Below are 56,307 nucleotides of genomic sequence, written 5' to 3'. Positions count from 1 at the left end.
GGCGGCGTTCCGCATGATCGCGGCGCCGGTGGCGGACTCGCCCGTGAACGCGATCGCGTCGACGCCCGGATGTCCGGTGAGGAACTCCCCCGCCGCGTCCGGGCCGTGCCCGTGGACCAGGTTGAACACGCCGTCCGGGAGCCCGGCGTCGTCGATCACGCGGGCGAGCAGCGTCGCGGTGGACGGCGTCTCCTCGGACGGCTTCAGCACGACCGCGTTGCCGCAGGCGAGGGCGGGCGCGATCTTCCACGTCGACAGCAGCAGCGGGAGGTTCCACGGGGAGATGATCGCCACGACGCCCAGCGGCCTGCGGACCGTGTAGTTGAGCGCCTCCCCCGCTCCCCCGCTCCACCCCGGGATCTGCGTCGTGTAGGCCCGTTCGGGACGCCCGTAGAGCAGCTCGGCGTAGGAGCGGAAGTTGCCGATCGCGCGCGGCACGTCGACGGTCCTGGCGAACTCGCGGGACCGGCCGGTGTCGGCGACCTCCGCGTCCACGAACTCCTCGAACCGGGCCTGGATCCCGTCGGCGACGGCCCTCAGCGCGGCGGCGCGGTCCTCGGCGCTCGTCGTCCCCCAGGGGCCGCGGAGCGCCGCCTGAGCCGCGGTGACGGCGTCGTCCACGACCTCCCGCGTGGCCTCGGGGACGGCTCCCAGCTCGGAGCCGTCCGCGGGCGCGATGAGCGGGAAGGACGTCCCGTCCGAACGGAACACGCCGCCGACATAGTGCTCAGCCTTCATCGCTCTCCTCCCGCGGACGTTCCGCCACCTCGATCCTCTGCCCGCGAAGCTATGCCTGGCAAATACCAATCGACCATGGAGCTATCACGGGACTGTGATAGTAAGGCGGCATGCGCGCGATCGACCTGCTGAACGGACGGCTGAAGCTCCGCCACCTGGTCCTCGTCGTCGCCATCGCCGACCAGGGCAGCGTCCTGCGGGCCGCCGAGCACCTCCACCTCGCGCAGCCCGCCGTGACGCGCAGCCTCCGCGAGGTGGAGAACATCCTCGGCGTGGAGCTGTTCACCCGTGGCCCGCGCGGCGTGACGCCGACGATGTTCGGGGACGCCTTCGTCGAGCACGCCCGCGCCGTCCTCGCCGAGCTGCGCCGCGCGGGCGAGCGCATCACCGGCCTCGCGGACGGCGAGGTCGGCACCGTCACCATCGGAACGCTCCTCGCCGGGTCCAACGTGCTGCTGCCGCGCGCGATCGCCGCCCTGAAACGGGACCGCCCCGGCATCACGGTGATCGTCCGGGAGGCCACGTTCGACGCCCAGGTCCCGCGCCTGCTCGACGGCGAGATCGACCTGATCCTCGGCCGCCTCAACCCGATCGGCGACCTGCGCGGGCTCCGCCAGATCACCCTCTACGGCGAGCCCGTCCGGCTCGTCGCCCGCCGCGGCCACCCGGCCCGCGACCGGCGGGACCTCGGCCTGGCCGACCTGCTCGACTACCCGTGGGTGCTGCCGCTGGAGCAGACGGCCCTGCGCACCGAGCTGGAGCAGGTCTTCCGAGCAGAGGGGCTCGTCCTGCCGGACAACCTGGTCGAGTGCACCTCGGTGCTGACCGTCCGGACGCTCGTCCGCGACACCGACATGATCGCCGCGCTGCCCGAGCTGGTGGCCCGGACCGACGCCGACATCGCGCCGCTGCCCGTGCCGCTGGAGACCGTCCGCCGCCAGGTGGGCGTCACCCTTCCCGCGCACCGCGCCCCGACGCCGTCGGCCCGGCTGATGCTCGACCACCTCCGGCACGAGGCCGCCGAGATCGCCGGCGCGGTGACCTGATCACACGGACCGGACGAGATCGACCAGCCTCCCGCCGAGCACCGTCTCCGCGTCTCCCAGGTCGAGGACGACGTCGAAATGGTCGCGGTCCGGGACGATGATCAGGTCGCCTGCGTCCCACTGCGGCTGGAACCGCCGGGACTGCGCCAGGAACCCGGCGCCGTCGTTCTCCGCGACCGCGAACACGGCGGGACACCGCCGGTCGGCGGGCAGTAGGGCGGGGCTCAGCGCCGCCGCCCGCTCCTCGTCCAGCCGCAGGTAGTCGTTCACGTAGATGCGGGTGATCGGGCGGATGTCGAACAGCCCGCTGACCGGCATCGCCGCCTTCACGACGTCCTCGGGGAGCCCGAACCGCTCCTGCCAGCGTCCGGCCATCGTCATCCCGGCCAGGTGCCCGCCCGCCGAGCTCCCGCCGACCACGATCCGCTCCGGGTCGAGCCCGTGCTCGCGCCCGTGCCGATGCACCCACGCGACCGCCGCCCGCGCCTGCCGGACGATCTCCTCCAGCGTCGCCTTCGGGGCGAGCGTGTAATCGGGGACGACGGTCGCGATGCCCTGCTCGTGGAGCATCCGCGCCATGAACGACGAGTCTTGCCGCGAAAGCGCGAACCAGTATCCGCCGTGGAAGAAGATGAAGACCGGTCTGAGGCCGTTGCCGTCGGCGCCCCAGACGTCCAGCCGCTCACCGCTCGCCTCGTCGTAGACGACTCCGGGATGCCCGGGGAGGCCCGCGACGGCCTGCTCCGACTCGGCGCGGTACCGGGCGAGATGCCGTTCCAGCAGCTCCTTCCCGGCCTTCCGCCGCACGTTGTACGCGACGTCGAGTTCCTCGTCGCTCAGCTCGCTGTCCGGCCAGTCGCCCACATCGTCCCCCTCGCGGTCAGGCCAAGCCTCTCCCTCCGAGGAGGGACGATCAAATACCGTTCCTTCCGTCCGCTATCACAATCCGGCCATGTCGGCGCGCCAGATCGGGGTGTCAGACTCGCGGACCTCGCCGTCGGTACCGAAGGCGAGATAGCGGTCGAAGTCGGCGGCGAACCAGCGGTCGTGGGTCACCGCCAGGACGGTGCCCGAATAGGACGCCAGACCCTCCTGCAACGCCTCGGCACTGGCCAGGTCGAGGTTGTCGGTCGGCTCGTCCAGGAGCAGCAGGGTCGCGCCCGACAGTTCCAGCAGGAGTATCTGCAGCCGGGCCTGCTGGCCTCCCGACAGGGTCTCGAACGGGCGGGAGCCCGCGGGAGCCAGCTCGTAGCGGGCGAGCGCCGCCATCGCGTCGTTGCGGGTCAGCGCGTTCTCCGACATGAGGATCTGCGCGGGCGAGCGGCCTTGCAGATCGGGGCGCGCATGCGTCTGGACGAAATGGCCCGGGACGACCCGAGCCCCCAGCCGGTGAACGCCTTCGTGAGGAATGTCGTCACCGGCGAGCAGGCGCAGAAATGTCGACTTGCCCGAACCGTTCGAGCCCAGAACTGCGACGCGCTCGCCGTACCAGACTTCGAGGTCGAAAGGACGCGTCAGCCCGGCCAGTTCCAGCGACTCGCAGATCAGGGCACGTTTTCCGGTGCGCCCGCCTCGAAGGCGCATTCGCACGTTCTGTTCCTTGGGGGCGCTCTGCGGCGGCCCCGCTTCCTCGAAGCGCTGCAACCGGGTGCGAGCGGCCTGACAGGACGAGGCGACCGCGTCATTGTTGGTGGCGCGCTGGCGGAGCGTGTGGACGAGCCGTTTGAGGCGGGCGTGCTCGTCGTCCCAGCGGCGGCGCAGCTCGTGAAGGCGCTCGGTGCGGTCGCGGCGGGCCTGCGCGTAGCCCGCGAACCCGCCGCCGTGGACCCAGACGTCGCGTGATTCCACCGTGACGATCCGGTCGGCCGTGTCGGCGAGCAATTGCCGGTCGTGGGAGACGAGCAGGACGGTCTTGTTCGCGCCGCGGAGTTTCTCGGCCAGCCATTCCTTGCCGGGCACGTCCAGGTAATTGTCGGGCTCGTCCAGGAGGAGGACCTCGTCCGGGCCGCGCAGGAGGGCCTCCAGGACGAGGCGTTTCTGCTCACCGCCCGAAAGCGTCGTCACCGGCCGGGTCTTCGCCTCGTCGAAGCGGAGGGACAGCGCGGCCGTCGTGCAGGTGTCCCAGACGATCTCGATGTCGTAGCCGCCCGCGTCCGTGTAGGCGGTGATGGCCTGGGCGTAGGCGAGTTGGCTCTGCTCGCTCTCGTCCAGGGCGGACTCTGCCTCGGCCAGCTCGCCGGCCGCCTCCCGCACACGCTCGGGCGCCACCGAGAGCAGCAGGTCGTGGACGGTGCGGCCGTCGCGGATGCCGCCGATGAACTGGCGCATGACGCCGAGGCCGCCGGAACTCGTCACGACGCCGTCCGACGGCCGGAGATCGCCCGCGATCAGGCGCAGCAGCGTGGTCTTCCCGGCGCCGTTCGGGCCGACCAGCGCCGCCTTGGCTCCGGCTCCGACGCGGAACGAGACGTCGTCCAGCAGGAGCCGTCCGCCGGGCGGCGCGTAGGTCAGGCGGCTCACCTCGATATGCGCCATGGCACTCCTGCTCGTACGCTGTTCGAGTGACTCGATCGTTGATCTGGTACCCGTCCAATGTACTAGCCTGAGGCGCATGACCGAGAGCGTGTGGCTGCGGAAGGACCGTCCCCGCCGGGAGGCGCCGCCCCTGACCCGCGAGCGGATCGTCGCGGAGGCCGTGGCGCTGCTGGACGAGGAGGGCGCCGGACGGCTGACGATGCGGCGCCTCGCCGAGCGCCTGGACACCGGGTCCACGACGCTGTACTGGCATGTCGAGACGAAGGACGACGTGCTGGAGCTGGCTCTCGACGCCGTCTTCGGCGACGTCCCGATCCCCGGCGCGGGAGAGGACTGGCGGGCCGACGTCGTCGCGCTGATGTCCGGCTGGCGGCGCGCGATGCTCGACCATCCCTGGTCGGCGTCGATTCTCGGCGGACGCCCGCTTCTCGGCCCCAACGTCCTGGCCCGCACCGACTTCCTGTACGCCACGCTGGCAGGCACAGGAATGACCGGGCGGGAACTCGCCGCTGCAGCGTACGCGGTCGCCAATTACGTCATCGGCTCGGCGCTCATGCAGATCGGCGGCCAAGGCGACGGCCAGGGCGGCGAAGAGCCGGCGGCGAAGCGGACGGCCGAGCATCTCGCCCGCAACCGCGACCGATACCCGGCGCTCGCCGCGCACGGGCATCTGCGGGGCGACGACTGGGACGCCGCCTTCGCGCAGGGCCTGGACTACATCCTGGACGGCCTGGCCCGCCGCCCCTGACGGGCTCCTCTAGGGGACGAGCCCGAGGAGGTCGGCGGCGTGGTCGTGGAGGTAGGCGGCGAGCATCTCCGGGATGAGGGTGATGGACGCCAGCTCGCCGGGCGCGCAGGGGACGAGGTCGACGTCGTAGCGGCCGTTGGCGGGGTCGTCGAACTCGGGGCCGTGCCTCCGGGACAGGTCCATCGTGGCCAGGCGGCACACGTAGAAGGTGTTGAGGCGGTGCAGGCCGGGGCTCTGCTCGCCGCAGGCGAAGACCTGGCGGACGGGCCCGGCGGTGGCGCCGAGCTCCTCGTCCAGCTCGCGCCGCAGGGCCGCCTCGGGGCTCGCGTCCGTGGGTTCGATCTTGCCGCCGGGGGTCGTCCAGTACACGGGACGTCCCGGGCGCGTGCGGCGCAGCAGGACCAGCGCGTCACCGTCCAGCAGCAGGGCCCGCACCGCCCGCCGGACCCGGGGGGCCTCGGTCACGAGTTCAGATACGCCAGGACGGCCAGGACGCGGCGGTGGCCGCTGTCGCTGGGCGGGAGGCCGAGCTTGGCGAACACCGCGCCGATGTGCTTGCTGACGGACCGCTCGGTGATCACCAGCGTCGTCGCGATGGTGGCGTTGTCGAGGCCCTGGGCCATCAGGCCGAGCACCTCGCGCTCGCGGGGCGTGAGTGCCTGGAGCGGATCGTGCCGGGACGCCATCAGCTGCGACACGACCTCGGGGTCGAGCGCGGTGCCCCCGGCGGCGACGCGGGCCAGGGCGTCGAGGAACTCGCCGACGCGGCTCACCCGGTCCTTGAGCAGGTAGCCGACGCCTTCGGCGCCGCCCGCGAGCAGCTCGGCGGCGTAGGTCTCCTCGACGTACTGCGACAGCACGAGGACGGGCAGGCCGGGCAGCCGCTTGCGGGCCTCGACGGCGGCGCGCAGGCCCTCGTCCCGGAACCCGGGCGGCAGCCGCACGTCGAGGACGGCCGCGTCCGGGCGGTGCTCCAGCAGCGCGGGCAGCACGTCGGGCCCGCTGCCCGCGACGGCGACCACCTCGTGGCCGTCCGAGGTGAGCAGCAGGACGAGGCCCTCGCGGAGCAGCACGTTGTCCTCGGCGATCACGATCCGCACGGCAGGTCCACTTCGAGCGTCGTCCCTTCCCCGTCGGGGCTGTCGATGCGGGTGGCGCCGTCGAGCGCCGCCACCCGGCGGCGGATCCCGGCGAGGCCGCTGCCGCGGTCCGGGTCGGCGCCGCCCTTGCCATCATCCCGCACGGTGATCGTCAGCCGGTCGGGTTCGCGGCGGACCGTGACCCGCCCGTGGCGGGCGCCGCTGTGCTTGGCGATGTTGGTGAGGGCCTCGGCGACGACGAAGTAGGCGGCGGCCTCGACGGCGGCCGGTGCGCGGCCGTCCGCATCGGAGGCGGCGCCGTCGCCCACGTCCAGCTCGATGGGGATCGGCGCGGCGGCGGCGAGCGCGCGCAGCGCCCCGGCGAGGCCCCGGTCGGACAGGATCGGCGGGTAGATGCCGCGGATCACCGTCCGCAGCTGGGCGAGCGCCTCCTCGATGCCGCCCCTGGCCTGCAGGAACAGCGCGCGGGCCGCATCGGGGTCGGCGTCGAAGCGGCGGTCGGCGAGCCCGAGGCGCAGCGCGGCGGCGACGAGCTGGGCCTGCGTCCCGTCGTGCAGGTCGCGCTCGATGCGGCGCAGCTCGGCGCCGTGCGCCTCCAGCGCCTCGGCGCGGGTCTCGGCGAGCTCCTCGACCCGTTCGGCGAGGCTGCTGCGGCGCGTGGGGCGCAGGAGCGCCTCGGCGAGCCGGGCCTGCCAGCGGGCGAGCCGCGGCACCAGCCACAGCAGGACGGCGAGGTCGAAGGCGCCCTGGAGTAACGGCATCGTCAGCGCCTTCGGCCAGCCGTCCAGGACGATGAACGCCGACGTGGACCCCTCGGGCGCGGCCCACCACCACAGCGGCAGCGACAGCGTGTACGGGATCGCCGGCCAGATCATCACCGCGAGCACGGCGGCCTGCAGGCCGGTGAGCCCGTGCGCGGCCATCCAGGCGGCGTCCCGCCACGTGTCCGGCGACCGGACGAGGCGGCGCGCCTCGCTCGCGCCCTCCCCGCGCATCGGCCCGTACGGCTCGGGGATCTCGCGGCCGAGGATCCGGCCCGCCCGGCGCCGTTCGACGTTCGCGAGCGCGCGCAGCGGCTTCACCGCGGTCGGCAGCCACGGCAGCACGAGGACGATCAGGACGAGGAACGCCGCCAGCGGAGCGAGCCCGAGCAGCGCGGGCACGGCGGTGCGCAGCCCGCCCGCCAGCTGTCCGGTCGCGTGCGCGCTGCGCCTGAACGCCCCGCCGATGTCTCTGGTCATGTCCCCTCGCGGCCACGGTATGGGACGCCGCGGGCCCGCGCACCCGGGCGTGCACCCAGGCCGGTGGTGTAGCGGGCTACACCACCGATTCGGGAGTCCGCGCCCATGCGCCCGAGCCCCTCCGAAATCTAGGTTCGAGCAGGTGAGAACCACGATGACGATGACGGCCGAGACCACCACCGCCGGAGCCGCCGGCTCGCAGGAGGCGGTGGCGCTGGAGTCGGTCACCAAGACGTACGGTCCAGTGCGGGCGCTGGACGGCGTGACCCGGACGTTCCGGCGCGGCACGTTCACGGCGGTGATGGGGCCGTCCGGGTCGGGGAAGAGCACGTTCCTGCACTGCGCGTCGGGGCTGGACCGTCCGAGCGGCGGCGCCGTCCGGGTGGGCGGCGTGGACATCGGCCGGCTGAGCGAGACGAAGCGGACGAGGCTGCGCCGGGAACGGATCGGGTTCGTCTTCCAGGCGTTCAACCTGATCCCGTCCATGGACGTCGAGCAGAACATCACGCTTCCGCTGCGTCTCGGCGGCGCGGAGCCCGAGCCCGCCTGGCTGGACGAGGTCGTCCGGCGGGTGGGACTCGCCGACCGGCTGCGGCACCGTCCGTCGGAGCTGTCGGGCGGGCAGCAGCAGCGCGCGGCCCTCGCGCGGGCGCTGATCACCCGTCCGGAGGTCGTCTTCGCGGACGAGCCGACCGGCGCGCTCGACCCGCGCACGGCCCGCGACGTGCTGCGCCTGCTCCGCGAGGCGGCCGACCTGACCGGGCAGACGATCGTGCTCGTCACCCACGATCCGGTGGCCGCCGCGTGGGCCGACTCCGTCGTGTTCCTCAGCCGCGGCCGCATCGTGGACGAGCTGGCCGCGCCCACCGTCGCCGCCGTCCTGGACCGCTGGGAGACGCTGTGAGCCGGAACGGCGCCGCGAACAGGGGCCTGTTCGCCGGGATCTTCGCGGCGCTGCTGTTCGCGGCCATGCTGGTCGGCGCGTGCGGGGTGCTGCTGGAGTCGGCGCTGCGGGCGCACGCGCCGGTCGAGCGGTTCGGCGGCGCCGCGGCGGTCGTGACGGGACCGCAGAGCGTCGAGCGGCGGATGAAGCGGCTCGGGTCCGAGCCCGAGGCGGAGAGCCGTCCGCTGACCGAACGCGCCCGGCTCCCGATCTCGGCGGCGGAGAAGCTGCGGGCCGTGCCCGGCGTGCGGGACGTCGTCGCGGACGTGTCGTTCCCGGTCGTCCTCCCCTCGGGGCGGGCGGTGACGGGCCACGGCTGGGATTCGGCCGGGCTGCGCCCGTACAGGCTGAGCGCGGGCCGCGCCCCGCAGGCGCCGGACGAGGTCGTCCTGAGCCGAGTGACCGGGGCACGCCCGGGCGAGGCGGTCCGGTTGCAGACGAACGAGACGTCCCGCCCGTACCGGGTCGTGGGCGTCGTCGGGGACGGGCCGGAGGCGGCGTTCTTCACCACGCCGACGGCGACCGCCCTCTACGGGCACCCCGGCCAGGCCGACGCGCTGGCGATCCTCGGCGGCGACCTCGACGAGGAGGCGCTCCGCGAGGCGGCGCCCGGCGGCCCGACCGTGGCGACCGGCAAGGCGCGCGGCGACGCCGAGGATCTGGCCGTCGCCGCCGCGCGGCCCGACATCGTGGAGATCTCCGCCTCGCTCGGCGGCATCGCGATCACGACGGCGCTGGTGGTCGTCGGCGGGCTGGTCGTCCTGTCGGCGCGGGCGCGGATGCGGGAGTTCGCGCTGCTCCGCACGGTCGGCGCGACGCCCGGGCAGATCCGGGGACGGGTCGTCCGCGAGACGGCGAGGATCGGGGCACCGGCCGCGCTCGCGGGTGGGGTCCTTTCCCTGGGGCTCGGCGCGGCGATGCACGGCGCGATGGCGCGCGAGGGCGTCCTGCCGGACGGGTTCGGCCTGTCGCTCGGCCCGCTCCCGGTGCTGGCCGCGTTCGCGGGGACGCTGCTCGCCGCCGTCGCCACCGCGTTCCTCGCCTCGTCGCGGGTGTCGCGGATCCGTCCGGTGGAGGCGCTCGGCGAGGCGGCGGTCGAGCCCGCCCGGCTGCCGCGGTGGCGCGTCATCGCCGGCGTGGCGTTCCTCGTCCTCGGCCTGAACGCACTGGGGTTCTCGACCACGGCGACCGGGCCCGACGCCGCCGCGTCGGTGGGCGGGCTGGTCATGGCCCTGATCGTCGCGACGGCGCTGCTGGGCCCGCTGGTGGCCCGGTTCGGCAGCCGCGTGCTGGGCCGCGCGGCCCGGGCGATCGCCCCGATCACCGGACCGATGGCGCAGCACTCGGCCGGAGCGGCCGCACTACGCGCCGGGTCGCTCATCACGCCGGTGGCGCTGGCCGTGGCGTTCGCGAGCGTCCAGCTCTTCGCGCACTCGACGGTCGCGCACGCGACGCGCGGGCAGGCGGATGCCGGGAACCACGCCGACCAGGTCATCGTGTCGTCCGGCGCCGGGCTCCCCGAGGGCGTCGCGGAGGCGGCGCGCCGGACGCCCGGCGTGACGGCCGCGGCCCCGGTCAAGCGGACCACCGTGATCATGCCGGTCACGGCGCTCGGCGAGCAGAGCCTCCAGTCGCTGAGCGCACGCGGCGTCGGCGCGGACGCCGCCGCGACGATGGACCCGAAGGTGACGTCCGGCCGGCTCGGCGACCTCCGGGGCGGCGCCGTCGCGCTCAGCCGGGACGTCGCGGGCGGCCGCCGCGCCGGCTCGACGGCCGAGCTGTCGCTCGCCGACGGGACGGCGATCAAGGCCAGGGTCGTCGCCGTCTACGAACGGGGGCTCGGCTTCGGCGACGTGCTCCTCCCCCGCGACCTGGTGGCGGCGCACTCGTCATCGCCGCTGGACGACCACGTCCTCGTCCGCGGAAAGGACGCCGACCTGCGGGCGGTCGCCGCCGCCGACCCTGGAGCCCGCGTGGTCACGCCCGACGAGTTCGGCGCGGGCCTGTCGCGGGAGATCCGGCTCCAGGGCTTCGTCAACCAGGTGGTCGTCGCCGCGATCACGGGGTTCATCCTCATCGGCCTCGTCACCACGCTGGCGACGGCGACGGCGGCGCGGCGGCGCGAGTTCGCGCTGCTGCGGCTGGTCGGCGCGACCCGCGGCCAGGTGCTGCGGATGCTGCGGCTGGAGGCGGCGATCGTGCTCGGCACCGGCGTCGCGGCCGGGGCGCTCATCGCGGCGGTGACGCTGCCCGCGTTCGCCGCCGCGGTCACCGGCGTCCCGCTGCCGTGGATCCCGCCGCTGACCGCCGCGGCGATCGTCGCCTGCGCGGCCGGTTCCGGGGCCGCCGCGATCCTCCTGCCGGCGCGGTTCGTCCTGCGCCGCCGCACGTCCCCGGCCCTGTCCTGACCCACCTCCCAGAAAGGCACGAGACCATGAGCAACTCCACCCGCTGGACGATGGTCGGCATCCTCATCGTCGTCAACGCATTGTCGAACGTGGCCCTCCGGGACGCCTGGATCGAGATCGTCGTCAGCGCGGTCACCGGGCTCGCCGTCGTCGCCCTGGTGATCGACTACCTGGTCCGCGGCCGCCGCGAGGACTGAGACCGGCGCGACCGGGCCCGTCCGGGGGACCGAACCGCACGGGTCGCCCACCCGGGCGGGCCCGACGCCGTTACCATCGACCATTGCCAAGATCCTGTTGGCGATGCTCTGTACCGGAACGGCGTGAAATGGATGATGTCGAGGTCCGGCGCCTGCCGGGCGATCTGCCGCAGCTGTTCGACCCGTCGCGGGACGGCGACGCGGAGCGGACGCTGTCGGTGCCGCTGCCCGACGGGGACCTGGTCTGGCCCGACCCCGGATACCCGCAGCGGCGGCCGCTCCTGCGACCCGCGTTCTGGCTGAGCGACGAGCCGGTCCGCGGCGAGCTGTGGGGCAGGCTCCGCGCGGAGCACGCCCGGTCGGGCCTCTGGCCGCTGCTGATGGACGAGACCGACCAGCCGTGGGCGTCGGGCCAGATCGCCCCCGAGCCGGTGGCGGAGATCGCGAACTACGTCCCGCAGGCGTTCATGTCCGAGGTGTGGTCGGACTGGGCGGAGCAGGCCGCGGGCGAGGACCACGACGACCTCGCCCCCTTCGGGCGGCACTGCCCCGGCCTGGCCGCGCCCGGCGTCCCGGTCGACGACCCGGACGCCATGGCCGACCGGTACGCCCGCGTGCTCGCGGGCCGCGGCCTCTCGCTGGGCCTGGCCGCCGTCGACCGCGGCGCCGACACGCTCGCCGCCGTCGGCTGGCAGGGCGCCCTCAACCACAACGAGTGGACGGCGCCGCTCGCCGCCGTCCTGCGCGGCTGGGAGGACCGCTTCGGCGCCCGCGTCGTCGCGATGGGGTTCAACACGCTGGAGCTGAGTGTCGCGGCGCCGCCGATCACGACGCGGCACGCCGTCCATGTCGCGGCCGAGCACTGGACGTTCTGCCCCGACATCCTCTTCCAGGGCCCGGGCACCCTCGCCGGCTACGCCGAGGAGATCCGCGGCAAGACGAATTGGTCCTTTTGGTGGGATTGACGCCGGGGCAGCAAAGCCAAAAAAGCGGTCATCCCACGTAAACGTCCAGGTCATCCAGGGTGGGGCGCGCCCATCGGCGGGTTACGGTTGGGCGGGTGAGCACCGGGCGGCGCGACCGGGACGGACGCCCTGAGCGACCCGCGCGGACGGATCCCGCGCCGCCGTGGGGGCACGGATGGGAGCGCCGCACATGACCGACGGCTCGGGCGACACGAGCATCACGGAGCTGCTGGGCTCCTGGCGGGAGCCGGTGCTGAGCCGGTGGATCGAGCTGGTCGGCGAGAGCGTCCGCGGCCGGCTCACCGAGGGCGAGCTGCGCTCGGAGCTGACCGAGGTCTACGGGCTGGTCGAGCGCGCCCTCGGCGGCGACGACGACGCGGCGGGCGAGCTGCGCGCGACGCTGGCGGAGATCTCCCGCGGCCGGGCCCGGCAGGGGTTCAGCCCGACCGAGACCGCGATCGGCGTGTTCGCGCTGAAGCAGTCGCTGTACGAGCAGGTCAGGACCACCCGGGACCAGCGCGCCTACGGCGAGCTGATCGACTTCTCGTCCTACGTCGACGAGCTCGGGCTGGCGACGTTCGAGACCTACATGTCGGCCCGCGAGCAGGTCATCGCCGACCAGGCCGAGCAGCTCCTCGAACTGTCGACGCCCGTGGTGAAGATCTGGGACGGCGTCCTCGGCGTCCCGCTGGTCGGCACGCTGGACTCGGCCCGCACGCAGGTCGTCATGGAGACGCTGCTGCAGACGCTGGTGGACACCCGCTCCCGGTACGCGGTGATCGACATCACCGGCGTGCCCGCCGTGGACACCGAGGTCGCCCAGCACCTGATGAAGGCGGTGATGGCGGCCCGGCTGATGGGCACGCACTGCGTCATCTCGGGGATCCGGCCGCAGATCGCGCAGACGATCGTGACGCTCGGCATCGAGTTCGGCGACATCGTGACCAAGTCGAGCCTGGCCGACGCGCTCGCGTACGTCCTCGAACGCAGCGGCCTGCGCGTGGTCAACGGCCCCGCCTCTTGTGGGGGGACGACCCCCCACACCCCCCGGAACAACCCGGAGGTGTGATGGAACGGGTGCCGATTCTCAAGATCGGGGACGTCCTGCTCGTGTCGATCCAGGTCGACCTGCAGGACCAGACCGTCCTGGCGCTGCAGGAGGACCTCGCCGACCGGATCGTCGCGGCGGGCGCGCACGGCGTGATCATCGACATCACCGCGGTGGACATCGTCGACTCGTTCATCGGCCGCATGTTCGCCACCATCGCCGCGATGTCGCGGCTGATGGACGCCGAGACGGTGGTCGTCGGGATGCGCCCGGCGGTGGCGATCACGCTGGTCGAGCTCGGGCTGTCGCTGGGCGGCGTCCGCACCGCGCTGGACCTGGAGGAGGGCATGCGGCTGCTCGGCGCCAGACCGCCCGCCGCCGCGCTGCCGCAGGCGGATCCGCGCGGCGCGGGGCCGGACGGCGCGGGCTCCGCCATGGCGGGCGGCCCATGACGATGCCGCCCGGCGACGGAACGTCCGGCGGCGGGCCGCCCGGGGAGGTGCCGCCGGGAGAGGAGGTGCCCATCGCCTCGAACGACGACGTGGTCCGCGTCCGGCAGCTCGTGCGGGCCGCCGCCGCGGCGGCCGGGCTGTCCCTGGTCGACCAGACAAAGATCGTCACCGCGGCGAGCGAGCTGGCGCGCAACACCTACGCGCACGGCGGGGGCGGCACGATGCGGGTCGAGCAGGCCGGCGGGCGGGGCCGCCGGGGCGTGCGCATCGTCTTCACCGACGAGGGCCCCGGCATCGCGGACGTGGAGCGCGCGCTCGGCGAGGGCTGGACGAGCGGGGCCGGCCTCGGCCTCGGTCTGTCCGGGGCGCGCAGGCTGAGCGACGAGTTCGACCTGCGGAGCGAGCCGGGAAAGGGCACCACGGTGACGGTGGCCAAATGGAGCCGCTGAGCGGCGGGTGGACGACGAGCCCGCACGCCGGCGAATCGCTGCGGGTGCGGGTGGAGGAGCAGAGCGCTGCGGCGGGCGTCCGGCGGCGGATCACCGCGCTCGCCGAGCGGCTCGGGTTCGGCGGGGAGCGGCTCGGCCAGATCCAGCTCGCGGCGACCGAGGCGGCCGTGAACCTCGCCAGGCACGCGCGGCAGGGCGAGATGCTCCTGCGCATCGTGCGGGACGGCGGCGCCGCAGCGCTGGAGTTCGTCTGCGTCGACCACGGGCCCGGCATCGCCGACGTCCCGGTCTCCCGGACCGACGGCTACTCGACCGGCGGCACGCTCGGCCTCGGGCTCGGCTCGATCGAGAGGCTCGCCGACCACAGCGGCCTGTACTCCCGTCCCCGGATCGGCACCGTCCTGTACGCGCGGTTCCGGCCGCCCTCCGAGGCGCCGTCCGGGCCGGCCGGCGGGGCGATGCCGCCGATCGCGGGCCTGACCGTGACGCTCGACGGCGAGGAGGAGTGCGGCGACGCGTACACGGCGCGGCTGGTGGACGGCACCGTCTACGCGATGCTCTGCGACGGCCTGGGGCACGGCCCGCTGGCCGCGCGGGCGGCGTGGGCCGCGGTCCGGGCCACGCACGAGGTCGCATCGCCGTCCCGTCCCGCGGACGTCCTCCGGTGCGTCCACCGGCGGCTGGCGTCCACCCGCGGCGGCGCCGTCGCGGTCGCCGCCATCGAGCCCGCGGCCGGACGAGTGCGCTTCGCGGGGGTCGGGAACGTGGCCGCGTGGATCGTCGGGCCGGAGCGCCGGCACGGCATGGTCTCCGTCCCCGGGATCGTCGGCGCGCACGCCGAGCGGATCCGGGAGCACGACTACCCCCTGCCGGCGGGCGCGGTGGTGGTGCTGCATTCGGACGGCCTCACCGGCCGATGGCGGCTCGCCGACCAGCCGGGTCTGCTCGGCCGCGACCCGCTGCTGATCGCGGCGACCGTGCTGCGCGACGCGGGGACCCGCCACGACGACCGCTCCGTGCTCGCCGTGACGACGTCCGGCCGGGGGGTGACGGCGTGACCGCGGGCGCGTCCGGCGAGCTGCTCCGGATCGAGATCACCGACGAGGACGGCGTGTTCGCCGTCCGGCAGGTGGGCCGGCGCGTCGCCGCCGAGGTGGGCCTCCCCTACCAGGACCAGGTCCGCGTCGCCACCGCGCTCAGCGAGGCCGGACGAGAGCTGTACGCCTGCTCGGGACGGGTGTCGGTCGATTTCGTCCTCGACCGCGGGCGCCCGCCGGGCCTGGTGATCGAGCTGGACCTCGTGCCCCGGACCAGCATGGACGGCGCGGCGGAGTGCGAGGCCGCGATCTCGCGCCTGCTGAGCAGGGTCGAGCACGAGGACACCGGGGACGGCGTCCGCGTCCGGCTCCGCAAGGACCTGCCCGCGGGCGCGGAGCCACCGCCCGGCGACGCGGAGCTGCGCGACCGGCTCGGCCGCCTGACGCCCGTCCCCGCGCTGGAAGAGCTGCGGACGCAGAACTCCGACCTGATCGCGGCGCTCGCGGACCTCCAGCGGCAGCAGGAGGAGCTGCGCTCCCTCAACACCGAGCTCGAGGCGACGAACGAGGGCGTGATGGCGCTCTACACCGAGATCTCCGAGGAGCTGGAGGAGACCAACCGCGGCGTCGTGGCGCTGTACGCGGAGCTGGAGGAGAAGTCCGACCAGCTGCAGGAGCTGGGCGAGGCCAAGAACCGGTTCTGGGCCAGCGTCAGCCACGAGCTGCGCACCCCGGTGAACAGCGTCATCGGGCTCGTCCGGCTGCTGCTCGACCCCGCCGCCGAGCCGCTCACCGCCGAGCAGCGCCAGCAGATCACCCTGATCGGCGACACCGGCGAGACCATGCTGGCGCTGGTGAACGAGCTGCTGGACATGGCCAAGGCCGAGCGCGGCGGGCTGGAGCCCCGCCGCGCGCCGGTGCGCGTCCCGGCGCTGCTGGACGAGCTGTCGGAGCTGCTGCGCCCGATGGCGGAGCAGGCCGGGCTGACGCTCACCGTGGACGCCGCCGCCGCGCCGCCCGTCGTCGTCACCGACGCGGAGATGCTCACCCGCATCCTGCGGAACCTGGTGAGCAACGGGGTGAAGTTCACCGCGGAGGGCGGCGTGCGGGTCGCGGCCCGCGCGGTGCCGGGGCACATCGAGTTCGTCGTGTCCGACACCGGCCCGGGCATCGCGCCCGCCGACCAGGCGCGGCTCTTCGAGGAGTTCTTCCGCGTGCCCGGCAGCGACGCGGGCGGGACGGGCCTGGGCCTCCCCTACGCGCGCCGCCTCGCCCGGGCGCTCGGCGGCGACCTGTTCGTGGACAGCGCCGTCGGCGAGGGCACGGCGGTGACGCTGCGGCTGCCGCCGTACGAGAGCCTGGACGACCTCGGCCCCGGCCACGTGCTGATCGCGGACGACGACGACGTGACCCGGCGCGTCCTGCGGAGCCTGGTGGAGGACGCCGCCGGCCGGGTCACCGAGACCGCCGACGGCCGCGCCGCGCTGGAGTCCGCCGCGGCCGACCCGCCCGACCTCGTCCTGCTGGACCTGCGGATGCCGGGCATGGACGGGTACGAGGTCCTCGCCCGCCTGCCGCGGAACGTGCCGGTGGTGCTGGTGACCTCGTCGGACGTGAGCGCCGAGGGGTCCGGCGCGGGCGGCGACCCGCGGCTGAGCCGCGCGGGCGCGGTGCTGAGCAAGGACCGGCTCGGCCCGGAGACGCTCGCCGAGGCGGTCCGCACGGCCCGCCAGGCCGTGCGCGCGGCGGGCACGGGGGACGAGGCACGCGACACCGGGGACGGGGGGTGACGGCCTTGGCCACGACGCTGGTGGTCGACGACAACGACACCAAGCGGTACATCATCGGCAGCTGGCTGCGGCGCGCGGGCCACACCGTGGTGGAGGCCGCGTCGGCGGCGGAGACCTGGATCAGGCTCGTGGAGCACCGCGTCGACCTGGTGGTGCTGGACGTCAGGCTCCCGGACATGAGCGGGATCGAGGTCTGCGAGCGGATCAAGGCCGCGCCGGACACCAGATCGCTGCCGGTGATCCACATCTCGGCGCAGGCGGTGGACGTCGCCGACCGCACCGCGGGCCTGCGCCGCGGCGCCGACGCCTACATGACCGACCCGATCGACCCCGGCGAGTTCCTCGCCACGGTCGAGGCCGTGCTGCGCTACTACCAGGCCCGCCGCCGCGCCGAGCGGATGGCCGCCCGCCTGGCCGAGCTCACCCGCACGTCCCTGGCGATCAACGCGGCCGCGTCCTTCGAGGAGCTGGCGGCGGTCGCGGCCCGCGGCGCCTTCACGATCTTCGGGGCGCCGGCCTCGGTGTTCGTGCTGCCGCCGGACGGCCGGGTCCGGCGGACCACCGAGCTCGGCATCGGGCCGTGGCGCCGCGACTGCCCGCCCGACGCGCCCGCGCGGATGGCCGAGCTGGCCAGGCTGGGCGACGACACCGGCACCGAGGTCACGCGGGTGCCGCTGGACGAGTGGCTCGACCTGCTGCCCGACAGCGTCGTGGACGGCGACGTCACGCTGGCGGTGTCGCGGTTCAAGCACGGACGTCCGCCCATCGGGATCGCGCTCGGGGGCAGCGGGCCGCGGTCGGAGGACGACGTCAACCTGCTGCGGCAGCTCGGGCAGGCGGTGGCGCTGGCGATGGAGGCGCTGCGGTCCTACACCGAGGAGCACACGACCTCGCTCACCCTCCAGCACAGCCTGCTGCCCGCGTCGCTGCCGTCCGTGCCGGGCTGGTCGCTGGCCGTCCGCTACGAGCCCGCCAGCGACCAGGCGGAGGTCGGCGGCGACTTCTACGAGGTCCTCGACCGCGGCGACCGGGTGCTGGTGGCCATCGGGGACGTGCAGGGGCACTCGCTGCACGCCGCGACCGTCATGGCGGAGATCCGGCACGCGCTGCGGGCCTTCGCCGCCGAGGGCCACGACTCCGTCACGATCCTGCGGCTGCTGAACGGCGTGCTGGAGCGCTACCACGACGACCAGACGGCCACGATGTGCCTGATGACGCTGGACCCGCTGAGCGGCGCCGCGCAGGTCGCGAGCGCCGGGCACCTCCCGCCGCTGCACATCTCCGGCGGCGGCGCCCACTACGGCGGGGGCGGCGGCGTGCTCCTGGGCTTCCCGCGGGAGGCGCGCGACATGAGCGGGGTCGCGGTCGAGAAGGCGCAGGTGCCGCCCGGCGGCACCGTCGTGCTCCTCACCGACGGGTTGATCGAGGACCGCGGCATCCCGCTGGCCGACAACCTGGAGCGGCTGCGGCTCGTCGCGGCCGACGTGGACGACGAGCTCGAACGGTTCGGCGACCGCGTCATCGCCGAGTTCGGCCCCCGGGAGGACGACGTCGCCCTCGTCGTCCTCCGCCGCGACGGGCACTGACGCCGCACGCGCCGGGCGTTGATGCCGGGATCCGCCGTCCTCGCCTACGATGCGGCGAGGACGACGGACGGGATCGGGCCGGGAGCGGGGTCGGGATGCGACGGGGCGGCAGGGCGCTCTCCGCGGGCATCGCGGCGGCCATCGTGTGCACGCTGGCCGCCGACGTCGTCCTGCTCGTGTCCGGCCGGCCGGGCGAGAAGCCGGCCCGCGCCGACGACCTGGTGTCCGTCGACCGGGGCTCCGCGCCGCAGGCCCCGGCCGTCGCGCCGCTGACCCGCCGCCACACCCCGCACCTGCTCGTCGCCGGGACGGCGTCGCTGCCGCCCGAGACCGTCGAGCGCGCGAAGGGCCTCAAGGGCGTCGCCGGGATCACGGTCGTGGACGCGGCCCGCGCCCAGGTCGGCGGCCGCCGGCTGGGACTGCTCGGCGTGGACCCGTCGGGGTTCCGGGCGTTCGCGCCGGAGCCGACGGCCGAGTCCGACCAGCTGTGGCAGACGATCGCGTCCGGCGGGCTGGCCGTCTCGTTCGAGGAGGGCCGCGGCGGGGCGTTCCGGCTCGGCGCGGTCGTCGAGGCGGGCCGCACCTCCAGCCCGGGACGGGTCCGCGTCGGCGCGTACGCGTCGATGGGCATCGGCGACATCGACGCGGTCGTGTCCCGCGGCCAGGCCCGCGCGCTCGGCATGCCGGACGGCAACGGCCTGATCATCAGCGCGCCGAAGGCCGACACGGCGAAGCTCGCGGCGCGGCTGAAGAAGATCCTCCCGCGCGGGACGAAGGTCGCGGCGCTGGCGCCCGCGCGGACGCGCCCGTCCGCGAAGACGAAGGGCGGCCCGCGGCTCACCGGACGCCCCGACGGCGTGACCGGCGCCGCGTCCCCGATCACCGGCAACATGATGACCCCGACCATGCGGGCGGCGCTGCTGGAGATCGCCGGGATGTTCGGCCCGTTCCCGGCGATCGGCTGCCACCGCTCCACCGGCGACCCGCAGGACCACGCCGTCGGACGGGCCTGCGACTTCATGGAGAGCACCGGCGGCCGCATGCCGAGCCCGGGCGCCCGCCGGCACGGCGACCAGGTCGCGGCGTACGCCGTCGCCAACGCGCGGCGGCTCGGGATCTCCTACGTGATCTGGCGGCAGCAGATCTGGAACGTGCGCGGCGGCGGCTGGCGCCCGATGGCGGACCGCGGCAGCATCACCCAGAACCACTACGACCACGTGCACGTCTCGGTGCTGCGCTAGCCGCCCGCCGGGGACCGCGCCGGTCAGCCGAGCAGGGCGTTGATCGCCTGGTCGATCAGCATCTCGATGGCGAACCGGACGATCTCCTTGAAGATCGGGATCTGTGCCAGCGACGCCCCGAACGTCACGACGGCGGTCGCGATCGCCTGCGCGATCGCGATGGCCAGCATGATCAGCTGGATGATCACGTTGATCTTCAAGGCGAGCACGATGCCCGCGCACAGGAAGAACGCCGCGCCGACGAGCGTCGCCCCCTGCGCGGCGTCCTCGAGGACGGACTTCGGCGAGTCCTCCCCGCCCCACGACTTGCGGAACGCCTCGATGTCGTCGCCCTTGTTCGCCCCCATCGCCTGCTGGGCGGCGCCGTCGGCGTCGGCGGCCACGCCCTGGACCTTCCCGGAGAAGTCCATCCAGGTCGAGCCGAGCTCGAACAGCTTCGTCTCGTCCGCCTCCGGCCAGGTGAAGCCGAGCATGCCCAGCAGCGAGATCAGCTCGCCCGGAAGCTGCAGTCCCATGTCACCCCACCGGCCGGTTCATCGCCGCGGCTCGTCACTTGCCGCCGCGGACCTTGGCGATGGCGTCGTTGAAGCTCTGGCTGATCATCGTCATCTGGCGCAGGCTCTCGTTCTGGATGCCCTCGATCTGCTCGCTGAGCCGCGCCGTGTCGACGGCCTGCCCGGCCGCCGCCTCGCCGGCCTTGCGGCGCAGGTCGTCGAGCGCGGCGTTCGCGGCCGTCACCAGGTGCTCGCCGAGCTCCTCCGCCGACAGCCGCAGCGCGCGCGGGTTGATCTCGACGTTCTTGAGCCGGCCGCCGGACGCCGCGGTCACCGTGACCCTGCCCTCGGCCGCCTCGCCGACGCCCTCGACGGCCTCGCCCGCGTCCGCGGGACGCTCGGCCGCCGCGCCGCCCTTGCGCATCGAGTCCAGCGTCTTGCGCGCCTCGGTCAGCATGCGGTCGAGATCGTTGCTCGCAGAGTCCACGAAACCGCACCTTTCTGGATCAACCGATCGGACAAGATCCTAACCACGGCGGGCACCGGACGCGACACATCCGCCCGCCGCCCGCCGCCCGCCCGTCAGACCTCTTGAACGCCGTTCAGCGCGGCCGATATCGAGCTGACCTCGCCGACCATCTTCTGCTCGGACTTCTCGTGGTTGTCGGCCAGCGCGGTCAGCTTCTCGCCGTATCCGGACAGATCCTCGGCCGCTCCGGTGAACGACTCGTCCGCCTGGCCCTCAATGGCCTTGTAGGACTCGCCGATCAGCATGCCGATGTCGTCGGAGCCCCACGGCTCGCCCATGCCCTGGACGGTGGCCTTCAGATTCGACCATTCCTGGCCGAGCTCGTCCCCCGCCTCGGCCAGGCCCTTCGCCGCACTGCGCAGAGTATCCGGACGGACCTCATAACCATTTACGGTCATCGTCACCCCGATGGTCTTCGTGGCCACTTATTCGCGCGAAGGTCAGCATAACGCGAGCGACAGGACGATGACCACCGCCGACATTTCCACCAGCCTGCAGAATTCCTTTTCTACCTGCATGATTTCGAGCTCTTGTACGCCATCCAGCGCGACCGCCATTACTACGGTCAGGGGCGCGGGAGTTCCTGCTCGCACCAGACGACCTTGCCGTCGGCGGTGCGGCGGACGCCCCAGCGCTGGGCCAGGCGCCCGACGACGTGCAGGCCCCGGCCCGACTCGATCATGTCGCCGTCGTCCTCGCGGTGCCGGACGCGGGGACGGCCGTCGGAGGAGTCGAACACCTCGCAGACCAGGCCGCCCTCCCGCACCAGCCGCAGCCTGATCCGCCCGCCCGCGTGCCGGATCGCGTTCGTGACCAGCTCGGACGCCAGCAGCATCGTGGGGTGGGCGAGGTCGTCGAGGTCCCAGCGGGCGAGCCGGTCGCGGATGAGGCCGCGCGCCCGGCGGACGGCGGCGGGCTCGGCGGGCAGCTCCCAGGTGGCGTGTCGGTCGTCGGGGATGCGCGCCAGCCGGGCGATGAGCATGGCGATGTCGTCGCGGTGCTGGTCGTCGTAGATGCCGTCGAGGGCCGCCTGGCACAGGTCGTCCAGGGGGCGGGCGGCGGCGCCGCCGGAGAACGTGCCGCGCAGGCGGGCGAGGCCGTCGTCGATGTCGCGGGCCCGGTTCTCGACCAGGCCGTCGGTGTAGAGGAACAGCAGCGTCCCGTCCTCGACGGTGAACTCGCGGCTGACGATCGGGCCGTCGCCGCCGACGCCGAGCGGCGGGGCGGGCGGCACCGGCAGGTACTCGGGCTCGGCGCCGGGCGGGACGAGCAGCGGCGGCAGGTGCCCGGCGCTGGCGACCTCGCAGCGTCCGCTGACCGCGTCGTAGACGACGTAGGCGCAGGTGGCGAAGTGCGGTTCGCGTTCGCCGAGCGTCCGCATGAGCGAGTCGAGCCGTTCCAGGGCTTCGGCGGGCGGCAGTTCGAGCCCGGCGAGGGTGTGGATGGCGGTGCGGAGCCGTCCCATGGTGACGGCGGCCTTCACGCCGTGCCCGGCCACGTCGCCGACGACCAGCGCGACCCGGGCGCCGGGCAGCGCGATCGACTCGTACCAGTCGCCGCCGACCTCGATGAGGCGGCTGCCCGGCAGGTACCGGTGGTGGACCTCGACCGGCGACGGGGCGGACAGCCCGGTCGGCAGCAGGCTGCGCTGCAGGGTGAGCGCGGTGGCCCGTTCCCGCGAGTACTGCCGGGCGCTCTCGATGAAGATGGACGCCCGGTTGGCGAACTCCATCCCGATCTCGACGTCGTAGGCGTCGAACGGGCGGTGCGCGACGGTCCGGGTGCAGACGAAGAAGCCGAGGATCCCGGCCGCGGAAGCGATCGGCAGCAGCAGCATCGACGCGCCCTTGAGCAGCTCCCCGACCGGCGGGCGGCGCCACGCGGCGGCGATCTCGGCCGCGCCCTCGCCGCCGAGGGAGCGCAGCACCGGCTCGCCCGACGCCAGGCACTGCGTGTAGGGGGTGCCGGGCGGGTAGACGAGCGACTCGCCGGTGGGGAACGTCGCGTCCCAGGCGGGGTCGTCGTCGTCGAATCCGATGGCCATCCGGCGCATTTGCGGGCCGTCCGGGCCGTCCGGCGATTCGTCGGCGTCCAGATGGCTCTCCAGGAGGAGCAGTCCGCCGGAATTGCAGAAATGCGGGACGAGGACGTCCATCAGTCCGCGCGCGAGCATTTCGAGGTCGAGCGTGGAGCCGATTCGCGGGAGCGCGTCGTCCAGCAGGGCGCGGCGGATGACGGCCGGGTCGACGAACCGGTCGGCGAGCGGCACCGGCACCTTGATGACGGCGAGCGCGGCGATATCGGGCGCGACCCGGGCGGGCGCGTCGCCGTCGGCCGCGTCACCGCCGGGGGCGCCGCCGCTCATGGGGTGGACGGTCACGACCGCGTCGAGCGTCCCGCCGCCCGGGGTGTCCACGGCGAGCATGGCGGTGCGCTCGCGGCCGGCCTCCAGCGCCTCCAGCAACGGCTTGCGCGCGCCCGCGATGACCTCGTCCAAATGGGCTCCGAGCAGGGATTTCCCATTGGGAGACGTCCCGTACGGAGACAGCACGGCCGCGGCGTTGCGGTCGAACTGGAGTATTCGACCCGACGAATCCATGCCGAGAATAAGAATTCGGGTGGACGACTCCATCGCTCGATTATGGGACATGGCGGGGACGCGTGCGGCCGATACGGGACGGTAGGCGTCCCCCGAGCCGTGGGGCGGGCGGTGGCTCAGGGGCGCGGGTGGCGTTCGTCCAGGTACTCCTGCCAGGTCCGGCGCCCTACCGCGTGGCCGGGCGTGAGGTGGTGCCCCTCCCGGAATCCGCGTCCCGCCGCCCCGGGCAGCGGCAGCGGCACGCGGACGGGCCGCCGGAGGCCGCGTGCCTTCAGGTAGGCCCGCGCCATCTCCTCGAACGTGAGCACCTCCGGGCCGCCCATGTCGTCGACGCGCCGCGCGGGACCGGGGGCGAGCGCCAGCTCTGCGAGCCGTTCCGCGACCTCCCCGACGTCGATCGGCTGGTCGCGCAGGCCCTTCGGCAGCGCGATGACGCCGGGCGCCTTGGTGAGGACGTTCAGCACCATGTCGGGCAGCGTGTGGAACTGCGTGGTCCGCAAGATCGTGTACGGGAGCCCGGAGTCCTCGATGAGCTTTTCCACGGCGTGCTTCGTCCTGTAGTAGCCGTAGGGGATCTTGTCGACGCCGACGATCGAGATGTAGATCAGGTGCGGCGCGCCCTGCCGCCGGGCCGCCTCGACCAGCAGGCGCGCGGCGGGCAGGTCCCGCTTCGCGTGGAGCGGCTCGCTGGCGCAGTGCACGATCGTCCCGGCGCCGGCGACGGCCTCGTCGATGCCCTCACCGGTCCGAAGATTTCCTTGATGCCAGGTGACGCCGTCCTCCGGCGGCCTGGCGCGGCGGCTCAGCGCGTGCACGTCCGCACCCGCTTCGGCCAGCAGCCTGGTCAGCGGGCGGCCGAGCGTCCCGCTCGCCCCGGTCACGAGGATCATGGCTCGCTCCCTTCCTCCCGGGCACCTTCCCCGGCGGCCCGGCCCCTCACCTTCAGGACTTCCCGAAGACCTGCGGCGGCGGGACGGGCGCGACGATCTCCTCGCCGTCGCGCAGCGGCGCGGAGCCCGCGCAGAACGCGGCGAGGTCGCCGCCGTTCAGCAGCCGCGCCCGGGCCGCGCCGCCCGCCGCGCGCCGGGTCAGCTCGTCCACCGGGAGCGGCTCGCGCGAACCGGCCACGATGAGGTTGCCGAAGCGGCGGCCGCGGAGCACGCCCGGGTCGCCCATCAGCAGCGCGTGCCGGAACACCGACCGGACGGTGGCGGCGACCCGGCGGGCGAACGGCAGCCGGAAGCCGTCCGCGACGTTGGCCATGTAGACGCCGCCGGGCCGCAGGACGCGCGCCGCGTCCAGGACGAACTCGCGGGTCGCGAGCTCGGGCGGCATCGACGCCTCGGCGAAGGCGTCCATCACGACGAGGTCGTCGGCCTCGTCGGCGAGCGCGGCGACGCCGGTGCGGCCGTCGGTGATCCGGATCCGCAGGCCGGGGACGCCCTTGACGGGCAGCTGCTCCCGGACGAGCTGCACCAGCCCCGCGTCCGGCTCCAGGACGACCTGCCGTGACCCGGGACGTGTCGCGGCGATGTAGCGCGGCAGCGTGCACCCGGCGCCGCCGATGTGGACGGCGTCGAACGCCTGCCCGTCCACGCCGAGGCAGTCGACGACGTCGCCCATCAGCCGCATGTACTCGAAGTCGAGGTAGGTGGGGTCGGACAGGTCCACGTACGACTGGGGCACGCCGCCGACGAGAAGCATCCAGCCGCCGTCGCGGTCGGCGTCCCGCAGCAGTTCGGCCTCGCCGCCGTCGATCGCGTAGATGTTGGCGCGGGGACCGTGCCTGCCCTTGCGTGCCATGGCCTCCAGCCTACGGAAGCCGTTTCCGGGGACCGCCGGAACGTCAGGTTTGCTCTGTGAGGGCCTCTTCGCCCGCGAAGTGGCAGGCGCTCGGATGGGGGGAGTCCTCCCGTTCCTCCAGAGCCGGTTCCCGCATCGCGCAGAGGTCCTGGGCCTTCCAGCAGCGGGTCCGGAACCGGCATCCGGACGGCGGGTCCAGCGGCGACGGCGGCTCCCCTTCGAGCTGGATCTGGCCCGTCCAGCCGGGGGCGTCCGGGTCCGGGACGGGGACGGCCGACAGCAGCGCCTGCGTGTACGGGTGGGTGGGGTGCTCGTAGATCTGGTCCTCGCCGCCGGTCTCCACGACCTTGCCGAGGTACATGACGGCGACGCGGTCGGAGATGTGGCGGACGGCGGCCAGGTCGTGCGCGATGAACACGTACGCCAGGCCGAGCTCCCGCTGCAGCTCGGCGAGCAGGTTCATCACCTGCGCCTGCACGGACACGTCCAGCGCGGACACCGGCTCGTCGCACACGATGACCTCGGGGCGCAGCGCGAGCGCGCGGGCGATCCCGACCCGCTGCCGCTGCCCGCCGGAGAACTGGTGCGGGTACCGGCTGACGTGGCCGGGGTCGAGGCCGACGAGCTCCAGCAGCTCCTGGACGCGCCCGCGCCGCTCCCCCTTCGGCGCGACCTCCGGGTGGACGGCGAACGGCTCGCCCACGATGTCGCCGACGGTCATGCGGGGGTTGAGGGACGAGTACGGGTCCTGCAGCACCATCTGGATCCGGCGGCGCAGGGCCCGCAGCTCGGATCTCGGCATCGCGAAGACGTCCCGGCCGTCGAAGCGGACCGTCCCGGCGGTGGGACGCTCGGCGGCGAGCAGCAGCCTGGCGAGGGTCGACTTCCCGCAGCCGGACTCGCCGACGACGCCGAGGGTCTCGCCGCGGCGCAGCTCCAGGTCGACGCCGTCCACGGCCCTGACCCGGCCGACCGTCCGCTTGATCACCACGCCCCGGGTCACCGGGTAGTGCTTGACGAGGCCGTCCACCTGGAGGATCGGGGCCTCGTCCGCGGGCGTGTCATTCGGATCCGGCACCGGGGACCTCCTGATCGGTGTGGACCTCCGCGGCGAAATGGCAGGCCGCGTCGTGACCGGGCGCGACGTTGACCAGCGGCGGCCGCTCCACCGCGCAGACCGGCTCGGCGCGCGGGCAGCGCGGATGGAACGGGCAGCCGGACGGCAGCGCCGCCGGGTTCGGCGGCGCGCCCGCGATCGGGACGAGCGGCCCGCCGCGCCGGTCGAGGCGCGGCACCGACGCCAGCAGCCCGCGCGTGTACGGGTGCGCGGGACGCGCGTACAGCTCGCGGGCGGGCGACTGCTCGGCGACCGATCCCGCGTACATGACCACGATCCGGTCCGCGACGCCGGCGACGACGCCGAGATCGTGGGTGATCAGCACCATGCCCATCGTCAGCTCGTCCTGGAGCCCGGCGAGCAGCCGCATGATCTGCGCCTGGACGGTCACGTCGAGGGCGGTGGTCGGCTCGTCGGCGATCAGCACGTCCGGCTCCAGCGCCAGCGCCATCGCGATCATGATGCGCTGGCGCATGCCGCCGGAGAACTGGTGCGGGTAGTCGCCGAGCCGCCGCGCCGCGGACGGGATCCGCACCCGCTCCATCAGCTCGACGGCCTTGTCCCTGGCCGCCCTCCGGCCGAGGCCGCGGTGCACCCGGTACATCTCGCGGAGCTGGTCGCCGACGGTGAACACCGGGTTCAGCGCGGTCAGCGCGTCCTGGAAGATCATCGAGATGCGGTCGGCGCGGTACGCGCGGCGCCGCCGCTCCGGCAGCCCGAGCAGCTCCTCGCCGCGCAGCCGCACCGACCCGCGCCCGATGCTCGCGGGCGGCATGTCGAGGATCCCCATCACCGCCTGCGCCGCGACGCTCTTGCCCGACCCCGACTCCCCGAGGATCGCGACGGTCTCCCCCTCCGCGAGGGTGTAGGAGAGCCCGTTCACGGCGCGGACGTCCTGGCCGCGGACGCGGAAGCTGACGTGCAGGTCGTCCACCTGGAGGAGCGGCGCGTCGTCCGGGCGCGGCGCCGGGACCAGGTCGCCCTTCTTGAGTTCGGTCGTCACGGGCGTCACCGCAGCTTCGGGTCGAGGGCGTCGCGGACGGCGTCGCCGAGCAGCAGGAAGCTCAGCACCGTCGCCGACAGGAACGCCGCGGGGAAGGCCAGCAGGTGGGGGTGGTCGAGGAAGGAGTCCTTCGCCTGGCCGAGCTGCAGCCCCCACGACACCTGCGGGTACTGCAGGCCGACGCCGAGGAAGTCCAGCGTCGCCTCCCCGACGATCACGTTGCCGACGTTGAGGGTGGCGACCACGATCACCGGGGCGATCGCGTTCGGCAGGATGTGCCGCGCCATGATCCGCCCGTCGGACGCGCCGAGCAGCCGCGCCGCCTGCACGTAGTCGGCGTCGCGGACGGAGATGACCTGCCCCCGCATGATGCGGATCATCGTCGTCCAGCCGAGCAGGACCAGCACCAGCGTCATCGCCCACACCCCGTGCCCGGGGAACGCGAGGAGGATGACCGTGGCGCCGAGCACGAACGGCAGCCCGAAGAACACGTCGGTGAGCCGCGCGATGAGGGCGTCCACGAGCCCGCCGTAGTAGCCGGCGAGCATCCCGAACAGCACCGCGATGAGCAGCGCGAACAGCGTGACGGCGACGCCGATCAGCAGCGTCGGGCGGGCGCCGTGGACGACGTGCGCGTAGTAGTCGCAGCCAGCGAGGTCGGTGCCGAACCAGTGGTCGCCGGACGGGCCGAGCCTGGACCGGTTCGGGTCGCAGCCCTCGTTGGCGGCCGTGCCGGTGAACAGCCGCGGCAGCGCGGCCATCACCGCGACCACGGCGAGGATCGCCGCCGATCCCCAGAAGACCCAGCGGCGCCGCAGGTCGCGCCACGCGTCGTCCCACAGCGAGGCCCGGCCGATCTCCCCGCCGGCCGCCGCGACCGCCGCGTTCTCAGTCATACCGGATCCGCGGGTCGAGGATCCCGTACAGCAGGTCCACGAGCAGGTTGACCAGCAGGAAGATCAGCACCAGCACGGTGACGGCGCCGACCACGACGGGCCCCTCCTTCAGCTGGATCGACTGGAACACCTGCTGCCCGATGCCGGGCAGGTTGAAGATGCCCTCGGTCACGATCGCGCCGCCCATCAGGTTCCCGAAGTCGACGCCGAGATACGTCACCACGGGGATCAGCGAGTTGCGCAGCGCGTGCCGGCCGACGACCCGCGTCCGCGACAGGCCCTTGGCGTGGGCGGTGCGGACGTAGTCGGCCCGCAGGTTCTCGGCGAGGCTCGTCCGGGTCAGCCGCGCCACGTACGACAGGCCGAGCGACCCGAGGACGATGCCGGGCAGCAGGTAGCTCATCGGCCACCCGTCGTCCGTCCCGGCGGTCGGGAAGATCTGCCAGTGCAGGCCGAACAGGATCTGCGCGATGTAGCCGATGACGAACACCGGCACCGCGATCACCAGCGTCGTCCCGCCGAGGACGAGGGTGTCGGCGAGCCTCCCGCGCCGCAGGCCCGCCCACACCCCGAGCGCGATCCCGATCAGCAGCTCGAAGATCCAGGCGGTGATCGCGAGCTGCGCGGTCACCGTCCAGCGCCCGCTGAGCATCTCCGACACGCTCTGGCCGGTGTAGTTCTCGCCGAGGTCGCCCTGGACGAGCCCCCACATGTACTTCGCGTACTGCACCAGCAGCGGGTCGTTCAGGTTGTACCTCTCCCGGAGCGTCCGCAGGACGTTCTCCGGGACGGGCTTGTCCCCCGCGAGCGCCTGGATCGGGTCCCCGGGCAGCGCGAACACCATCGCGTAGATCAGCAGCGTGGTGCCGATGAAGACCGGGACCGCCTGCAGGAGCCGCCGGACGACGAAGTGCCACATCGCCGGCTACTTCACCGTCACTTCGGTCGCGACCAGGCCCGTCGAGTACGGGGTGATCGTGACGTCGTCGACGTTCTGCGAGCGGCCGCCCTGGCCCGCCCACGTCCACAGCGGGATCATCGGCATCTCGCGGATCGCGATGTCCTCGGCCTGGTTGTAGAACGCGATCGCCTGCCGCTGGTCGGCCGTCCGGTTGGCCTTGGCGATCAGGTCGTCGAACTCCTTGTTCGTCCAGCCCATCCGGTTGCCGGCCGAGGTCCACATGTTCTCCAGGTAGTTCTGGGCGCTCGGGTAGTCGGCCTCCCAGTTCTGCCGGTACGGGCCCTTCTCCTCGCGCTCCTCCAGCATGGAGAAGTAGTCGGACGCGGGCACCTGCCGGAACTGGATGTCCTTGATGCCGAAGTTGTCGCGCAGGGAGTTCGCCACGATCCGCATCCACTGGGCGTAGGTCGGCTGCGCGTTGGAGAAGTACAGCTCCAGCGTCCCCTTGAACCCGCCGGACTTGGTGAACAGCTGCCTGGCCTTGGCCGGGTTGTAGGTGCACAGCTCGCCGCACGCGTTCGGCCGGTGGCCCTCGATGATGGCGGGGAGCAGCGAGTCGGCGGGGAAGTAGTCGCCGTTGTAGACGGCCTTGTTGATGCCCTGCCGGTCGATGGCCATCGAGAAGGCCCTGCGCAGGTCGGCGTTGGCGAACCGCTTGTCCCACAGCGGGAACCCGAGGTAGTCGATCGTGCCCGTCTTGCGGGGCAGGAACCGGTCGCCGAGCAGCCGCTTCGCCTCGGGGACCTTGGCGGACGGGATCGTCTGCAGCACGTCGATCCGTCCCGCCCGCAGGTCGGTGTACGCGGTGTCGGCGCTGGAATAGCTCTTCCAGGTCACGCCCTTGTTCTTCGGCTTGCGCGGACCGGTGTAGCCGGGGAACGCGACGAGTTTGATCTGTTTGTTGCGTTCCCAGTTCCCGTCCATCTGGTACGGGCCGTTCCCGATCGGGTGATCGTCGAATGCCTTGAGGTCTTTCAGCCCGGCCTTCGGCATCGGCGCGTACGCCGGATAAGTGAGCAGCATCGGGAACTGGCTGAACGGGTCGTTCAGCGTGACCTTCAGGGTGTTCTGGTCGACGACCTCGATACCGGACAGCGTTTCGGCCTCCGGTTTGGCGTTCTCGTCCTCGGGATTCAGTTCCTTGTACCCCTTGATGGACGAGAAGTACTCGTTGGTGGTCACGCCGCTGGGGCCGTAGGCGGCGTGGTTCCACGCGTCCGCGAAGCTCTGCGCGGTCACCGGCTCGCCGTTGTGGAACTTCTGCCCCGGCTTCACCTTGATCGTCCAGACCTTCTGGTCGTCGGACGCGACGGACTCGGCGGCCAGCGGGACGGCCTTGCCACCGCCGTCGAGGGTCATCAGATTGTCGAACAGCTCGCTGATCACGTCGAAGGCGTAGCTGCTCGTGGTGTTGGCGGGCACCAGGTGGTCGGGCTCGGGGTGCCCCGCCGTGAACGTGCCGTCGCTCGCCCCGGCGTCGTCGCCGCCACAGGCCGACAGGCCGAGCGACGTGGCGAGCGCCACCGCGGCGAGCCCCGCGACCTTCAGTCGGACACCCCTGCCGGCACCCCTCTGACTGGTCATGCTCCTCCTCGGCCGGTCGCTCCGTCACGGCGGGCACCAGACGCCCGCCGCACCTAGATTGGTGGCAGCGTCGTACTCGCGGTGACCGTTTGGATACGCCGCTGACGGAGTCGAAACCGGATCGAGACGTTCTTGATCATTCATTGACACAGGTCAGCGGCGGAGGAAAATGAAGCCTTGTTACGAAAGGGAATCATGGGGCCAGTCGCACACAACGACCCCGCTGTCGCCGCGGGAAAGGCGGCGGCCGAAAGGGCGGCGGCCGAGGCCGCGACGATCTGCGCCGACCTCATCCGCTTCGACACCACGAACCGGGGCGAGGGCGTGGCCCACCCGGAGCGTCCCGCCGCCGAGCACGTGGCCGCGCTGCTGGACGACGCAGGCGCCGACCCGGTGATCGTCGAGTCGGAGCCGGGCCGCGCGAGCGTGCTGGCCCGCGTCCCCGGCACCGACCCGTCCCACCCCGCGTTCCTGATCCACGGGCATCTCGACGTGGTGCCCGCCGACCCGTCCGAATGGACGGTGCCGCCGTTCTCGGGCGAGGTCCGCGACGGCTGCGTGTGGGGGCGCGGCGCGGTCGACATGAAGGGCAGCCTCGCGATGACGCTCGCGACCGTCCGGCGGCGGCTGCGGGAGGGCCGCCGCACCCGCGGCGACCTGGTGCTGGCCTTCCTGGCCGACGAGGAGTGCACCGGCGCCCACGGCTCCCGCTACGTGGCGCGCGAGCACCGCGGGTACTTCGAGGGCTGCACGGAGGCGATCAGCGAATCCGGCGGCTTCAGCGTCCCCGCCCCCGCCGACGCCGCGAGCAGCGTCGGCACGGGCGCCGGGGCCGCGAGCGGGTTCACCGAGGCGGCGAGCAGCATTGTCACGGCCGCCGGGACGCGGATCTATCCCATAGCGACGGGCGAGCGCGGGACGGCATGGATGCGGCTGACGGCGCGCGGCACCGCCGGGCACGGCTCCAAGCCCGCGCCCGACAACGCGGTGGCCGAGATCGCGCACGCGGTCTCCCGGATCGCCGCGCACGAGTGGCCCGTCCGCCTGACCCCTGGCGTCCGCGCCCTGCTGGACGGCCTGGCGGACGCGCTCGGCACGTCCATCGACCACGACCGCCTCGACGAGGAGGCCGCGCGCCTCGGCGGCGTCGGCCGCCTGTTCGCCGGGACGATCCGCAACTCCGCCAACCCGACCCGGCTGGACGCCGGCTACAAGGTCAACGTCGTGCCGGGCACGGCGTCCGCGCAGGTGGACGGGCGCTACCTGCCGGGCACGGACGAGGAGTTCCTCGCCACGATCGACCGGCTCCTCGGCCCGAGGGTCGCCCGCGAGTTCATCAACCACGAGCAGGCCCCGGCCGCGGACCCGGCGGGCCCCACCTTCGCCGCGCTCGCCGGCGCGCTCCGCGCCGAGGACCCGCTCGCCCGCCCCGTCCCGTACGTGATGGCGGGCGGCACCGACGCCAAGTCGTTCAACGGCATCGGCATCGCGAGCTTCGGCTTCGCCCCGCTGCTCCTCGGCCCGGACCTCGACTACCTCGGCATGTTCCACGGCGTGGACGAACGCGTCCCCCTGGACGGCCTGGCCTTCGGCACCCGCGTCCTGGACCGCTTCCTCGACACCCGCTGACCCGCCCGGCCGCCAGCGTGGCCGGCCGGGCGGCAGGTCATTGGGATTTCTGGTAGCTCCTGAACGAGAAGACGGCCAGGCCCACGGTCGCGATGGTCAGGGCGAGGAGCGCGGCGCCGTGGATGGCGGCCGCCCCCCAGTCGGGGTCCTCGGCCAGCGCGGCGCGTCCGGTGTCCAGAGCCCAGCTCACCGGGTTGGCGGCGGCCACGTGCCGGATCCAAGACGGCATGAGGTCTTCGGCCATGAACGCCGACGACAGGAACGTCAGCGGAAGCAGCAGCATCACGTTCAGGCCGATGATCGTGTTGCGGTCGCGGACGAGGAGCGCGAGCGTGTTCGACAGCGCGGCGAGGACGACGCCGATCAGCACGGACGCGGCGACCAGCACGGCGAGCCCGGCCGCCCCGCCCGGATAGTGCGCGCCGGCGGCCCAGCCCAGCAGGATGATCACGATCGACTGGAAGGCGGTGCTCAGCGCCTGCTCGATGACGCCCGCGTTCGCGATCGCGCTGCGCCGCACGGGCGTCACGAGGAAGCGGTCGAGCGTGCCCCGGTCGATCTCGTCCATGGTCGCCATCCCGGCGAACGAGTTCAGCGACACCGCGTTCATGACCACGACGCCGGGGACGATGTAGTCCAGGTAGGACGTCGCCCCGAACCCGGGCAATTCGACGACCTTCTTGAACAGCTCCCCGAAAAGGAACAGCCAGATCATCGGCTGGACCAGCGTCATCACGAGGACGGCGGGATTGCGCAGCAGCGCTGACAACCGCCGATGAGTCATCCACCACGTACCGGTGACCAGCGCAGTCATCGGACACCCCCCTCAACGGCCTCCGCGTGAGCGAGCGCACCGGCCCGCGCGAAACGGCGTTCGGCACGGACCGCGAAACGGCGCCGCAGCACGAACGGGCGCGGGCGGGGCGTCCACCAGGGTTCGGTCGCCAGGCTGCTCATCGGGCACTCCTCTCGACGGGCCTCCGCGTGAGCGGACACATCGGCCTGTGCGAAACGGCGTCGGCCACGGACCGCCAAACGGCGTCGCAGTGCGGGCGGGCGCGGGCGGGGCGTCCGCCTGGGTTCGGTCGCCAGGGTGGTCATTGGGCGCCTCCCGCAGAAGTTTCGGCGTGGGCGAGGGTGTCGGCTTCCGCGAAGCGGCGGCCGGCGTGGCGGAGGTAGACGTCGTCCAGGGACGGGCGCGCGACGGTCACCGCGGTGGCGGGGACTCCGGCCTGGTCGAGGGCGGCGAGGACGGCCGGGACGGCGGAGGCCCCGTCGTCGGCGCGGGCGCTGAGGCGCGGACCGTCGAGGACGACCTCCCGGACGCCCGGCAGGCGGCCGAGCGCCTCCCGCACCGGCGGCTCGGGCGGCGGGCCGGCCCATTCCACGTGGACGGCGTCGCCGCGGAGTTCGCCCTTGAGCGCGTCGGGCGTCCCTTCGGCGACGACCCGGCCCCGGTCGACGATCGCCAGCCGCCGGGCGAGCCGGTCGGCCTCGTCCAGGTAGTGGGTGGTGAGCAGGATCGCGAGGGCGTCGTCCCCGGCGAGGCGGGCGATCTCGGCCCACATCGACGCGCGGGCCTCGGGGTCGAGGCCGGTGGTGGGCTCGTCCAGGAACAGGACCTGCGGCCGGTGGACGAGGCCGAGCGCGACGTCGAGCCGCCGCCGCATCCCGCCGGAGTAGGTCTTCACCGGCCTGGACGCCGCCTCCTCCAGCCCGAACCGGGCGAGCAGCTCGGCGGCCCGCCGCCGGGCGGCCGCTCCCCCGAGCCCGTAGAGGCGGCCCTGCAGGACGAGGTTGTCGCGGCCGTTCGCCTCGGGGTCGGCGCCGGACTTCTGGGACACGACGCCGATGAGGCGCCGCACCCGGTCGGGGCGGCGCAGCACGTCGTGCCCGGCCACGGCGGCGTCGCCCGCGTCCGGGCGGATCAGCGTGGTGAGGATCTTGACGGTGGTGGACTTGCCGGCCCCGTTCGGGCCGAGCAGGCCGAGGATCTCGCCCCGGCCGACGGTGATGGACAGCCCGTCCAGGGCCCGGACGTCGCCGGGATAGGTCTTCACGAGGCCGTCCGCCTCGATGGCGTGCGCCATGGGTCTCCTCCGTTGCGCGAGCATGCTTCGCGGAGGGCCCCTGGATAGGCTGGTATCGCGTGCTCGCCGCCAGGGCCCGCTCCGCGCGGGTTTCTCGGTGGTGGGTTCTCGGGCCCGGCGGCGGTGTTGCCGCACCGCCGCCGGGCCTCTCAGTCGCTACTTCCGCGGGGCTCCTCTCTCCGCCAGCTCGGCGATCTCGGGCGGGACGCGCCCGGTCTCGTGGAACGTCCGCCACAGGTCGAGGCCCGGCAGCGAGCCGTCCTCGATCTCGGCGAGGAATCCGCGCACCCAGTCGGCCTCCGCGCTCCGGATCGCGAGGTCGTAGTCGGCCTCGATGAGGAAGAGGCGCGGGACCTCGGTCTCGGCCGCGAGCGCGGCGCGAGCGTCCGCGATCTCGCGGTCAAGCGCGGCGAGGCGCTCGGCCAGGAGGCGCGCGGTCTCGTCGGGCCCGAGCGCGCCGAGGACGGAGAGGCCGGCCTCGAACCTGGGACGCTCCCGCTCGGGCACCGCGATCAGCTCGCGGACCCAGTCGGCGAGCTCGTCGCGGCCCTCGTCGGTGATGCGGTAGACGGTCCGTTCCGGACGCGCCCCTTCGCGCGCGCTTCCCTCCACGGCGAGGTAGCCGTGCTTCTGCAGGTTGCCCACGACGGTGTAGAGCGAGCCCCACTTGATGTCCATGTCGTGGTCCTTGCCGCGGGCGCGCATCAGCGACGCCATCTCGTACGGGTGCATCGGCCTGGCCGAGACCGTCGACAGCACGGCGAGCCCGAGCAGGTTGCCCACCTTGCGCCGCTTGGCCATCGCCCCTCCTCGCTCACGATTACTCGTGGACGAGTATAGCTCTCGCCCGCTCAGGCGGGTAGAGATCAGACGTGGACTTCTCCAGTGCGGCCGATGAGCTCTACGGCGTCCGGCCCGCCGACTTCGTCGAGACGCGCAAGCGGCTGGCGCAGGACGCCAAGGCGGCGGGCGACGCGGCGCTCGCCAAGCGGATCGGGGCGCTGCGCCGCCCGACGCTGTCGGCGTGGGCGGTGAACCTCCTGTCCCGCTCGGCCGCGGACGACCTGGAGCGGCTGCTGGACGTCGGCGCGGAGATGCGCGAGGCGTGGGGCTCGGGCGGCGGGCTCGGCGATCTGGAGCAGCGCCGCGCCCGGCTGGTCGGGTCGCTCGTGCGCGCGGCGGGCGAGCTCGCGTCGGACGCGGGCAATCCGCTGCGCGAGCAGGCGGGCCGGGAGGTGGAGGACACGCTCCAGGCCGCCACCGTGGACCCCGGCATCGCCGGCGAGGTGCGCGAGGGACGGCTGACGCAGCCGCGCAGCCACACCGGCTTCGTCCCGGCGGGCTTCCCCATGGCCCCGGAGGACGAGACGGAGCGGGCAGAGCCCAAACCCGAGCCCGAGCCCGGCGACAAGGCGCCAGAGAAGAAGAAAAAGGCGAGGCCCGCCCCGGCGAAGTCGAACGTCACGCGGACGAGCGCGGCGCGGGCGCGGCGGGCGGAGTCGCTGCGCAGGCGGGCGGAGGAGGCCGACCGGAAGCTGGCCGAGCGCGAGGAGCGGGCCGACGCGGCGAAGCGGGAGGCCGAGGAGGCGTCGGCGGCGGTGGGGCGGCTCCGCCGGGAGCTGGAGCGGGCCGTCGCCGAGCGGGACGCGGCGTCCCGCCGGGTCGAGCGCGCCGAGCAGAACCGCGCCCGCGCGGAGGAGGCGGCGCGCGAGGCCCGCCAGGCGGCCCGGGACGCCCGCCGCGCCGCCGACCGCGACGCCCGCCACGACTGACCCCGACGCCCGCCACGGCTGACCCCGACCAGCCGTCCCGGATAAAAGGCGCTGGGAGCGATGAGTTTCGGCCGGCCCGCGAGTCTGCACCAACGCACCGCCGCGTTCTTCCCCAGGGTCCCCGCTTCGGCGGGAGGCCCGGCGCGGCGGCCCGGTGGCCGTGTCGTGGCCTTGACGGGGGGACGCCACGGCGCGGTCACCGGCGCCCAGATGACGATCGGGGCCCGTCAGCAGTGGGGTGTGCAGACGCGCCTGGACATGGCCTCCAGCAGCAGCCGCTTGCTCTCCGCCGGCGTCCGCGCGACCTGGACGATCCCGTGCGTGGCCTCGGCGAGCTTCGTCAGCTCCGCCACGTTCACGTCGTCGCCGAAGCCCTGCAGGATGACCTGGACGGGCTGCGTCGCGTCGTACTCGGCGCGGAGGTCGGCGAGGGTCCGGTCGAAGCTCGGCCCGCCCGGATGGTCGTTGCGGCCGTCGGTGAACACCAGGACGGTGTTGACCATCTCCGGCTTGTAGCTGAGCTTCACCTCGCGGAACGCCGCGAGCAGCGTCTCGTACAGCGCGGTGTCGCCGCTCTCCTTCACCTTCAGGCGGCCGAGGTCGCTCAGGATGCGCTGCCGCTGCGTAATGGACCCGACACGGGTGCCGAGCGGCGCGATCGGCACGCGTTCCGCCCAGTCCTGCGCGCCGCGCAGGTCGGTGGAGAACTCCCAGACGCCGAGTTCGCTGTCGTCGGCGAGCAGTTGCAGCCCGGTCTGCCCGACCTGCGCGGTGGCCTGGAGCCGGTTGAGGCCGGGCGAGACCTCCTCCCCCATCGAGCCGGAGATGTCGAACAGGACGAGCAGGCGGGTCGGCAGCGACAGCCGGGCGTAGGACTGCGCGATGCGCTGCACGTCGTCGGCCTTGGGCGTCCAGGACGGCCCGGCGGGCCCGATGCCGAACCCGTGCCCGCTGAGGTCGGAGCGGGTCCGCTCGCCGCGCAGCTCGCGTTCGAGCTTCTCCGCGGCGGTCACCCGGTCGCCGTCCCGCGTGACGATCGTGAACGGGTAGTCGAGCGACAGCGTGCCCTCCCGCGGGACCGCGCCGTAGGCGCGCACGCCGGGCTCCGTGCGGTTGTGCCGGAACACCGACTGCTCGGACGCGACGACGACCGCCCCGTCCCTGGCCGCGCCGGTGGTGGCGAACGCCTCCTCCACGGTCGGCGCGACGGTCTCCCTGATCGCGCGGACGAGGCCGGTGAAGACCGCCTTGCCGTCGGGGACGTCCGCGACCAGGCGGTCGGCCATCAGCAGGGCGGCCAGCCCGGTGGCGCTGCGGGCGGGGTCGGGGACCTGGGGGCGCGGGCCGCGGGCCGCGGACTCCGGGCGTCCGGCGACGGTGGCGGCGGCGGGTCCGAGCAGCAGGTTCCAGGTGGGCTCGGCCGGGGCCGCCGTCGCGAGGACGACCGGAGTGTTGGCGATCGACGGCCGCACGTCCCCCGGGCGGGCGAAGGCCGTCCAAAGGGTCGAGTCGGGGATCCACACGTCCGGCCGGTCGCCGCCGCCGCGGCCGGACAGCAGCGTGCTCACCGCGGACGGCTCGGCGCGGCGCAGGCGGGCCCGCGCGCACGTGCCGGTGGAGCCGTCGAACCGCCGGACGGCGGCGGCCAGCGCGGGCACGATCTCCGGCGCCGCCGCGACGTCCAGGGTGATGCGGTCCTCGGCCGCGCAGCCGGCGATCTCGGCGAACGCGTACGCGCCGATCCCGGTCAGCGCCAGGACGCCCGCGATCGCGGCGGCGACCATGACCATCGGCCGGCCCCGCGTGCGTCCGCTCATCGATGCCCTCGTTCCACCGGGTCGCCGAGCTGGCAGGGACCGCCCCCGGGCCCGCGCGATCGCGGCCGGCGCCGCCGCGCCGCGGGCCTTCTGCATTAGATGAAAAAGGCGAGAAAGCTGTCAAGATTCATGAATCTTTTGCTCCATATCGCTTGAATAACCGCCGATCGCGCGGCCGCCCTCATTTCGCCGCGACGGGCCCGGCGGGAGGCCGGCACGGCGGGAAAGTTAGGCTGATCTCCCGATCTCCCCGGCGGAAGGAGCGGCGATGACGGTCGCCTCTGAGTTCACTGCGATCACGTCAGCGGAGGAGCTGCGCGAGCTGCTCGGCGCGCCGATGCGGGTGGCGGTCGAGAAGGAGCGCGTCGCGCTGCACGACCGCGACCGCGACTGGCTCGCCCGGTCCCCGTTCTGCCTCATCGCGACCAGCGACGCCGGCGGGAACTGCGACGTCTCGCCCAAGGGCGACCCGCCCGGGTTCGTCCATGTGATCGACGACACGACGATCGCCGTGCCGGACCGTCCCGGCAACCGCCGCGCGGACGGCTTCCTGAACGTCCTCGCCAACCCGCACGTCGGGCTCATCTTCCTCATCCCGGGGCGCGGTGAGACGCTGCGGATCAACGGCCGGGCCGTGCTCGTCCGGGACGCGCCGTTCTTCGACGACATGATCGTCAAGGGGCACCGCCCGGCGCTCGCCCTGGTCGTGGAGATCGACCAGATCTTCTTCCACTGCGCGAAGGCGCTGATGCGCTCGAAGCTGTGGAAGCCGGAGACCTGGGAACCGGACGCGCTGCCGTCCTTCCCCACCATCGTCAAGGACGTCCAGCGCGCCGACGAGCCCATCGAGAAGCTCGAGGAGTACTACGCCGAGGCCAACTACACGAAGAAGCTGTACAACGCCTGATCGCGGCCCCGGACGGCGCCTGAGACGGGCCGACCCCCGCGCCTCCCGCGCGGGGGTCATGGTCGGACGGCGTCCCGGTCTCCCGGTCAGCCGCTCTTGCGGCGGAACTGCCGCTGATGGTCGGCACGGTCGTGCTTGCCGCGCACCTTCGAGCCGCCCCTCCCGGCCGCGCCGGCGTTCTTGCCGGCCGCTCCGCGCTTGCGTTCCAGGGCCTCCCGGAACCTGCGCTTCACGTCGTCCTCGCCTTCTTCGGGTTCTCCTGACGAGTCGCTCATGCGGACCTCCAGCTCTTTAGGGCACCCCTAGCCTCACATACCCAGCGGAACGTGGCCATCCGCACACGCCGAGAAGATCATCTCGGTAGATTCCGCCATAAACCGACCAGCGGCTAACGATCTCTCCTAGGGTTTGTGCCCGTGGATTCGCAGAGACCGCGGGCCGAGCCCGGCCACCCGCCGCTGGAGGCGCTCGCCGTCCAGCCGCTGCTGAACCGCGACTACGAGTCCCGTCCCGCGGTCTTCTACGAGCGGCTCCGCGCCGAGTACGGCCCGGTCGCGCCGGTGGACGTGCTCGGCGTCCCCGCGTGGCTCGTCATCGGCTACTCCCAGACGCTCGACATCCTGCGCGACACGCGCGGCATCTGGAGCAGGCGGGTGGAGGCGTGGCGCGCGTACCGGGAGGGCGCCGTCCCGGCGGACTGGCCGATGCGGCCCGTCGTCGAGTCCGGCAACTCGGGGTTCCGCGACGGGGCCAACTCCACCCGGCTCCGCGGCGCCTGGGCCGAGGGGCTCCGGCCGTTCCAGGACCGCTCAAGGGCCGAGGCGAAGGCCCTCGAACGGGACGTCAGGCGGTACGCCGACGAGCTGATCACCGTGCTGGCGGAGAACGGCGGCCGCACCGGCTGGGCCGACCTGTCGGCGCAGTACGCGCGGCCGCTGCCGCTGATGGTCATCGGGCGGCTGCTCGGCGACGGCGCGGACGGCGACGACGAGCTGATCATCGACCTGTGGCGGGTGATGGACGCCGGCCCGGACGCGCAGGAGGCGTCCGACCGGCTGACCGCCCGCGTCGCGGGCGTCTGCGAAGCGCGGACGCGGAACCCGGGCGCGGACCTCCCCTCGTACATGCTCGCCGCCGTGCCCGACCTGACCGCCGACGAGCTGACCCGCGAGATGGCGATGATGACCGGCCTGGTCGGCGACGTGACCGGGACGCTGATCTGCAACACCATCACCGAGGTCCTCATCGGCGAGACCGGCGCCCGCGACAGCGTGTCCGCCGGGATGATCCAGGAGGCGATCAACCGGGCCTCGGCCGCGAACCCGCCGATGGCCAACCTGGCGTTCCGGTGGGCGAGGGCGGACGTGCGCGTCGGCCGGTTCCAGATCGCGGCCGGCGACCCGGTCCTGGTGTCGCCCGCCGCCGCCCACCTGGACCCGGCGTTCACCCGGACGTCCGCGCCCGACTCGATCTACAGCTCCCGCGCGCACCTGGCGTGGGGCGCGGGCCCGCACGCCTGCCTCGGCCGCGACCTCGCCACCACCGTCACCACGATCGCGGTGGAGCGGCTGTTCGAGCGGCTCTCCGCGCTGCGGCTCGCGCTGCCCGCCGATCAGCTCCCGTGGCGCTCGTCGCCGCTCATGCGGGGCCTGCGGTCGCTGCCGGTCACCTACGAGCTGGCCGCCGGCGCGCCCGAGCCGCCCGCGCGTCCCGCCGCCGCGGACGAGGTGCCGGAGCGGGACGCGCCGCCCGCGGACGAGCCGGACTCGCTGGTGCGGCGCGTCCTGCGGATGATGCGCCTGTCGCAGTCCTGACGGCCGCCGCGGCGCGGGCATGTTTGGGCGCGCCCGCGCGGGAACGTTCCCGCGTCAGGAGGTCCAAGGATGCCTGACAAGAGCGACAAGCACGGCCCGAAGCTGGACGACGAGATCGGCCGGGAGACGCAGGGCATGGTCAGCGGCGGTCACTCCACGCACGCCGAGGAGTTCAAGGAGACCGAGCCGTTCTCCAACGACGACCCCGCGGACCCGACCGCGCCGTCCGCCGGCGAGCGCGAGGGCTCCCCGCCCGGGATGAGCGCGCAGGACGTCGAGGGCCGCAGCGCGCTCGCCCGGATGCTCAGCGGCGTCCGCTACCCGGCGCGCCCGAACGAGCTGATCCGGCACGCGGCCGAGGGCGGCGCGCCCGACGCGGCGGTCGAGCAGCTGCGGACCCTGCCCAGGCGCGAGTACGAGAACGTCGCCGACGTCGCCGAGGAACTCGGCTACGGCCGCGAGGAGCGCCGGTACTAGCCGCCTGAGCGCCGCCGGAGGAGGGGGATCTGGCCGCCGGCGGCGACGAGGTCGCGCTGCCGCGGCGACAGGCGGTGGCGCGCCCGGTACGTCTCGTCCCTGGTGGTGTTGCGGACGTCGATCCCCGTCCCGGCCTTCAGCGCCTCGCGGACGTTCTCGACCCGTAGCACGTCCCCCTGCTCGACGCGGCCGTAGTCCGCCTCGTCTGCGAATTCCAGCGGCAGGATCCCGAAGTTGACGAGGTTCTGCCAGTGGATGCGCGCGTACCCGCGGGCGAGGACGAGCCGGAGCCCGAGGTGGCGGGGCGCGATCGCGGCGTGCTCGCGCGAGGACCCCTGGCCGTAGTTGCGGCCGCCGACGACGGCGTGCGGCCCGGCCTCCCGCGCCCGCTCCGGGTAGCCCTCGTCGAGCCGGGTGAACGCGAAGTCCGCCAGCCGGGCGATGTCGCTGCGGAACGGCAGGGCCCGCGCGCCCGCCTGGAGGATCTCGTCGGTCGACACGTCGTCGCCGACCTTGATGACGACGGGGACCTCCAGCTCGTCCGGGAGCGGGTCCAGCCCGGGCAGGACGCCGATGCTCGGCGCCTTCTCCAGCGCGACGCCGCGCGCCTCGTCCTCGGGCGGCGGCGGTTCGAGCATCTGCCGGTTGACGCTGGACCTGCGCGGCAGCCGGACGACGGGCGGGTCCATGCCGAGGTCGCGCGGGTCGGTGATGCGGCCGGTGAGCGCGGCGGCCGCGGCGGTCTCCGGGGAGCAGAGCCAGACGAGGTCGTCCGCGGTGCCGGACCGTCCGGGGAAGTTGCGCGGGAACGTCCGCAGGCTGTTGCGCCCGATGGCCGGGGCCTGCCCCATGCCGATGCAGCCGAGGCAGCCCGCCTGGTGGATGCGGGCGCCCGCCTGGAGGAGGTCGGCCGCCGCGCCCATCCGGGTCAGGTCGAGGAGGATCTGCCGGGACGTCGGGTTGACGTCCAGCGAGACCGCCGGGTGCACCTGGCGGCCCTTGACGATCGCCGCGACGGACGCGAAGTCGCGCAGCCCCGGGTTCGCCGACGACCCGACGACCACCTGGTGGACGTCCTCGCCCGCCGCGTCCCGCACCGCGACGACGTCGCCGGGCGAGCCGGGACGGGCGATCAGCGGTTCCAGCGACGACAGGTCGATCTCCTCGGTGACGTCGTAGGACGCGCCGGCGTCGGCGGCGATCTCGGTGAAGTCGTCCTCGCGCCCCTCGCCGCGCAGGAACTCCAGCACCCGCTCGTCGGACGGGAACACCGTCGTCGTCGCCCCCAGCTCGGCGCCCATGTTCGCGATGACGTGCCGGTCCATCGCGGTCAGCGACGCCAGGCCGGGGCCGTGGTACTCGATGATCCGGTTGACGCCGCCGCGCACGCCGTGCCGCCGCAGCATCTCCAGGATCACGTCCTTGGCGCTCAGCCAGGGCGGGAGCTCCCCCGCCAGCCGGACGCCCCAGATCTCCGGCATCGTCACATGCAGCGGCTCCCCGGCCATCGCCATCGCGGCCTCCAGCCCGCCGACGCCGACCGCGAGCATGCCGAGCGACCCGGCCGCGCAGGTGTGGGAGTCGGAGCCGACCATGCTGGCGCCCGGCACGCCGAACCGCTGCATGTGCGTCGGATGCGAGACGCCGTTGCCCGGCCTGGAGTACCACAGCCCGTACCGGCGGCACGCGGACCGCAGGAAGATGTGGTCGGCCATGTTGCGCTCGTCGGCCTGCAGCAGGTTGTGGTCGACGTACTGGACGGACACGTCCGTCCGGACGCGGTCGAGGTCGAGGGCCTCCAGCTCCAGCATGACCATCGTGCCGGTCGCGTCCTGGGTGAGGGTCTGGTCGACGCGGATCCCGATCTCGGCGCCGGGCGTCATCTCGCCGCTCACCAGGTGCGAGGCGATCAGCTTGCGGGCGACGCCGCGTCCCCCGCCCTCCGCTGCCCCGGCGCTCACGGCCGGGTCCCCCGCTCCTTCGGGGTCCCGTCCTCTCCGGGGACGCTCTCGACCGGATGCGGCTCATGGACTTCCTTGGTGGAGGGCTGGCCGCACCACTGGTTGAGGGCGTCGCGGATCGCGGCGGCGCGGCGGTCGGGCGCGGTCTCGTCCGTGGCCCACGCGATGTAGCCGTCCGGACGGATCAGCGCCGTCGTCCGGGTCGATCCGCCCGCCAGCGCGCAGTGCACGCGTCCGGCCCACCGCTTGGTCGCCAGGTAGGTGACCGCCGGGTCGTTCGCCCCGACGACTAGCACGAACAGCCCGTCGCCAAGCAGCCCGTACAACCGGCCGGAGCCGCCCGAGCCGCCGGGGCCGCCCGCCAGCGGGACGTCCGGCGCCCGCCGTCCGGTGAGTCGGTGAGAGCCGCGCGGCGCGGGGTAGGCGATGTCGATGCCGGAGACGGCGCCCGCGAGCCGCCGCGCGACCGGCCGGACGTGCGTCGCCGTCCAGAGGCCGGCGGTCCGGGCCCTGCGCAGCCACAGCGGTTCGGCGAGCGCACCGCGCAGGATCGCGCCGCTGCCGCGCACGACGAGCCGCCCGACCGGATGCCGTTCCTCGTGGTAGCTGTCGAGCAGCCAGGACGGCGCCCAGCCCCGGAGTTCCGCGGCGAGTTTCCAGCCGAGGTTCGCGGCGTCCTGCATCCCGGTGTTCATGCCCTGCCCGCCCGCCGGGGAGTGGACGTGCGCGGCGTCGCCCGCGAGGAACACGCGGCCGACCCGGTACTTCGGCACCTGCCGCTCGTCGCTGTGGAACCGGGACGTCCAGCGCGGGTCGTGCATGCCGTGGTCGGTGCCGAGGACGCGGCGGGTGACCTCGCGCAGTTCGTCCATGTCGACGGGCTCGGAGTCCGGCGCCTGGTGCCGGCGGTTCCACGCGATCACCCGGTACCAGCCGTCCCCGAACGGCGCCAGGAACGCGAACGCGTCGCCGGTCGAGTCGACGGTCAGCACGTCGCGGGGCGCGTCCCGCAGCCGGACGTCGGCGAGCATCACCGACCGGACGGCCGCGTGGCCGGGGAACGGCAGCCCGAGCGCCTGCCGGACGGTGCTGCGGACCCCGTCCGCCCCGACGACATAGGACGCGCGCCGCGTCTCCGTCGCGCCGCCGGAGGTCCGCACCTCCACGTCGACGCCCGCCGGGTCCTGGCGGAGCCCGACGGCCTCGGCCCCGTGCACGATCTCCGCGCCCGCGGCGACGGCCCGTTCCCGCAGGACGCGTTCCGTCTCGTACTGCGGCGTGACCAGCAGGAACGGGAACCGGCCCGGCAGCCGCGACAGGTCGAGGCTGGTCTTCCCCAGCAGCCGTACCGCGCCGACGCGCTCGCCGGTGGCGACGAGGTCGTCCGCGACGCCTCGCGCGTCCAGCATCTCCAGAGTCCGCGCGTGCACGGCGAAAGCCCGCGTCAGGTTGCTCGTCTCCGCGGCGCGCCGTTCCAGGACGGTGCAGCCGATCCCGGCCGCGGCCAGGTCGCCGGCCAGGAGGAGCCCCGTGGGGCCCGCCCCCACGATCAGCACGTTCCCTGTCTGCTCGCCGGTGGGCGACATCCCGCTCCCCTCTCGGATCGACGGCGGGCACGGTCCTCGGTCATGAGACACCGCCCTGGGACACTTCCCAGGAACCGCCGCTCCTCACAGGATCCGGCGCTCGCGTCCCGCCCATTCCCTCTCGCGGAGCTGGAACTTCTGGATCTTACCGGTGGACGTCTTCGGCAGCTCCGCCACGAACTCCACCGCGTCGGGCGCCTTGAACCGCGCGAGGCCCGTCCGGACGTGCTCGATCAGGTCGTCCCCGGTCGCGGCGTGCCCGTCGCGGAGCACCACGAACGCCTTGGGACGCTCGCCCCACTTGTCGTCCGGGACCGCGACGACGGCGACCTCCAGCACCGCGGGATGCGAGTCGATCGCGCGCTCGACCTCCACCGTGGAGATGTTCTCGCCGCCGGAGATGATGATGTCCTTGGACCGGTCGCGCAGCTCGACGTAGCCGTCCGGGTGGCGGACGCCGAGGTCGCCGGAGTGGAACCAGCCGCCCCGGAACGCGTTCGCGGTGGCCTCCTCGTCTTCGTGGTAGCCCTTCATGACGTTGTTGCCGCGCATGACGATCTCGCCGAGCGTCTCGCCGTCCGCCGGGACGTCGTCCATGTCGTCGTCGACGACGCGGAGGCCGTCCGTCTGGACCATGCCGACGCCCTGCCGGGCCAGCAGCCGGGCCCGGTCGGACGCGGCCAGACCCGGCCAGCCGGGCTGCGGCTCGCACACCGAGTACGGCCCGTAGGTCTCGGTCAGCCCGTACACGTGGACGATGTCCGCGCCGAGCCCCTCCATCTGGGCGATGATCGTCGGGCTGGGCGGGGCGCCCGCCGTCGTCACGGTCAGCGGCCGGTCCAGCGGGTGCGCCTCCGGCGCGTTCGCGATCGTCACCAGGACGGTCGGCGCGCCGTTGAGGTGCGTGACACCCTCGGCGTCGATGAGCCGCCACACCTCACCTGCGACGACGGCGCGCAGGCACACCTGCGTCCCGCCGATCGCGGCGAGCGCCCACGGCGTGCACCAGCCGTTGCAGTGGAACATCGGCAGCGTCCACAGGTACACGCTGGCGGGCGTGTGCCGCGAGTGCACCACCTCGCCGAGCGCGTTCAGGTACGCGCCGCGGTGCGTGTAGACGACGCCCTTCGGGCGACCCGTGGTGCCGGACGTGTAGTTGATCGAGATGGCGGCGTTCTCGTCGTCGACGCCCCACGGCAGCGGGTCGTCCGAGCCGCGCGCCAGGAGCTCGGCGTAGGTGATGCCGCCGACCGCCGGGTCGGGTTCCGCGCCCGCCGCCGGGACCGTGACGACGACCTCCGGCAGCCGGCCCGCGAGGGGCGCCGCGGACGGGTGCAGCCCCGCGTCCACGACCAGCGCCTTCGCTCCGGAATGGCCGAGGATGTAGCGGATCTCGTCCGGCGCCAGCCGCGTGTTGATCGCGACGAGCACCGCCCCGGCGAGCGGCACGGCGAAATGCGCGACCAGCAGCTCCGGGACGTTCGGCGCCAGGTACGCGACGCGGTCCCCAGGCTCGATCCCGGAGGCGCGCAGCGCGTTCGCGAGCCGGGTCGTCTCGGCGGCGAACTCCGCGTACGTGGCGCGGCGGTCCCCGTAGGCGTAGGCGGTCTTGCCGGGGAACACCTCCGCGGACCGCTTGAGGAACGCAAGCGGGCTAAGCGCCGTGTAGCCCGGACCGTCCTCCAGCCCCCGCCCACCGCCATTCAACGGACGAGCTTCGCTCGACGAGCCGTTGTCCATCGGGAGCCTCCGCTGCCGTCGGCCGAGGACGTGCACCGGCGCCCTCGGCATTGATGTGACCAGCGTCTCAAGGATCGCATGCGCTCCTCGGCGGACGCCTCCGGCAGGCAGGCGGCGTGTCCGGCGGGACGTGTCCGGGCCAGGGGCGGCGTGTCCAGCTAGGGGGCGGCGCGTCCGGCTAAGGGGCTGCGTGGCGCGGGGTCTCCAGCCCGAGGTGGATGCGGTACCGGTCGGCCCGGTACGTCGCGAACGCGACCTCGGCGCAGACCCCGCGGCTGAACGTCCGCTGCCGCAGGAGGAACACGGTGCCGCCGGGCTCGATGCCCAGCAGCCCGGCCTGGCGCGCGTCGGCGGGGCCCGCCTCGATCGTCTGCTCACCCGCGTCCATGAAGATCCCGAACTCGCGCTCCAGGACGGCGAACAGCGACGACCCCGGCTCGCGGCGCTCGAACAGGTCCGGCGCGAGGGACGCCGGGATGTGCGAGCGCTCCACCGCCATCGGCTCGCCGTCCGCCAGCCGCAGCCGCTCCAGGACGTGCACGGCGACACCCGGGGAGGCACCGAAGTATCCGGCCAGGCGTGCGTCCGCCGTGACCGTCCGGGTGTCGAGGTCGCGGCAGGCGGGCTCCATCCCGCGGGCGCGCATGTCCTCGGTGAAGGACACCAGCTCCTTCGGCATCTGCACCTTGGGACGGGCCACGTACATGCCCTTGCCGGGGATGCGGCGGAGCCGGTCCTCGGCGACGAGCAGGTCGACGGCCTGCCGGACGGTCATCCGCGACACCCCGAACCGCCGGCACAGCTCGCGCTCGGACGGGACGGGCGCGTCCACCGGCAGCCGCTCCTGTTCGATCATGTGGAGGAGGATGGCGCGGAGCTGCATGTACTTGGGCGAGGGCGCGGAGGGATCGATCACCCTTCATGCATATCCGATCGCCGGTCAGGACGGTCCGGTTTCACTCGCCGGATCGCATTCGTTCGTCAAGATCGCATTCGCGAGTCAGGATCGGACTCGCGTCAGGTTCACGCGTCTGGACCGGATTCGCGCATCAGGATCGCCACGGCGGCGACGGTCGCGTAGCCGCGCCATTCCAGCTCCGCGGCGGGCGAGTAGCTGGCGAAGTCGACCCGCCACCCGCCGTCGTCCTCCTGCCGCTCGTCGAGCCGGCGCAGCTCGCCGGCCACGACCTCCGGGTCGAACAGCGCGCGGGCGGGGCGGTCCGGGAGGGGCGCGAAGTCGAGCGGCCGCATCATCTCGTCCTCCAGGCCGCCCTGGACGTGGACGAGCCCGCTCGGCGGAATGTGCTTCCCGAGCAGGTCGACGGCCTCGGTGTCGCGGACGGCGTCGGCCAGCCACAGCGTGAACGCGAGCTCCAGCGCTTGCGGCTCCTCCTCCGCCTCGTCCTTCGCCCGGACGGTGTCGAGGCAGTACCGGGTGGCGCGGTCGAGCCAGGGATGCGCGGCGACCGCCTTGTCATGGACGGCGACGCGCTGCGCCATCGCCGCGACGACCGCGGTGATCTGCAACGAGGACGTCTGCGGGTCGGCGCCCGTCCAGAACGGCGCGCACCCGGCGGGATCGGGGATGTCCAGCGCGAACGGCAGGCCGCCGTCCGGGAGCGTCACCGACTCCAGCCAGTCGCAGAGCGCGACCGCCTCCGGGCCGGTGTCCGGGGCGAGTTCCGCGAAGACCTCGAACGCGTGCAGCGCGGGGCCGGGCTGGCTCGTCCGCGACCGCAGGTCGGGTTCGAGTCCGTGGCCGTAGCCGCCGTCGGGGTTCCGGTAGGCGTTCAGTGCGGCCAGCAGCGCATCGCGGCCGCCGTCGCCGTCGCCGTTGTTCGTCAGCAGCTCGAATCGGCGGCGGTCGAGCATGCGCGCGTGAGCGGCCATGAAGTCGGATGCCTTGTCCACGTCCATGACTCCAGCGTGGCCGCCGCTTCCTCGTCCGTCTTGTACCTTTCGGCCATCACCAGGTAAGGAAAAGCTCCTTGGGCGAGCGGTGGATCAGGCTGGGCAGCATCTCCACCGGCCCGTCCAGCCGCAGGCCGGGCAGTTCGGTCGTCAGCGTCTCCAGCGTGATCCGGACCTGCTCGCGGGCGAGCTGCGCGCCGGGGCAGGCGTGGGCGCCGTGCCCGAACGCCAGGTGCCGCGCGGGCTCCCGGGTGATGTCGAAAGTGTCGGGACGGTCGTGAGCGTCCGGGTCGCGTCCGGTCGCGGCGAAGGCGACGAAGACCTCGGCGCCCTCGGGCAGCTCGGTTCCCGCCAGCGCGACGGGACGGGTCGTGACCCGCCGGAACCCCTGGATCGGCGGCTCGTACCGGGCCGTCTCCTCCACGGCGGCCGGTATCAGCTCGGGCCGCGCGCGCAGCAGTTCCCACTGGTCCCGGTGGCGCAGCAGGTGCAGGACGGCCGTGCCGATGAGCGCCGTGGTCGTGAGGTGCCCGGCGAGCAGCAGGTTCTGCAGGTTGGAGATGAGCGTGCCGTGCGGCTCGATCGCGCGGATCATCTCGCCGCACAGATCGTCCCCTCCGTGCGTGCCGCGGGCCTTCACGTGCGCGTCCAGGACCCGTTTCATGCCCGCGACCTCATGGGCCGCCGCGACCTGCTCCTCCGTGCTCATCGAGCGGAACACCAGGTCATCGGCCCGGTAGCTGCCCGCCACCAGGGCGGGCACGTCGGCGGGGTCGATGCCGAGCAGATGTCCGATCACCTCGCCGGGCAGGACGCGCGCGTACCGTCCCATCAGCTCGACCCGGTTCTCGGCGGCGAACGAGGCCACGAGCTCGGCGGCTCGTCCTGTGATGAACGGGACGGCCGCCGCGACACGCTTCGGGGACAGGCCGCGCGTCAGCGGCTCCCGCACCCGCCGGTGCTCGTCTCCGTCGGCGGTGAGCACGACGGGCCTGCCCGCCGGGACCGCTTGCAGCACCGCCACCGCCTCCGGGCCGGGCACCACGTCCGGACGCATCGCGTTCGCCGACGAGAACGCCTCCGGATCGCGCAGCACCGCCCGCGCGTCGGCGTCCCGGGCGGCGAGCCAGGCGTCCAGCCCGGGGACGAACGTCAGCCCGTCCGCCTCCCTGGCCCGGGTGTAGAAGGGCCAGGGGTCGTGCCGGTCGAGCTCCAACGGTCGTCCCTCCCTGCCGATGATCATCCACCGTAACGGGCGGGCCGGAAAACGGAATGCGCCGGACGAACGGTGCGGCCTAGCCTGGCGGCATGGAGGTCGCCTTCGAACGCACAGGTCACCGCCGCTACGCCACGGTGATCACGCTGCCCGGCGGGCATTCGCGCCGCATGGACCCCGCCCCCGGATTCGACGAGAACATCCCGCACGACCTCGTCCACTACCTGACCGAGGCGGAGCTCGGGCTGTCGTCCGGCGTCTTCGGACGCGCCGCGGCGGGCGGCGGCGGCTTCGCCGAGACGGCCGAGACCCCGGGCGATCCGCGGCGGCGGGCGCGGGCGCAGCGCAAACTGAAGAAGCGCGAAGCGTCGCTCGGCAAGGCCGACCGCGGCGACATGGCCACGTCCGAGTACTTCGCGGGCGTGTGCGACGTCGCCTGGCGCCGCCGCGCCGGCGCCACCACTCCCGCCTGGGCGGACGGCCAGTCGATCCCGCCCGAGGACGCGCCCACCGTCGACCGGATCCTGAACCGCCTGGACGAACTGGCCCCGCTCTGGCGCGACCTCCCGATCGGCGGCGCGCTCACCTTCACCTGGCCGCACCCGACGGCGGCCGTCCGCCCTCCGGCCAGCGCCTAGCCGGCGCGCAGGGCGAGGCCCAGCGCCCGGAACTGCTCCACCGGCCGGTGGTAGCCGCGCTCGATGTGGTGCACGCCGCGGAGCGTGGACGGGCCCTCCGCGACCGCCGCCGCGAGCACCGCCGAGAACCCGGCCCGGATGTCGGGCATGGTCACGTCCCCGCCACGGAGCTTGCTGACGCCGCGGACCACGGCCGAATGGAGCGCCGCCGTGTCGTGGTAGCGGCAGGCGGGACCGCCCAGGCAGGTGTCGTAGACCTCGATCTCGGCGCCCATGCTCTGCAGCGCGGGAACGTACGCCAGCCGGTTCTCGTAGACGGTCTCATGCAGCACCGACATGCCGTCCGCCTGGGTGAACAGGACCATGAGGGGCGTCTGCCAGTCCGTCGCGAAACCGGGGTGCGTGTCGGTCTGGACGGCGGCGGGCCTCAGCCCGTCCGGCGCGGACGCCATGATCCACTCGTCCGTGATCTCGAACTCGGCGCCCATCCTGGTCAGCGTCGTGATCGCCGTGACGAGCCGGTCCTGCGGGCAGCCGTGCACCCGCACCTCTCCTCGTGTGACCAGGCCCGCCACCAGGTAGGAGAACGCCTCGATCCGGTCGCCCGCGAGGCGCGTCTGCGCCCCGGTCAGCCGCTCGACGCCCTCGACCACGATCCGCCGGTCGGGCGCGAACGAGATCCGCGCCCCCATCCGCTGCAGGAACAGCGCCAGCTCGATGATCTCCGGCTCGGTCGCCGCGTTCCGGATGACGGTCTTCCCCTCGGCGCGGACGGCCGCCAGCAGCACCGTCTCCGTGGCGCCGACGCTCGGGTAGGGCAGTTCGATCCGCGTCCCCACCAGCCTGGACGCCCGCGCGTGGATCCCGTCGGGCTCGATCCTCACCTCGGCCCCGAACGCGCGCAGCGCGTCCACGTGGAAGTCGACCGGCCGCCGCCCGATCGGGTCGCCCCCGACCAGCGGCACGAACGCCTCGCCCGCCCGATGCAGCAGCGGCCCCAGCATCAGGATCGGGATGCGGTTCAGCCCGGTGAACGCCTTCCCGACGCTCGGGTCCGACACCGGCCCCGGCACCACGGCCACGTGGCCGCCGGATCGCTCCACGGCCATCCCGACGTGCTCCAGCATCCCCGCCGTGATCCCGACCTCGCCGACGTCCGGCGCGTTGCCGATCGTGCTCGGACCGTCCGCGAGCATGGCCGCGACCATGTGCTTGCTGACCGCGTTCTTGGCGCCCCGCACGGTGACGTCCCCGCGCAGCGGCCCGGACGGCTCGATCTGCCACAACTTCTCAGCCATCCGAGCAGCCTACGACGTCCTGGCCGGACACCCGGCAAACTCGGAGCCAACCTGGACGAAAGCGACACCGCCGGACCCGTGGCCGGGGGCAGAATCTCACGTGCGACATTCCTCACCCTGTCAGTCCCGGAGACGCCGCAGCAGCTCCTGCAACCGCTCGCGATCCTGCCGCGAAAGCCGGTGCGCGGCATTGTCAAGGAAGCAACGACGCGGCAGCCGCCAACGCGATCAGCCGAACCAGCGGGCGGCCTCCCATGCGGCTCCCTCCCGACCGACGACGAAGACCCGGCAACCACGTTGCTGAAACACACTGAGAAGGCACCGAGCAGAGTCTGGGATCCGCTTGAGAGTCCTCTGAACGAGGGAGTTCGCGTCAATGATCGAGCCGTCTCCGTCCGCCGAAGCGCTCGCCTGGGCGGCACAGGCTGCCGGCGAGCCCGTGCGGGTCGTCCGCCGTCTCCCAGGAGGGACGCATGCCGCCACGCACCTGCTCGCGACCGCAGAGACCCGGAAGGAGCTGGTGCTGCGCCGCTTCCCGCACGGCGACACGGCCGCAGCGAACGAGGCGCGCGTGCTCGACGTCCTCGGCGGTCTGGACGGCTGGGCCCCGCAACTCCTCGGCGCCGACCCGGACGGCCACCGGTTCGGCGAGCCCGCCGTCCTGATCACCCGGCTCCCCGGCCGCGCCGACATCATGTCCGTCGCCCCTGGCACCGCGGCCGTCCAGCTGGGCCGGGTCCTCGCCCGCCTGCACGGCACGCCGCTCACTTCCCTGACCGGCCTCCGAGACGGAATGGCCGCCGCGCTCGCGTCACCCACCCGCAACGACAACGCCGCGCCCGGCGCCCAGGCGCTGCTGGCTCACGGCCACCGCCTCGCCGAGGCCGAGCACGTCCTCACGCACTACGACTTCTGGTCAGGCAACGTCCTGTGGGACGACGGCGCTCTCACCGGCGTCATCGACTGGTCGGGCGCATCCCGCGCCCCGCGCGGCTTCGACGTCGGGTGGTGCCGCCTCGACCTGGTCCTGCTCCACGGCCCCCACACAGCCGATACTTTCACGAACGCCTATCAGGAAGCAGCGGGCAACCCCATCACCGATCTCCCACTCTGGGATGTGTTCGCCCTGACCAACTCCCATAACTCAGTCGAGACCTGGCTGCCCAACTACCACGACCTCGGCCGGACGGACCTGACCTCCGAAGACCTCCGCAAACGCCACACCGCCTGGACCGACCAACGCCTCTCTCACTGCCCCTAACCGAGACCATCCGCAGAAGCCACGAAGACGAGATCGCGGACCCGCTCGGCCACACACACAAAACCGAAACCGCCAATGGTCGCGAGCGAGGCGAAGTTCTCACGATCGATGGTCGCCCGCACTTTGCTGACTTCCGGCGCTTCACTGGCCCGGCGCAACAGTTCACGGAGGATCGCCTTCCCATGACCGCGCCGCCGATAAACGGGGTCCACGGAATACCCGACCTCCACGGTGCCCGTCTCGTCCGGCCGTCCATGGAATCCGCCGTGGCCGACGGCCAGGTCATCGGCCATCGCCACGTGGATGCACCACGGCGCGCTGGCGGGGTCGGCCGTCAACTGGTCAAGACGCAGCCACCAGACATGCCTCAACTCGGGGCCGACGAAGTAGCCGGGCAGGTCATGTCCCAGGAGAGTCCCGGCACCCGCCAGGTCGCCCCGCGAAAGCGCCGCGAGGACAGGTGCGGGCAGCGGAACAAGTCGCATGATCACAGCATGCCGCACACCGCACGTCGATCACGCACACCTAGGCCAAGGAGGACTCCACGCCGGACCGGCGGATCTACACCCTCCGGGCGGCGTTCTCCGTCCAGGAGTCGGCGAGGGCGCACAATTCATCGAGCGCCGCTTCGACGCGTTCCCGGTCGCCCGTGGTGAGGATGTCGGTCTGCAGCCCCGAATAGGCGCTGTTCAGATAGGTGGCCTTGACGCGGGCCCGCGCGGGGTCGAGGCCGCGGGCGATCAGCGCGCGGGCGACGAACTCGGCCCGTTCCGTCAGGAACTTCGGGACCCGGTCGCCGAGACGCCCGGCCGCCGCCAGCCCCTCGATCTCGCGGACGAGCCGGGTATGGGCGACGTTCTCGGGCGCGAGATGGCGGCGCCAGGAGTCGCGGACGATGGCGCCGATGCCCCGTCCCGTCTCGTCCCAGCCCTCGGTGGCGCGAAGCTGCTCATGCTGGACGTCGTCGAGGCGCTGCAGCAGCGCGGCGAGAAGGTCGTCCTTGTCGGCGAAGTGGTGGGTGAGGACGCGCGTGCTCTGCCCGAGCGCCTGGGCGATGGGACGCATCGACAGCCCGGACATCCCGTGCTCGGCGAGGTGGTCGAGGACCGCGTCGAGGATCTCGGTGCGGCGATGCGGATCGCGCGGCCTGGCCACGGATGGATCTCCTTCGTCCCGGGGACGTCCATCCTATAGGGAAACGAGTGTTACCTTAATGGGCATGCCGCTCTTCCGACGCCGCTCGGGCGGCGGGCTCCGCCTCGCCGCCCTCGCCCTGACCGCCTTCACCCTCCAGACGGACGACTTCGTGATCGTCGGCGTCCTCCCGTCGATCGCGCATGGCCTCTCGGTCACCGAGGCCGCCGCCGGACAGCTCGTGACCGTCTTCTCCGTCATCTGCGCCGTCGTCGCGCCCGTCGCGGCGGTGGCCACCGCGTCCTGGCCGCGGCGCCGCCTGCTCGCCGGCGGGATGCTGCTCTTCTGCGCGGCGAACCTCGCCGTCCCGCTCGCCACGTCGTATCCGGCGCTGATGGCGCTGCGGGTGCTGGCCGCGCTCGCCGCCGCCGTCGTCCTCCCGACGGTGTTCGCGGTCACCGCCGCGCTCGCCCCGCCCGGACGCCAGGGACGCGACCTGGCCACCGTGATGGCGGGACTGACCGGCGCGGTCGTCGCCGGCGTGCCGGCCGGGACGTGGATCGGCGCGGCGTTCGGCTGGGAGGCGACCTTCGTGGCGAACGGCCTCCTCGGCATCGCCGCCCTGGCCTTCCTGCTCATCGCGCTGCCCGACGTCGCTCCCCCGCCCGCCGCCGGGATGGCGGAACGGCTCCGCCCGCTCGCACGCCCCGCCCTGGCGTTCGTGCTGCTAGCCGCCATCATCGCCGTCCTAGGCAACCTGCTCTTCCAGACCTATCTGGGACCGTTCCTCACGGACGTGGCAGGCGTGGATTCGACCGGGCTCGGTTGGCTCCTGCTGCTGGTGGGCGTCGCCGGTATCGCGGGAGCGCGTCTCAGCGGCACCCTGGTCGACCGCATCGGCCCGGCGCGGACGTTCGCGCTGGCCATCGCCGTCTTCACCGCGGCCATGGCGGGGTTGGCGTTGTCCTGGACGCTGCGTCCGGCGCATGTGGCGCTGGTCGTCCTGCCCCTCGTCGTGTGGTCGGCGGCCGCCTGGGCGGTGCCGCCGCCGGTCCAGGCGCGCGCCCTGGCCTTCGCCGGAACCCAGGCGGGCCCCCAGGCGCTGGCACTGGTCAGCAGCGCCGTCTACCTCGGCGCCTCTCTGGGCGCGGGCCTCGGCGGCTGGCTGCTCGGCACGTTCGGCTCCGGGACGCTCCCCGTCGCGGCCGGCGCCTGCGCCATCGCCGCCCTGGCCATGTTCGCCCTGGCCGGACGCACTACACCAGCGACAGACTCAGCCTCCGATCGGACGAAACCCGAGGCCCAGCACATGACCATCTGAACGTTCCAAAAGGACCGCGGCCGCGCCGGGGCAAGATGTGTGGGTTGGCACCGGCGCGGCCGTGGGTTCGACCCATGTCGAACGGTCCAATTCTCCCCCATCACACAGTGCGCAAGCGTCGCGCCCCCCACTTTCCAGCGATCTTGCAGGTAGGCGGCATCCGACCCGCCCTATCCGCAGCACGCTCCCAGTACGCCCCTCACCCTCGGCGTCATGCCAGGCGTCCCCGCCCCGCAGGACGACGACCCCGAATTCAGAACCTTGGGCGACATCCCCGGCGCGGCCGCGGAACTGTTGCGCATCACGCCCGGAACCATCTTCGAGTCCGAACAACCACGCCAGTCCGTCAGCACAACCGACCTCGAGGGCGTCGCATCCGAGACGGAGTCTGCTGATCCAGCCATCGACCGTGCCAACCATGACCCCAACAGTGAGGTGCACACCTGTCATTCGGCAGAGGCCCGCACGTATGCCTGGTGCCCCGCCCCTCACCCCGCCGCTCAGGCACCGTCGGACAACGGCTGGACCTCGACAAACCCGCCGTATCCTGGACGAATGATCAACACCGAGCCGGACTGGGAGCGGCGGATCGCCGAGCTGTGGGCCACCTTCGACGATCACGAGCCCCAAGAATTCCTCACAAAGGTCAAGAAGCTGACCGGCGAGCGTCCGGCCGACGACGCCACCGCCCACTACGAGCTGGCATCGGCGCACGACTCGATCGGCAACGAGGCCGAGGCCGCGACGCACTACCGAGAGGCGTTCGCCGCCGGTCTCACTGGGTCGCGACGGCGTCAGGCGACGATCCAGTTCGCCAGCACCCTCCGGAACCTCGGCCGGGCCGAGGAGAGTGTTGCGCTGCTCACCGCGGAAGGCGACGCGGTCTCCGACGAGCTCGATGACGCCGTGACCGCGTTCCTGGCCCTCGCGCTCACCGATCTGGGACGTGACCGTGAGGCGGCATCGCTCGCCCTCGGGGCGCTGTCGCGCCACCTGCCGCGATACAACCGTTCGCTGTCCACCTACGCCAAAGCGCTGCTAGAGGGCTGACCTGCCGCAGAAACATGAGAAAGGCCCCGCCACTAATGGCGGGGCCTCCCCCTTTTACGATGTGTCCGGCGGTGTCCTACTCTCCCACACAGTCTCCCGTGCAGTACCATCGGCGCTGAAGGGCTTAACTTCCGGGTTCGGGATGGGACCGGGTGTTTCCCCTTCGCCAAAACCA

The 56,307-nt window shown here is 73.3% G+C and carries 53 protein-coding genes and 1 rRNA gene (1 of these 54 only partly in view); 22 read left to right on the top strand and 32 right to left on the bottom strand.

Translation table 11 applies throughout. The annotated features are described in order from the left end of the window. Positions 1-738: the 5' portion of a 2-hydroxymuconic semialdehyde dehydrogenase gene (locus E1287_RS04785; protein ID WP_131963574.1), read on the bottom strand. The gene continues 699 nt to the left of window position 1, outside the view; only the first 738 of its 1,437 coding nucleotides appear in the window; its start codon is at positions 736-738; the stop codon falls past the left edge of the window. Positions 739-848: 110 nt separating this feature from the next. Between E1287_RS04785 and E1287_RS04780 the strand changes: the two genes are divergently transcribed. Next, complete coding sequence (locus E1287_RS04780) at positions 849-1,784, top strand: LysR substrate-binding domain-containing protein (protein ID WP_131963573.1); 936 nt, start codon at positions 849-851, stop codon at positions 1,782-1,784. Here the strand turns inward: E1287_RS04780 and E1287_RS04775 are convergent, their stop codons facing one another. Together E1287_RS04775 and E1287_RS04770 are read right to left on the bottom strand one after the other, a co-directional pair. Continuing rightward, entirely contained in the window at positions 1,785-2,648 is an 864-nt protein-coding gene (locus tag E1287_RS04775) for an alpha/beta hydrolase (protein ID WP_207934009.1), read from the bottom strand. A 75-nt stretch (positions 2,649-2,723) separates the two neighbouring features. Then, the gene (locus tag E1287_RS04770; RefSeq protein ID WP_131963572.1) at positions 2,724-4,319 is read right to left on the bottom strand and encodes an ATP-binding cassette domain-containing protein; all 1,596 of its coding nucleotides are present in this window, start codon (positions 4,317-4,319) and stop codon (positions 2,724-2,726) included. A gap of 76 nt (positions 4,320-4,395) precedes the next feature. Here E1287_RS04770 and E1287_RS04765 point away from each other — a divergent pair, with 76 nt between their 5' ends. After that, positions 4,396-5,067 (top strand): TetR/AcrR family transcriptional regulator C-terminal domain-containing protein, encoded by a 672-nt coding sequence (locus E1287_RS04765; RefSeq protein WP_131963571.1) that lies wholly within the window; start codon positions 4,396-4,398, stop codon positions 5,065-5,067. Between the two features lie 9 nt (positions 5,068-5,076). On the opposite strand, the gene E1287_RS04760 is transcribed toward E1287_RS04765, so the two are convergent. The 3 genes from E1287_RS04760 to E1287_RS04750 are packed head-to-tail and all read right to left on the bottom strand — an operon-like array spanning position 5,077 to position 7,408. Next, positions 5,077-5,532, bottom strand: a complete 456-nt coding sequence (locus tag E1287_RS04760; protein ID WP_131963570.1) for an NUDIX hydrolase — start codon at positions 5,530-5,532, stop codon at positions 5,077-5,079. Then, a complete protein-coding gene (locus E1287_RS04755) occupies positions 5,529-6,167 on the bottom strand; it encodes a response regulator transcription factor (protein ID WP_131963569.1) in 639 nt (212 codons plus the stop codon). The genes E1287_RS04760 and E1287_RS04755 overlap by 4 nt, the downstream gene beginning before the upstream one ends. Beyond that, a complete protein-coding gene (locus E1287_RS04750; protein WP_165968883.1) occupies positions 6,155-7,408 on the bottom strand; it encodes a sensor histidine kinase in 1,254 nt (417 codons plus the stop codon). Before E1287_RS04750 ends, E1287_RS04755 begins: the two co-directional genes overlap by 13 nt. 142 nt (positions 7,409-7,550) lie before the next feature. Between E1287_RS04750 and E1287_RS04745 the strand changes: the two genes are divergently transcribed. From E1287_RS04745 to E1287_RS04700, 11 genes are all read left to right on the top strand, one after another. Then, positions 7,551-8,312, top strand: coding sequence for an ABC transporter ATP-binding protein (locus E1287_RS04745; RefSeq protein ID WP_243718626.1), 762 nt, complete (start codon positions 7,551-7,553; stop codon positions 8,310-8,312). After that, positions 8,309-10,759 carry an ABC transporter permease gene (locus tag E1287_RS04740; RefSeq protein WP_131963568.1) on the top strand — a complete coding sequence of 817 codons (2,451 nt, stop codon included), beginning with the start codon at positions 8,309-8,311 and terminating at the stop codon, positions 10,757-10,759. Before E1287_RS04745 ends, E1287_RS04740 begins: the two co-directional genes overlap by 4 nt. A gap of 26 nt (positions 10,760-10,785) precedes the next feature. Continuing rightward, the gene (locus tag E1287_RS43535; RefSeq protein WP_165968882.1) at positions 10,786-10,956 is read left to right on the top strand and encodes a hypothetical protein; all 171 of its coding nucleotides are present in this window, start codon (positions 10,786-10,788) and stop codon (positions 10,954-10,956) included. A 128-nt stretch (positions 10,957-11,084) separates the two neighbouring features. After that, entirely contained in the window at positions 11,085-11,921 is an 837-nt protein-coding gene (locus tag E1287_RS04735; RefSeq protein ID WP_131963567.1) for a DUF4253 domain-containing protein, read from the top strand. A 190-nt stretch (positions 11,922-12,111) separates the two neighbouring features. Further along, positions 12,112-12,990 carry an STAS domain-containing protein gene (locus E1287_RS04730; RefSeq protein ID WP_131963566.1) on the top strand — a complete coding sequence of 293 codons (879 nt, stop codon included), beginning with the start codon at positions 12,112-12,114 and terminating at the stop codon, positions 12,988-12,990. Continuing rightward, on the top strand, positions 12,990-13,421 hold the full coding sequence (locus tag E1287_RS04725) for an STAS domain-containing protein (protein WP_207934008.1): 432 nt from the start codon (positions 12,990-12,992) through the stop codon (positions 13,419-13,421). The genes E1287_RS04730 and E1287_RS04725 overlap by 1 nt, the downstream gene beginning before the upstream one ends. A gap of 2 nt (positions 13,422-13,423) precedes the next feature. Next, a complete protein-coding gene (locus tag E1287_RS04720) occupies positions 13,424-13,870 on the top strand; it encodes an anti-sigma regulatory factor (protein ID WP_131963621.1) in 447 nt (148 codons plus the stop codon). Then, on the top strand, positions 13,858-14,928 hold the full coding sequence (locus tag E1287_RS04715) for an ATP-binding protein (protein ID WP_131963565.1): 1,071 nt from the start codon (positions 13,858-13,860) through the stop codon (positions 14,926-14,928). Before E1287_RS04720 ends, E1287_RS04715 begins: the two co-directional genes overlap by 13 nt. Beyond that, the gene (locus E1287_RS04710; protein WP_131963564.1) at positions 14,925-16,697 is read left to right on the top strand and encodes an ATP-binding protein; all 1,773 of its coding nucleotides are present in this window, start codon (positions 14,925-14,927) and stop codon (positions 16,695-16,697) included. Before E1287_RS04715 ends, E1287_RS04710 begins: the two co-directional genes overlap by 4 nt. Continuing rightward, positions 16,694-18,283, top strand: coding sequence for a fused response regulator/phosphatase (locus E1287_RS04705; RefSeq protein ID WP_131963563.1), 1,590 nt, complete (start codon positions 16,694-16,696; stop codon positions 18,281-18,283). Before E1287_RS04710 ends, E1287_RS04705 begins: the two co-directional genes overlap by 4 nt. A gap of 95 nt (positions 18,284-18,378) precedes the next feature. Then, positions 18,379-19,524 carry a hypothetical protein gene (locus E1287_RS04700; protein ID WP_131963562.1) on the top strand — a complete coding sequence of 382 codons (1,146 nt, stop codon included), beginning with the start codon at positions 18,379-18,381 and terminating at the stop codon, positions 19,522-19,524. Positions 19,525-19,547: 23 nt separating this feature from the next. Here E1287_RS04700 and E1287_RS04695 read toward each other — a convergent pair whose 3' ends face one another. From E1287_RS04695 to E1287_RS04645, 11 genes are all read right to left on the bottom strand, one after another. Then, a complete protein-coding gene (locus tag E1287_RS04695) occupies positions 19,548-20,039 on the bottom strand; it encodes a hypothetical protein (protein WP_131963561.1) in 492 nt (163 codons plus the stop codon). A 34-nt stretch (positions 20,040-20,073) separates the two neighbouring features. Then, positions 20,074-20,505, bottom strand: a complete 432-nt coding sequence (locus E1287_RS04690; protein WP_243718624.1) for a YbaB/EbfC family nucleoid-associated protein — start codon at positions 20,503-20,505, stop codon at positions 20,074-20,076. A 95-nt stretch (positions 20,506-20,600) separates the two neighbouring features. Next, positions 20,601-20,972 (bottom strand): hypothetical protein, encoded by a 372-nt coding sequence (locus E1287_RS04685; protein ID WP_243718620.1) that lies wholly within the window; start codon positions 20,970-20,972, stop codon positions 20,601-20,603. A 140-nt stretch (positions 20,973-21,112) separates the two neighbouring features. Beyond that, positions 21,113-23,179 carry an ATP-binding SpoIIE family protein phosphatase gene (locus E1287_RS04680; protein ID WP_243718618.1) on the bottom strand — a complete coding sequence of 689 codons (2,067 nt, stop codon included), beginning with the start codon at positions 23,177-23,179 and terminating at the stop codon, positions 21,113-21,115. Positions 23,180-23,262: 83 nt separating this feature from the next. Then, positions 23,263-24,036, bottom strand: a complete 774-nt coding sequence (locus E1287_RS04675; protein WP_131963560.1) for an SDR family oxidoreductase — start codon at positions 24,034-24,036, stop codon at positions 23,263-23,265. A 52-nt stretch (positions 24,037-24,088) separates the two neighbouring features. Continuing rightward, on the bottom strand, positions 24,089-24,949 hold the full coding sequence (locus tag E1287_RS04670; protein ID WP_131963559.1) for a fused MFS/spermidine synthase: 861 nt from the start codon (positions 24,947-24,949) through the stop codon (positions 24,089-24,091). Positions 24,950-24,992: 43 nt separating this feature from the next. Then, positions 24,993-26,027 (bottom strand): dipeptide ABC transporter ATP-binding protein, encoded by a 1,035-nt coding sequence (locus E1287_RS04665; protein ID WP_131963558.1) that lies wholly within the window; start codon positions 26,025-26,027, stop codon positions 24,993-24,995. Then, positions 26,011-27,069 carry an ABC transporter ATP-binding protein gene (locus E1287_RS04660; RefSeq protein WP_131963557.1) on the bottom strand — a complete coding sequence of 353 codons (1,059 nt, stop codon included), beginning with the start codon at positions 27,067-27,069 and terminating at the stop codon, positions 26,011-26,013. The genes E1287_RS04665 and E1287_RS04660 overlap by 17 nt, the downstream gene beginning before the upstream one ends. A 5-nt stretch (positions 27,070-27,074) precedes the next feature. Next, a complete protein-coding gene (locus E1287_RS04655; protein ID WP_131963556.1) occupies positions 27,075-27,965 on the bottom strand; it encodes an ABC transporter permease in 891 nt (296 codons plus the stop codon). Further along, the gene (locus E1287_RS04650; protein WP_131963555.1) at positions 27,958-28,884 is read right to left on the bottom strand and encodes an ABC transporter permease; all 927 of its coding nucleotides are present in this window, start codon (positions 28,882-28,884) and stop codon (positions 27,958-27,960) included. The genes E1287_RS04655 and E1287_RS04650 overlap by 8 nt, the downstream gene beginning before the upstream one ends. Positions 28,885-28,890: 6 nt before the next feature. Beyond that, positions 28,891-30,510, bottom strand: coding sequence for an ABC transporter substrate-binding protein (locus E1287_RS04645; protein ID WP_131963554.1), 1,620 nt, complete (start codon positions 30,508-30,510; stop codon positions 28,891-28,893). Between the two features lie 195 nt (positions 30,511-30,705). On the opposite strand from E1287_RS04645, the gene E1287_RS04640 reads away from it, so the two are divergent. Next, positions 30,706-32,139 (top strand): M20/M25/M40 family metallo-hydrolase, encoded by a 1,434-nt coding sequence (locus tag E1287_RS04640; protein ID WP_131963553.1) that lies wholly within the window; start codon positions 30,706-30,708, stop codon positions 32,137-32,139. A 37-nt stretch (positions 32,140-32,176) separates the two neighbouring features. Here the strand turns inward: E1287_RS04640 and E1287_RS04635 are convergent, their stop codons facing one another. The 3 genes from E1287_RS04635 to E1287_RS04625 all read right to left on the bottom strand — a co-directional run bounded on the left by E1287_RS04635 (position 32,177) and on the right by E1287_RS04625 (position 35,030). Further along, on the bottom strand, positions 32,177-32,953 hold the full coding sequence (locus E1287_RS04635) for an ABC transporter permease (RefSeq protein WP_131963552.1): 777 nt from the start codon (positions 32,951-32,953) through the stop codon (positions 32,177-32,179). Positions 32,954-33,236: 283 nt separating this feature from the next. Further along, positions 33,237-34,229 (bottom strand): ATP-binding cassette domain-containing protein, encoded by a 993-nt coding sequence (locus E1287_RS04630; RefSeq protein WP_131963551.1) that lies wholly within the window; start codon positions 34,227-34,229, stop codon positions 33,237-33,239. A gap of 156 nt (positions 34,230-34,385) precedes the next feature. After that, a complete protein-coding gene (locus tag E1287_RS04625; RefSeq protein ID WP_131963550.1) occupies positions 34,386-35,030 on the bottom strand; it encodes a PadR family transcriptional regulator in 645 nt (214 codons plus the stop codon). A 71-nt stretch (positions 35,031-35,101) separates the two neighbouring features. On the opposite strand from E1287_RS04625, the gene E1287_RS04620 reads away from it, so the two are divergent. After that, complete coding sequence (locus E1287_RS04620) at positions 35,102-36,001, top strand: hypothetical protein (protein WP_131963549.1); 900 nt, start codon at positions 35,102-35,104, stop codon at positions 35,999-36,001. Between the two features lie 227 nt (positions 36,002-36,228). Here the strand turns inward: E1287_RS04620 and E1287_RS04615 are convergent, their stop codons facing one another. Then, positions 36,229-37,818 carry a substrate-binding domain-containing protein gene (locus E1287_RS04615; protein ID WP_165968881.1) on the bottom strand — a complete coding sequence of 530 codons (1,590 nt, stop codon included), beginning with the start codon at positions 37,816-37,818 and terminating at the stop codon, positions 36,229-36,231. A gap of 268 nt (positions 37,819-38,086) precedes the next feature. Between E1287_RS04615 and E1287_RS04610 the strand changes: the two genes are divergently transcribed. Further along, complete coding sequence (locus E1287_RS04610; RefSeq protein ID WP_131963547.1) at positions 38,087-38,725, top strand: pyridoxamine 5'-phosphate oxidase family protein; 639 nt, start codon at positions 38,087-38,089, stop codon at positions 38,723-38,725. Positions 38,726-38,811: 86 nt separating this feature from the next. Here E1287_RS04610 and E1287_RS04605 read toward each other — a convergent pair whose 3' ends face one another. Then, the gene (locus E1287_RS04605) at positions 38,812-39,000 is read right to left on the bottom strand and encodes a DUF5302 domain-containing protein (RefSeq protein WP_131963546.1); all 189 of its coding nucleotides are present in this window, start codon (positions 38,998-39,000) and stop codon (positions 38,812-38,814) included. Positions 39,001-39,141: 141 nt separating this feature from the next. Here E1287_RS04605 and E1287_RS04600 point away from each other — a divergent pair, with 141 nt between their 5' ends. Further along, positions 39,142-40,539: a cytochrome P450 gene (locus E1287_RS04600; protein WP_131963545.1), complete on the top strand. Its 1,398-nt coding sequence runs from the start codon at positions 39,142-39,144 to the stop codon at positions 40,537-40,539. Between the two features lie 69 nt (positions 40,540-40,608). Next, positions 40,609-41,016: a DUF2795 domain-containing protein gene (locus E1287_RS04595; RefSeq protein WP_131963544.1), complete on the top strand. Its 408-nt coding sequence runs from the start codon at positions 40,609-40,611 to the stop codon at positions 41,014-41,016. Here the strand turns inward: E1287_RS04595 and E1287_RS04590 are convergent. The 6 genes from E1287_RS04590 to E1287_RS04565 form a co-directional block, all read right to left on the bottom strand. Then, positions 41,013-42,977, bottom strand: coding sequence for an aconitate hydratase (locus tag E1287_RS04590; protein ID WP_243718616.1), 1,965 nt, complete (start codon positions 42,975-42,977; stop codon positions 41,013-41,015). The two genes, E1287_RS04595 and E1287_RS04590, sit on opposite strands and share 4 nt — an antisense overlap. Continuing rightward, a complete protein-coding gene (locus E1287_RS04585) occupies positions 42,974-44,563 on the bottom strand; it encodes an FAD-dependent monooxygenase (protein WP_131963543.1) in 1,590 nt (529 codons plus the stop codon). The genes E1287_RS04590 and E1287_RS04585 overlap by 4 nt, the downstream gene beginning before the upstream one ends. Before the next feature lie 84 nt (positions 44,564-44,647). Next, a complete protein-coding gene (locus E1287_RS04580; protein WP_131963542.1) occupies positions 44,648-46,303 on the bottom strand; it encodes a long-chain-fatty-acid--CoA ligase in 1,656 nt (551 codons plus the stop codon). Positions 46,304-46,481: 178 nt separating this feature from the next. After that, positions 46,482-47,219: a GntR family transcriptional regulator gene (locus E1287_RS04575; RefSeq protein ID WP_243718614.1), complete on the bottom strand. Its 738-nt coding sequence runs from the start codon at positions 47,217-47,219 to the stop codon at positions 46,482-46,484. A 107-nt stretch (positions 47,220-47,326) separates the two neighbouring features. Then, positions 47,327-48,220: a hypothetical protein gene (locus tag E1287_RS04570; RefSeq protein ID WP_131963541.1), complete on the bottom strand. Its 894-nt coding sequence runs from the start codon at positions 48,218-48,220 to the stop codon at positions 47,327-47,329. A 49-nt stretch (positions 48,221-48,269) separates the two neighbouring features. Next, positions 48,270-49,430 carry a cytochrome P450 gene (locus E1287_RS04565; RefSeq protein ID WP_243718612.1) on the bottom strand — a complete coding sequence of 387 codons (1,161 nt, stop codon included), beginning with the start codon at positions 49,428-49,430 and terminating at the stop codon, positions 48,270-48,272. Positions 49,431-49,522: 92 nt separating this feature from the next. On the opposite strand from E1287_RS04565, the gene E1287_RS04560 reads away from it, so the two are divergent. Beyond that, a complete protein-coding gene (locus E1287_RS04560) occupies positions 49,523-50,068 on the top strand; it encodes a hypothetical protein (protein ID WP_131963539.1) in 546 nt (181 codons plus the stop codon). On the opposite strand, the gene murA is transcribed toward E1287_RS04560, so the two are convergent. Beyond that, a complete protein-coding gene (gene murA, locus E1287_RS04555; protein WP_131963538.1) occupies positions 50,065-51,366 on the bottom strand; it encodes a UDP-N-acetylglucosamine 1-carboxyvinyltransferase in 1,302 nt (433 codons plus the stop codon). The genes E1287_RS04560 and murA overlap by 4 nt on opposite strands. A gap of 376 nt (positions 51,367-51,742) precedes the next feature. Between murA and E1287_RS04550 the strand changes: the two genes are divergently transcribed. Further along, a complete protein-coding gene (locus E1287_RS04550) occupies positions 51,743-52,627 on the top strand; it encodes an aminoglycoside phosphotransferase family protein (protein WP_131963537.1) in 885 nt (294 codons plus the stop codon). On the opposite strand, the gene E1287_RS04545 is transcribed toward E1287_RS04550, so the two are convergent. Together E1287_RS04545 and E1287_RS04540 are read right to left on the bottom strand one after the other, a co-directional pair. After that, positions 52,624-53,112: a GNAT family N-acetyltransferase gene (locus E1287_RS04545; RefSeq protein ID WP_131963536.1), complete on the bottom strand. Its 489-nt coding sequence runs from the start codon at positions 53,110-53,112 to the stop codon at positions 52,624-52,626. The two genes, E1287_RS04550 and E1287_RS04545, sit on opposite strands and share 4 nt — an antisense overlap. Before the next feature lie 76 nt (positions 53,113-53,188). Beyond that, positions 53,189-53,782: a TetR/AcrR family transcriptional regulator gene (locus tag E1287_RS04540; RefSeq protein ID WP_131963535.1), complete on the bottom strand. Its 594-nt coding sequence runs from the start codon at positions 53,780-53,782 to the stop codon at positions 53,189-53,191. Positions 53,783-53,846: 64 nt separating this feature from the next. Between E1287_RS04540 and E1287_RS04535 the strand changes: the two genes are divergently transcribed. Both E1287_RS04535 and E1287_RS45405 read left to right on the top strand, forming a co-directional pair. Then, positions 53,847-55,082: an MFS transporter gene (locus tag E1287_RS04535; RefSeq protein WP_207934007.1), complete on the top strand. Its 1,236-nt coding sequence runs from the start codon at positions 53,847-53,849 to the stop codon at positions 55,080-55,082. A gap of 213 nt (positions 55,083-55,295) precedes the next feature. Continuing rightward, positions 55,296-56,132 carry a tetratricopeptide repeat protein gene (locus E1287_RS45405; protein WP_243718610.1) on the top strand — a complete coding sequence of 279 codons (837 nt, stop codon included), beginning with the start codon at positions 55,296-55,298 and terminating at the stop codon, positions 56,130-56,132. Between the two features lie 63 nt (positions 56,133-56,195). Here the strand turns inward: E1287_RS45405 and rrf are convergent. Next, positions 56,196-56,307 (bottom strand): 5S ribosomal RNA (gene rrf, locus E1287_RS04525); the annotation flags it as partial.

The organism is Actinomadura sp. KC06, from assembly GCF_004348735.1.
In the GTDB taxonomy this organism is placed as follows: domain Bacteria; phylum Actinomycetota; class Actinomycetes; order Streptosporangiales; family Streptosporangiaceae; genus Spirillospora.
Note: the sequence above shows the minus strand (reverse complement) of the source record. Positions and strands in the feature narration are given on the sequence as shown.

What these genes read in the sequence shown, in the direction of transcription:
- E1287_RS04780 (WP_131963573.1), top strand. Translation starts at nt 849, where the DNA reads ATGCGCGCGATCGACCTGCTGAACGGACGGCTGAAGCTCCGCCACCTG.
- E1287_RS04770 (WP_131963572.1), bottom strand. Translation starts at nt 4,319, where the DNA reads ATGGCGCATATCGAGGTGAGCCGCCTGACCTACGCGCCGCCCGGCGGA.
- E1287_RS04765 (WP_131963571.1), top strand. Translation starts at nt 4,396, where the DNA reads ATGACCGAGAGCGTGTGGCTGCGGAAGGACCGTCCCCGCCGGGAGGCG.
- E1287_RS04750 (WP_165968883.1), bottom strand. Translation starts at nt 7,408, where the DNA reads ATGACCAGAGACATCGGCGGGGCGTTCAGGCGCAGCGCGCACGCGACC.
- E1287_RS43535 (WP_165968882.1), top strand. Translation starts at nt 10,786, where the DNA reads ATGAGCAACTCCACCCGCTGGACGATGGTCGGCATCCTCATCGTCGTC.
- E1287_RS04735 (WP_131963567.1), top strand. Translation starts at nt 11,085, where the DNA reads ATGGATGATGTCGAGGTCCGGCGCCTGCCGGGCGATCTGCCGCAGCTG.
- E1287_RS04730 (WP_131963566.1), top strand. Translation starts at nt 12,112, where the DNA reads ATGACCGACGGCTCGGGCGACACGAGCATCACGGAGCTGCTGGGCTCC.
- E1287_RS04725 (WP_207934008.1), top strand. Translation starts at nt 12,990, where the DNA reads ATGGAACGGGTGCCGATTCTCAAGATCGGGGACGTCCTGCTCGTGTCG.
- E1287_RS04720 (WP_131963621.1), top strand. Translation starts at nt 13,424, where the DNA reads ATGCCGCCCGGCGACGGAACGTCCGGCGGCGGGCCGCCCGGGGAGGTG.
- E1287_RS04715 (WP_131963565.1), top strand. Translation starts at nt 13,858, where the DNA reads ATGGAGCCGCTGAGCGGCGGGTGGACGACGAGCCCGCACGCCGGCGAA.
- E1287_RS04700 (WP_131963562.1), top strand. Translation starts at nt 18,379, where the DNA reads ATGCGACGGGGCGGCAGGGCGCTCTCCGCGGGCATCGCGGCGGCCATC.
- E1287_RS04695 (WP_131963561.1), bottom strand. Translation starts at nt 20,039, where the DNA reads ATGGGACTGCAGCTTCCGGGCGAGCTGATCTCGCTGCTGGGCATGCTC.
- E1287_RS04680 (WP_243718618.1), bottom strand. Translation starts at nt 23,179, where the DNA reads ATGGAGTCGTCCACCCGAATTCTTATTCTCGGCATGGATTCGTCGGGT.
- E1287_RS04675 (WP_131963560.1), bottom strand. Translation starts at nt 24,036, where the DNA reads ATGATCCTCGTGACCGGGGCGAGCGGGACGCTCGGCCGCCCGCTGACC.
- E1287_RS04670 (WP_131963559.1), bottom strand. Translation starts at nt 24,949, where the DNA reads ATGGCACGCAAGGGCAGGCACGGTCCCCGCGCCAACATCTACGCGATC.
- E1287_RS04655 (WP_131963556.1), bottom strand. Translation starts at nt 27,965, where the DNA reads ATGACTGAGAACGCGGCGGTCGCGGCGGCCGGCGGGGAGATCGGCCGG.
- E1287_RS04650 (WP_131963555.1), bottom strand. Translation starts at nt 28,884, where the DNA reads ATGTGGCACTTCGTCGTCCGGCGGCTCCTGCAGGCGGTCCCGGTCTTC.
- E1287_RS04645 (WP_131963554.1), bottom strand. Translation starts at nt 30,510, where the DNA reads ATGACCAGTCAGAGGGGTGCCGGCAGGGGTGTCCGACTGAAGGTCGCG.
- E1287_RS04640 (WP_131963553.1), top strand. Translation starts at nt 30,706, where the DNA reads ATGGGGCCAGTCGCACACAACGACCCCGCTGTCGCCGCGGGAAAGGCG.
- E1287_RS04635 (WP_131963552.1), bottom strand. Translation starts at nt 32,953, where the DNA reads ATGACTGCGCTGGTCACCGGTACGTGGTGGATGACTCATCGGCGGTTG.
- E1287_RS04630 (WP_131963551.1), bottom strand. Translation starts at nt 34,229, where the DNA reads ATGGCGCACGCCATCGAGGCGGACGGCCTCGTGAAGACCTATCCCGGC.
- E1287_RS04625 (WP_131963550.1), bottom strand. Translation starts at nt 35,030, where the DNA reads ATGGCCAAGCGGCGCAAGGTGGGCAACCTGCTCGGGCTCGCCGTGCTG.
- E1287_RS04615 (WP_165968881.1), bottom strand. Translation starts at nt 37,818, where the DNA reads ATGAGCGGACGCACGCGGGGCCGGCCGATGGTCATGGTCGCCGCCGCG.
- E1287_RS04610 (WP_131963547.1), top strand. Translation starts at nt 38,087, where the DNA reads ATGACGGTCGCCTCTGAGTTCACTGCGATCACGTCAGCGGAGGAGCTG.
- E1287_RS04605 (WP_131963546.1), bottom strand. Translation starts at nt 39,000, where the DNA reads ATGAGCGACTCGTCAGGAGAACCCGAAGAAGGCGAGGACGACGTGAAG.
- E1287_RS04595 (WP_131963544.1), top strand. Translation starts at nt 40,609, where the DNA reads ATGCCTGACAAGAGCGACAAGCACGGCCCGAAGCTGGACGACGAGATC.
- E1287_RS04585 (WP_131963543.1), bottom strand. Translation starts at nt 44,563, where the DNA reads ATGTCGCCCACCGGCGAGCAGACAGGGAACGTGCTGATCGTGGGGGCG.
- E1287_RS04580 (WP_131963542.1), bottom strand. Translation starts at nt 46,303, where the DNA reads ATGGACAACGGCTCGTCGAGCGAAGCTCGTCCGTTGAATGGCGGTGGG.
- E1287_RS04570 (WP_131963541.1), bottom strand. Translation starts at nt 48,220, where the DNA reads ATGGACGTGGACAAGGCATCCGACTTCATGGCCGCTCACGCGCGCATG.
- E1287_RS04560 (WP_131963539.1), top strand. Translation starts at nt 49,523, where the DNA reads ATGGAGGTCGCCTTCGAACGCACAGGTCACCGCCGCTACGCCACGGTG.
- murA (WP_131963538.1), bottom strand. Translation starts at nt 51,366, where the DNA reads ATGGCTGAGAAGTTGTGGCAGATCGAGCCGTCCGGGCCGCTGCGCGGG.
- E1287_RS04550 (WP_131963537.1), top strand. Translation starts at nt 51,743, where the DNA reads ATGATCGAGCCGTCTCCGTCCGCCGAAGCGCTCGCCTGGGCGGCACAG.
- E1287_RS04545 (WP_131963536.1), bottom strand. Translation starts at nt 53,112, where the DNA reads ATGCGACTTGTTCCGCTGCCCGCACCTGTCCTCGCGGCGCTTTCGCGG.
- E1287_RS04535 (WP_207934007.1), top strand. Translation starts at nt 53,847, where the DNA reads ATGCCGCTCTTCCGACGCCGCTCGGGCGGCGGGCTCCGCCTCGCCGCC.
- E1287_RS45405 (WP_243718610.1), top strand. Translation starts at nt 55,296, where the DNA reads ATGCCAGGCGTCCCCGCCCCGCAGGACGACGACCCCGAATTCAGAACC.